The organism is Gordonia hydrophobica NBRC 16057 (assembly GCF_001592365.1).
GTDB classification, from domain to species: domain Bacteria; phylum Actinomycetota; class Actinomycetes; order Mycobacteriales; family Mycobacteriaceae; genus Gordonia; species Gordonia hydrophobica.
The window spans coordinates 1-57,671 of the sequence record NZ_BCWU01000005.1; the positions used below are offsets into that span (position 1 = coordinate 1).

Here is a 57,671-nt window from a genome sequence, read left to right on the forward strand (position 1 = left end):
CCTCGATGGTGGCGAGTCTTCCGCCGGTGACTGCATCGACGATCGCGGCGGTATGGGTATGGACATGGGTATCGACGCCGACTGCGACCTCGACGCCTAAGTGAAGATCAGTCACACTAGACACTGCGTTTCCTCCTCTGGAAGCGAACCATTGTTGGTTCCGGTCCAGGCAGGCAGTCACGGCAGGACTGTGATGGGACACGTTCAGTGCGCGCAACTCTGAACGGTCAAGCTCCTGATCAGGCCAGTTACTTCCGCCTGGGCCGGGCCGACGGCCCCGAGATGGACACGTCCCATTGAAGGCACTCACGGCCAGTCTCGATAAGAGTCACACCTCGGGGCTATCACCGACAGCCCATCATCACCGGGCTGTCACGTCCAGCATCACAGTCTCGATACTCGTCGTCGCTCACTGCGTTCGCGTCGGCGAACTCGACCAGCGTGGAGGTGTGGGGCATCCCCTACGCTGATCGAGTAGCTGCCTGGGAGCGTAGCGAGCACGCAGCGTATCGAGATCCACGTGGCGATCGGCTGGGTGTGTGTTCGAGTCGGTGCTTGCGGCGGTCTCGATACTCGTCGTCGCTCACTGCGTTCGCGTCGGCGAACTCGACCAGCGTGGAGGTGTGGGGCATCCCCTACGTTGATCGAGTAGCTGCCTGGGAGCGTAGCGAGCACGCAGCGTATCGAGATCCACGTGGTGATCGGCTGGGTGCGTGTGTGCTCGAGTCGGTGCTTGTGGCGGTCTCGATACTCGTCGTCGCTCACTGCGTTCGCGGCGGCGAACTCGACCAGCGTGGAGGTGTGGGGCGGCGAACTCGACCAGCGTGGAGGTGCGGCGGCGAACTCGACCAGCGTGGGGGCGTCGGCGAACTCGACCAGCGTGGGGGTGCGGCGGCGAACTCGACCGGCGTGGAGGGGTGCGTCGGCGAACTCGCCTAACTGACTTCCTGCAACTCCTCGGGAGTCTTGCCGGTGGCCTGGAAGACGACGCGGCGGCCGATGAGCACGGCGTGGTCGGCGAAACGCTCGTAGTAGCGGCCCAGCAGTGTCACGTCGACGGCGGCGGCGACACCGTGCTCCCATTCGCGGTCCATCATGACCGTGAACAGGTGGCGGTGGAGGTCGTCCATCGCGTCGTCGTCGTCCATCAGGGTCAGGGCGTCGTGGTAGTCCTGGTCCTGCAGGACGCGGCGCGCATCGTGCGCGAGCTCGACGGCCAGGCGGCCCATCTCTTCGAAGTATCCGGCGACCTCTTCGGGCAGCACCTTCGCCGGATGACGGCGTCGTGCGACTTTCGCAACGTGAAGGGCGAGGGCACCCATGCGGTCGATCTCCGAGACGAGTTGAAAGCCGCTCACGATCGAGCGGAGGTCGCCGGCCACCGGCGCCTGGAGGGCGAGGAGTTGAAACGCCTGATCCTCGGCCTCCGCAGACTTCTCGGTCAGCGAATCATGGTCGGAGATCACCTTTTCGGCAAGTTCGAGATCGGCCTGAAGCAGAGCCTGAGTGGCTTGAGCCATCGCTGCTCCGACCTCGGAGACCATATCGCCCAGGGCCTGATTCAAGGCAGCCATCTGCTCCTGATACACGTCACGCATGGATTACACCTTACGTACACCGGCCCGCACCCGCTGGTCGCGGGCGATGAAGACATCGTGAACTCTTGGCGCACCCGGGTGTATCGCAGGTGATCGAGCGGGGTGTGAGCGGCCAAAAAGGCCCTATGAGCAGGTGGTATCGCCCGCGTTGGTGACCGAGAGATCGTTGGGCAGGTCGCTGTTGTTCACATTGGCGGGGAGCTGGCCGACGGTCAGCACCGACCCGGCCTCGGGTGCGGTGGTGATGGTCTCCACTCCGCCGAAATCGCTGCCGAGAATCACGGCGACGCCCACCTTGACCGTGCTGTCCTCCTGGATCTTGGCTCCGGGGAACATCGACGCCACGGTCGCGGCCGAATCCTGCTGACCGGGACCGTAACGGACGACGGTGTCGGTCCGCTTCTCCGAGGAGTCGGCGACACCGGAGACGTCGATGCCCTGACGCGCCAACTCCTCCATCACCGAGGTGGCCAGACCGCTCTGGGCGGTGCCGTTCAACACCCGGACGCTGGTGTTGGACAGGTACTGGGCCGTCAGGTCCTTCTTGGCCGGTTTCGGTGCCGGAGAGGCCTTCGTCGTCGTTGCCGACGACGACTTCCGCTTCTCCTTCTTCTCGCCGGGGAGCGGTTTGTCGTCGATGATCGCGTTGAAGATGGCATCGATGTCGTCGGTTCGCGGGATCTCGTTGTTCTCACCGTCGGTGGTGGTTCCCGCGGTCGGGACCGTGAGGAAGGTGACCCGGCCGGCATCCATACCCTGCATCGACTCGGCGAGTTGGATCAGCGATGCCGTATCGACGTTGTCGACCTGGCTGTACTTGATGAACGTGCTGGTCATCTTGTTCAGCTTCGACGGATTGGACAGTACGTCGCCCGACAGGGTGGCGCGCAGCAGTGACGACATGAACAGCTGTTGGCGTTTGATGCGACCGTAGTCGCCGTTGCCCTCCACCGAGATGTGGCGAGCGCGGACGTAGTTGAGCGCCTGACGACCGGTCAGTTTCCTGGTTCCCGCCTTGCGGAGAATGGTGCCGAGCTCGTAGTCGTACAGCGGAACCGTTGAGCACACTTGGACGCCGCCGACGGCGCGCACCACGTGTTCGAAGCCCGAGAAGTCCATGGCGATGAAGTGGTTGATGTTCAGGCCGCTCATCTGCGTCAGCGTCTTGACCAGGCAGTTCGGTCCACCGTCGGCGTAGACGCTGTTCAGTTTGACGCCGTTCGCTGCGGGGAGATCGCCGGTGTACGCGCGGTCGTTGTCGTTCCAGTCCTGGCATTCGGGACGGTCGACGGCGAGGTCGCGCGGCCACGACACGGCGACCACGCGACTGCGGTCGGCGGGGATGTTGACCAGCAGAACGGTGTCGGACCGGGTGCCCTCGACGGAGTCGGCCTCGCCGGCCCCGACCTTCGCGTTCTTGCCGGAGCGGGTGTCGGTGCCGACGATCAGGTAGGTCTCGTCGTTCTCCTGGCCTCCGCGGTTGCGGATGTTGGAGTTCTCGGGGTCGAGTGCGTGGACGGTGTTCCAGGCGCCGTCGACGGTGCGCATCCAGTTCCAGGCATAACCGGTGCCGACCAGCGACAGCAGGCAGGCCAGGCCGAGCAGGACCCGCCCGGTGTTGGTGGCGATGGTGCGCGTGCGATACCGATCGGTGGCACTGCGCCGGTTGTCGCGGATCTGGTTGAGCGCCGCGGTCAGATCGGGTGTCTGCTGCAGACGGCCTCGCCGGCTCCGCGGAGCTTCGGCGGCCGGAATCTCGGTGACGGGCGCCTTCGGCGCGGGCTCGGTCTCCGGTGGCTTGGTGCGACTCGCCGACTCGGCCGCCATCGCGGCGGGACTGCGGGTGACTCGAGTCTCGGCCGCGGTGCGTTCGGAGGTGTCCGGTGCGGGCCGCTGACTGCGGGACTCTTCGGACAGGCGGGCAGTGGTCGCGGTGTCGGAGAGGTCGACGGACGGCTGATCGGTGACCGCGGGGATGGCGGTCGTCACCTCGTTGGAAGCGGGAATCTGCGGCGACGGCGGAGCGGGCGGTCGGGCCTCGGTGGGCCGCGGCTGCGGACGACGGGGCGGCAACTGCTGCCGCTGCGCACGCTGCGGCGCACCGGTCTCGTCGACGCCCATCTGCTCCATGAGCTGGCGGACGGTCAGGCGTCCCCGCGGCCGGACGTAGGCGTCGCGGGAAGCGGGTTCGCGCAGACCGTCGGCATGCGGAGTGGGCGGTGCGTTCTGTGCTGGGCCGCCGGTCTCGCCGAACCTGGTCCGGAAGTCGTAGGCCCCGGACCGGCCTGCGCGCCGCGATCGCCGAGCAGACGTGTCGTCGTCGGGCTCGGAGGAGCCGGGGCGGTCAGAACTCACAGTGCTACTTTCTCACGGTGTCAGGGCGGTCGCGGCGTCGAGGGAGGGTCGACTTGCATGCCGCGTGCTTGGCACATCCTAATGGGAACACCTGAGAGGTCCCTGCGGCGTGGCGGTCGGGAGACTCGTCAGCCGCCGGAATGCATGATCTCGGCGCCCTCCGGGACGGTGTCGTCTTCGGGATCGTCGAGCCACCCTTCGGGCAGCGCGACCGATGCGGGCGATCCCTGTCGTCCACGCGGGCCGTGGGCGTCGTCCGGGAAAGGAGTGTCGGCGGGCAGCGTCGAGATCAGTTCTCGCAGGTCGTCGAGCGTCTTCACCAGCGACAGCGACGACCGCAGATCCGAACCGGCCGGGAATCCGCGCAGATACCAGGCGACGTGCTTGCGGATCTCGCGCATGCCCTTCATCTCGCCGTGATGCGCGGCGAGCAGTTCGCCGTGGCGAATCATGATCTCGCCCACTTCTCCGAGATTCGGCGGCGTGGGAGCTTCCACACCGCGCAGTCGGGCCGAGAGTTCGGCGAACAACCACGGACGTCCCAGGCAACCGCGACCGACGACGACGCCGTCGCACCCGGTCTGTGCCATCATGCGGACGGCGTCGTCGGCCTCGAAAATGTCTCCGTTGCCGAGGACCGGGACACTCGTCACGTGCTCTTTGAGGCGAGCGATCTCGTCCCAGACCGCTGTGCCGGAGTAGCGCTGCGACGCGGTGCGGGCATGGAGGGCGACAGCCTGCGCACCCTCGTCGGCGGCGATTCGGCCGGCGTCCAGATGCGTGTGGTGGTCGTCGTCGATGCCGATCCGGAACTTCACCGTGACCGGGATATCGGTGCCTTCGGTGGCGCGCACCGCGGCGGCGACGACATTGCGGAACAGTCGCCGCTTGTAGGGGATGGCCGAGCCGCCGCCCTTGCGGGTGACCTTCGGGACCGGGCAGCCGAAGTTCATGTCGATGTGGTCGGCGAGGTTCTCGTCGACAATCATCTTCGCCGCCTGGTACGTGTACTCGGGATCGACGGTGTACAGCTGCATCGACCGCGGCGTCTCGCTCGGATCGAAGGCGGTCATGTGCATCGTCACCGGATGCCGCTCCACCAGGGCGCGGGCAGTCACCATCTCGCACACGTACAGGCCGGAGACGGTACCGGTGCGAGCCATCTCGAGCTCACGGCACAGGACGCGGAACGCGACGTTGGTGACGCCGGCCATCGGCGCGAGTACCACGGGGCTGTTCAGTCCGATGGATCCGATCCGCAGAGCGGGTTCGGGAACGAGCGAAGCACCGGCCTCCTCGGGGATTCCCGAAGACGCCGGTGCGGACAGAGTGTTCGTGCTCAGGACGCTTGCTTCTCCCGCTTGGCCGCTTCACGAGCGAGGGAGCGATCACGCATCTCTTCGAAGCGGGCGGCGTCCTTCTCGAGCTGGTCGAGGAACGTGGCGAGCTCGTCGCGCGTCTTCTCGCCCTGGGGGCCGAAGTCGGTGCGCTCGAAGACCTTCCACTTGCGCAGGACCGGCGCGATGACCTCTTCCAGGTGCTGACGGAGGTCGTAGATGCCGTGCTTGGCCATCAGGACGCCGTGGCGGCGGAAGTTCGGCATGCCTGCGCCCGGCATCTGGAAGTTGGTGACGATGTCGGTCACCGCGCGCAGCGTCTGGTCCGGCGCGAGGTCCATGCCCGCACCGCAGATGTTGCGGTAGAAGATCATGTGCAGGTTCTCGTCGGCGGCGATGCGCTGCAGCATGCGGTCGGCGATCGGGTCGTTGCACGCCTTGCCGGTGTTGCGGTGGCTGACGCGGGTCGCCAGCTCCTGGAACGTCACGTAGGCGACCGAGTGGAGGAGACCGATCTCCTCGCCCATCTCCGCCATCTCTTCGGCGCGGTCCGCCGCGGCCAGGAGCGGGTCGTATCCGTTGGTCATGTGGATCATGCGCGCCTGCTCGAGGGCCACCGGGTCGACGCCGCGGGTCACGACCAGGTAGTCGCGCATCGCGATGCCGTGGCGGTCCTCCTCGGCGGTCCACCGGCCGACCCAGTGTCCCCACGCGGAGTCCATCGAGAAGTTCTCGGCGATCACGCGGTGGTACGAGGGCAGATTGTCCTCGGTGAGCAGGTTCGTGATCATCGCGGCCTTGGCGACCTCGTCGAGTTGCGAATCCTCGGGGTCGTAGTCCGTGCCGCCGAGCGCGGCGAAATTCTTGCCTTCGTCCCACGGGACGTAGTCGTGCGGGTTCCAGTCGCGGGCCGTCTTGAGGTGGCGATTGACGTTGGCCTCGGCGGTCGGCTCCAGCTCCCGCAGGAGCTCGAGTTGTGTGAGTTGACGTGCCATCGGTGTTCCTCTGGTCGGTTACGGGTCGTCTCGGGTGGCGGCCGGGTTTGCGTCCTGGACACGCCCGACATGCGTAATCGCTCTCCAGGCTACGTCACGCGCAGGTCTGTCCCAAGTCTGTTCAGATGCGGTGCGTGCACGAAGAATGGAGTGCACCACAGTCGATACATCGCTCGCCTGGGCGGTCGGTGTTAACGACTCCGTGGAGTGGGTTACGTCACCGTAGGTTACTCCGTGGTCGGCACGGCAGGCCAGTGCTCACCTCGTCCCTATCTCTTCCCGAACATCGCGCCCGTCGTCTCCATCCATGCCCGAGCCGATTCGTCGAGGGTTCCCAGTTCGGCGGCGCGGTCGCACCAGCGGCGTGCCATGAGGCCGAACTCCATCGGGTTGTACACGTCCTCTTCGCACTTCCACAGGCCGTCGCCCGCGTACGTGAGGATGGTGATGTTGGTGGCGGTGAAGACCGAACCGTCGCCGGGATCACGCATCGGGTTGTCGATCTCGCAGATCACTCGACCGGTGGCGGGATCGGCGACATGCCACAGCGACGGGTACTCGGCCATATGACTTCCGGGGAACGACCGCATGGTCTTGGTGACCCATGCGCGAATCGCTTCGCGTCCGGAGAACGTGCCGTAGGCGTGCTCGATGTAGTCGGCGTCGACGGTGAACTGGTCGGCCCAGCGGTCCCAATCGTCGCTGACGGCCACCTCGGCGACCGTCTGCTGGAACTGTGCGAAGGCGTCGTTGAGTTCGTGGGCAGAGAACGTGGGGGTCATGGGGCCCGATCGTAGGTTCGGCGACGGCGCGCGGCGAGGATTCGAGGGAGGACGGCGCAGACTCGACGTCATTCGGCAGGGATAGGTGTCCGCGGTCATCGGCGCGACCGGCCGGTAGCATTCGGCGCGAAGAGCAGCGACCAGGTGAAACGGCAGGGGAATGTTCCAGATCGGGGACGAGATCGCGGGCTACCGCGTCGAGGAAGTGCTCGGGGCCGGCGGCATGGGTGAAGTCTACAAGGCAGCGCATCCGCGACTGCCGCGGAGCGACGCGATCAAAGTGCTGCGGTCTGCCCACGGCGGAGATCCGGTGGTGCGGCAGCGGTTTGAACGTGAAGCCGACCTGATGGCGCCGCTGGCCCATCCGAATCTGGTGCGCGTGTACGACCGCGGCGGGTTCGGCGACGTGCTGTGGATCGCCATGGAGATGGTTCCGGGCACCGATGCCGCGAAGCTCTCGAAGGCATCGCCTGCCGGCATGGATCCGCGGTTGGTGGTCAACATCGTCAACGGCGTCGCCGCAGGGCTGGACACCGCCCATCGGCACGGCGTGCTGCACCGCGATGTGAAGCCGGCGAACATCTTGATCATGCCGGGCGCGGATCCGGTGATGCCGGAAGCAGTCAAGGTCACCGACTTCGGCATCGCGCAGGCGTTGGGGGAGGCGGGGGCCGGGCTCACCAGCACCGGCACCACCGTCGGCACCATGAAGTACTGCTCGCCGGAACAGATCGACGGTCGCGGCGTGGACGGTCGCAGCGACGTGTACTCGCTCGCCGCCACCACCTTCGAGCTCCTCACCGGCAACGCACCGTACGACTCGGACAGTCTGCAGGGGCTGATGACGGCGCATCTGTTCGCCGAGCCGCCGCGTGCCACCGACCGCGTGCGGTCGTTGCCGCCCGCCGTCGACGCCGTTCTCGCCTCGGGCCTCGCCAAGGATCCGGCGGCCAGGCCCGCCACCGCGACGGCGTTCGCGCACGCCCTGTATTCCGCCTTCACCGGCGGCGTCGTGACCCTTCCGCGCAGTGGTCCGGCGTTCGCCAACACCCCGGGTGCGCCCGTCGCGACGCCGCAGCACGCGCTGGGTCCGATCGGGTCGTTGCCGGCACGACCGCCCGCGCGGCCGTCGCGCTGGTACCAGAAGGTGCCGGTGGTCGCGTCGATCGCGATCGTCGCGGCGCTGGTCCTCGGCGTCGGCGGAGCGTTCGCCTGGAACAGTGCCGGGAGTCTGGCGACTCCCGACCGGCCGGACGCGACCGTGACCGCCGCCGGCGTCGAACTGTCGTGGAACGCCGTCTCCGGGGCCGATCAATACCTGGTCAGGGAGGACGGCGACGTCATCGCGACCGTCGGCGATCCCTCCTTCGTCCGCACCTCGCCGCTCCCCGGACAGCACACCTACTCGGTGGCGGCACGATCGACGTCGACCGGCGGATCGGACTTCTCGTCGGCCGCCGACCTCACCGTCACGGTGACCTGGGGCGATTTCCACGACATCGCCAAGCTCTACCCCGAACTGATTCCGGCCACACCCGCGAGCACCAGCGGATACGACTCGCTGTGGTGCCGTGGCCTGGGGTTGTACCCGGTCGACGAACCGAAGAAGACATCGCGCCTGATCATGTGCGACAAGGTCGACGACGCCGCGAACAAGCGGGCGTACTCGGTCGCCGTCTACGCCTATGGGAACGCCGACGATGCGCGGCTCGCCTCCTTCGGCGAGTTCCTGACCGACGATGAGAGCGCTTCGGGGTTCACGACCGCGCAGGGCACGCCGGGCTCGATGCGGTACGGCATGCTGGACGGTTCCGCGACCGCGGTGTTCTCCTACCCGTCGACCGACGACTCTCCGGAGGCCACGACCTTCGTCGAGGTCGTCGTCCCCGGTTCGAAGGACCCCCGAGCCGCGCGAACGATCATGGAGAGGCTGCCCTTCTGATGTCCAGTCCGATGACGCCCACCGGTCGGACCACGATCCCGGCCAAGACGCTCGCCATCATCGCGGCGATCGCGGTCCTCGTGCTGATCGCCTCGCTATTCGTGGTCCGCGCCGTGACCGGCAGCGCTGCGCCCGACACACCCACCGGCCTGAGTCTCTCGTACGACAAGGGCACGGTGAAGGCGGCCTGGAATCGAGTGTCCGGGGCGGATGAGTACGTGCTGATCCGGGACGACGGCGTCGTCGTCTACTCCGGCGGCGACTCCACTGCCGAGGATCCGACTGCTCCGACCGGCGAGCACAGGTATCGGGTCCGGGCGTCGGATTCCGGCCGCTGGTCGGGGGAGAGCCCGGAGACGACGGTGACGGTCACGTCGGGGTGGGGACAGAGTGCTCCGTTCATGGCAGAATTCCCGCAGCTGCTGCCGCAGACGCCGCAGGCGTCTGGCTGGGAAGGGCTGACGTGCCGCTCCATGGTGCGCGCTCTCAAGGCGGAGCGAGGCCCGTCGGACGCCGGCGCGGGCGAGCCGATGGTCAAGCTCCGCATGCACTGTTTCAACTCTGAGATCGTCGTCCAGCCGGGCTGGATGACGTCGAAGAACGCGGTCGACCGGGTGCTCTCCGATCTCACCAAGACCGCGAAGGCCGAGTCGATCAGCTGGCGCTACGGAACCGGATACGTGGTCGAGGACGAGCACACCGCCTACCTGCGATTCAGCGACCGCGACGACCTGATGTTCGTCGTGACCGTCGACAAGGCGGACGAGAAGGGAATCCTCGACGTCGTGAACGCGATGCCGCTGGACAAGTAGCGTCACTGATCGGTGACGTGAGGAGCAGACATGACCGGGTACCAGCCGTCGCAGGAGGCTTGGCGGCAATTGGACGTTCGGGGCGGCCCGCGGTCGGCGTTGCGCCTCGTCGGTCCCGGTGAGGACCCGCGGGTGGTGTCCACCGATCCCGACCACTTCTTCCGGCGGCCGCACGACACGGTGATGCGCGCAGCGCTGGTCGCGCTCATCGTCGGCACCGCGGTGCTCGGGTATGCGACGGTGGCCTGGTTTCCGCCGCCCGGGGCGCCGACCGCTCTTCCCGTGGCGTACGCCGTCACGGCGGGAGTGCTGATCGCGCCGGTGTGGGTCTGGTGGTTCTGGCAGCGACGACGCGACGCCGCGGTCACGGCGGCTCGAGCCGTGTGCGCGTCGGCCGACCCCGGAGTAGAGGTACAACGGTCGCGGTCAGCGTATGTGAGGTTCGCCGAGCACCCGCGCGGCCTTCACCGGCTGGAGGTCGACGTGGTGGCCGACCTCGGTTCCAGCGAGGCGGTGTTCGCCGGTGCGCGCTACGACCGTTCGCACCGATCGGAGATGCTCTTCGGCTTCCGCGATCCGATCTGGGTCTGGCGGAGCGGCGACTGGATGTTCGGGCAGGTGGCGCCGCACGGCGTCGACCCGACCTACGATCCGGTGGCCGACGAACCGCGCATTCCCACATTCGAGGAACTTCACGGCGGACGCAGTCCCGCGTCGATCCGCGCTGAACTGATGGATCTGGCCGCTCGGTTTCGAGCGGGGACGGTGACGCGCGCCGAGTACGACGCGGCCGTGCGCAAGTTCACCTCACCGTGACAACTCGAGATCGAGTCTCGGACCGCGCGTCGAGGGTCGTTCGTTCGAATGCCCCGAATCCCGCGAGTGTCGCCGTCGCGTGAGAAGGTGTTCTTCACAGAACACTGCGTGGTCGGCCGGGGAGAGGTGTGTCGTGCGGAAGAGTGTGATCGCTGCAGCAGTTGCCGCGTTGGTCCTGGCGGTGGTGTTGGTCCTGTCCCTCACCGGAGCGGTGGTGCCCTCGGTACAGGGTGTCGCGCAACCGAACGAGCCGACCCGGGTCCTCAACGACCTGAACACAGCGGGAACGTCGCTCGCCGACGCGCCCGGTGCCAAGTACACCGGCGTCGTCACGCTCACCGGCAGCAGCGGAACGCTGAAGATCAAGGTCACCGACCTGACGGTGACGGCCGCGGGCGACGTGCGGGGAAAGATCCAGCAGGGCAGCAACCCGACGGCCGAATGGCTGCAGATCGGCGCCAAGACGTTCGTCAAGGGCAGTGAGGCCTTCTGGAAGAACGAGGACGCCAAGAAACAGCCGGCCGGAGTGAAGCTCGACACTCCGTCGGCCGACAAGTGGGTCTCGGTGCCGGAGGCGTTCCTCGGCATCGATCTGCGAGCGGCGCTGCGTCCGGCACGACTCGGCGCCAACCTGAGCCAGCAGGACACCCAGTTGGGCACCACCGAGATCCAGGGCACTCCGGTCGGTCTGATCGGTGAGACCCCTGACAAGCGCGTCGATCCCCGCAGCGATCCGATCGGTGTCTCCGAACTCGAGGTGGACGAGAACGACGGCGGCATCGACGGCGCCCGACGCTTCCAGGCGGGCGCGCTGACCGTCGGCGTGAACGACGGAGGCGACGTCGTCGCAGTCCGCGGTCCCATCGGCAAGGGATTCGGCGGCGACACGGTGAAGGTCGAAGGGGACCTGACCGTCGAGAAGCTGGACATGGACGCGGTGCGCAGCACCTACTCGGGCATCTCGAGCGAGGTGAAGGGCGCCAAGGTCGGTGCCACGGACATCACCATCGGCCAGCCCACCGGTGACCTGAACTGCACCAACGGCGGCGACTGCGTGATCGGGTACGACGTCGGCAACTCGACCGCGGATCTTGACGGCGGCACCGTCACGATCCGGATGGAGACCTCGTTCAAGAAGGCGGGCAAGGAGTTCAACAAGTGCACCACCACGACCACCGTGCCGGTCAACGGTCGTGGCAATGTGACCTGCCGGGTGCCGTTCGGAGCGCCCGCCGATGTCAACTCGCTCAGCCGCTTCACGGTGACCGTCGACGGCAGCGTCGACGAAGCCGCGCTGACGACGTCGATCGAGCAGGGCCGCACGGTTGCGGAGACCGCGGCCGGCTGGGCGCCCGCGGCGCCGAAGGCGCTCGACGCCGCCCGCGACTACAACCGCCAGGTGGCCATCGCGCCGTCGAACTACGTCTACAAGATCGGCGAGTTCGGATTCGACGGCCGGGAGCGCGACGGTACGCTACTGCTGGTCCACGGACCGGGGTACGACTCCCACGTCCTCGCGGACGGTGCCATGGATCCGGCGTGGAAGGGGACCGAGCAACTGCTGATTCAGGCCAAGGACGGCCGGTCTGCGGCAGGCGACAAGCCGGTGCGGATGGTCTTCTCCGAGTCCCGGACCGCCGACGCCGTGCGGGCCTTGCTGATCGCCAACCACATCGAGCGCGTCGAAGTGGTCGCCGCGACCATCTAGTGTGGCGTAATCGGTGGTGTGGTTCGGGAAGTTTGTGGTGACTCTCCCGTTCCCTCGTGTTGCGACGACCTTCGGTTGTGGCTTACGGTGCGGTAGATCACAGCAACCGACAAGCCCCGGGAGGCGCTGGCCCGTGCCGGATTTAACTCAAGTCCAATTGCTCACCGAACTGGAGCCTGCGGCGGAAGCCGAGCTCAATCGGCACCTGTCCCTCGCCAGGGAGTGGCACCCGCACGACTACGTGCCGTGGGACGAGGGCCGCAACTTCGCTGCGATGGGGGGCGAGGATTGGGATCCTGAACAGTCCCGCCTGGACCCCGTCGCGAAGGCCGCGATGACGCTGAACCTCCTCACCGAGGACAACCTGCCGTCGTACCACCGCGAGATCACCGAGTACTTCTCGCCGGACGGCGCGTGGGGTACCTGGGTCGGCCGCTGGACCGCCGAGGAGAATCGCCACGCGATCGTGATGCGCGACTACCTCGTCGTCACCCGCGGCGTGGACCCCGTCGCGCTCGAGAACGACCGCATGACCAACATGACCAAGGGTGCGCACTCCGACGATCTGTCGGGCCTGTTGCGCGGTGTCGCCTACGTGGCCGTGCAGGAACTCGGCACGCGCGTCAGCCACCGCAACACCGGTAAGGCGTGCAACGACCCGGTCGCGGACAAGATGCTGCAGCGCATCGCCGCCGACGAGAACCTGCACATGATCTTCTACCGCAACATCTGTGCCGCGGCGCTCGACCTGGCGCCCGACCAGGCGATGGAGGCCATCACCAGCGTCGTCACGAACTTCGACATGCCGGGCATCGGCATGCCGAACTTCCGCAAGATGAGTCTGCTGATGGCCAAGCACGGCATCTACGACGCCCGCCAGCACCTGGACGACGTCCTCTGGCCCATCATGCGCAAGTGGAAGATCTTCGAGCGCACCGACTTCACCGGCCGCGGTGAGGCTGCTCGCGACGAGCTCGCCGCCTTCCTGGAGAAGTCCGAGGTGGACGCCAAGCGGTTCGAGGAGCAGCGCGATCGCTTCCTCGCTCGCGAGGCCGCTCGCAAGGAGAAGGCCAGCGCCTGACGCTGTCGATCACTCGTCGATGAGCCCCTGCCCACCAGGCGGGGGCTCATTGACGTCGCTGCTCCGACGCGGACGCGTGATCGGTGATTCATCGTCAGTGGCCGATCGCGGACGGGTAGTTTTCCTAACAAGACGTTGGGTGGGCTCAGGAGGTCAGCATGGAATTCGACGACGTGATCCGGACGACGTTCGCCGCCCGCGAGTTCACCTCCGATCCTGTTCCCGACGAGGTCCTGTGGCAGATCCTCGACACCGCCCGCTTTGCGCCCAGCGGAGGCAACCGGCAGGGCGCACATGTGATCGTGGTGCGCGACGACGCCGTCAAAGCGCGGATCGCCGAGCTCAGCAAGCCCGCCGCTCGTCGCTACCTGGCGCAGCGCCGGGCCGGCGAGAACCCATGGAACACCGTGCACGACACCGCGATCACCGAGGCCGACCTCGCTGACGTGCGCGGGGTGGACGAGTTCGTCGCGCCCCTCTCCGCCGCCCCGCTCCTGTTGGTGGTGACCGTCGATCTGGCGGTCGTCGCCGCGATGGACTCTGAACTCGACCGCGTCGGCATCGTCGGCGGCGCGTCCATCTACCCGCTGGTGTGGAACATCCTGACGGCGGCACGGGCCTACGGGTTCGGCGGCACCATCACAACGATGGCCTCGGCGCAGGAACCCGGGATGCAAGAACTGCTCGGCGTACCCGACCCCAACGCGATCGCGGCGGTGCTCCCGATCGGCAGACCGGTCAAGCAGTTGACCAGACTGCGACGCGAATCGGTGTCGGACTTCGTCACGATCGGCCGGTTCGACGGCGAGCCGCTCGGCGGTGCGCCGGGCGACGAATCGGGGGAGTGAGCGAGACCCAGCCCGGGGTGGATCTCGATGCGCAAGCTCGCTCCGCTCGCTCTGCCCCTTGCTGATCGAGTAAGCCTCCGAGCGAAGCGAGGAAGCGCATCGAGATCGCCGTACGCTGGGCCTACTCCGGGTGCAGCTCCCGGAGCCACGCCGACGACGAGGCGTCGGACGGGGAACGCCAGTCGCCCCGCGGTGAGAGGGACGCCGAGCCGATCTTCGGTCCGTTGGGCATCGCGGTGCGTTTGAACTGCTGGGACATGAAGCGCTTCAGGAAGACGGTGAGCCACTTGTCGATGGTCGCGTCGTCGTACTCGTGACGTTCGGCGTCGCTCATCATGTCCGACCACGCACCCCGGGTCCGATCGCCCCACGCCTGCTGCGCCAAGTACGCGATCTTGCTGGGGCGGTGACCGAAGCGGGTCAGGTAGTACAGGAAGAAGTCGTGCAGCTCGTACGGGCCGACGGTGTCCTCGGTGCTCTGGATGTTGCCGTCGGCGTCGGCGGGCACCAGCTCGGGGGAGATGACGTCGTCGAGGATCTCCCGCAGCGTCGCACTGGTCTCCGGCGGGTAGTGCGCGGTGGTGATCTTCCAGCGGATCAGATGCTGGATCAGCGATTTCGGGACGCTGCCGTTCACGTTGTAGTGCGACATCTGGTCGCCGACCCCGTACGTGCACCAGCCGAGCGCCAACTCGGAGAGGTCGCCGGTGCCGAGCACGATCCCGCCCAGGTGGTTCGCGAGGCGGAACAGGTGCGACGTCCGCTCGCCGGCCTGCACGTTCTCGAAGGTCACGTCGTAGACGGGCTCGCCGTCGGCGAACGGATGTCCCAGGTCGGCGAGCATCTGCAGGCACGACGGCCGGATGTCGAGCTCGTTGCCGGTGACGCCGAGCGAGTCCATCAGAACGTGGCTGCGGGCGAGGGTGGCGTCACCGGTCGCGAAACCGGGCATCGTGTACGCGTGAATGTTGGTGCGGGGCAGCCCTATCGCGTCGAACGCCTGAACCGCGACGAGCAGCGCGAGGGTGGAGTCGAGGCCGCCGGAGACGCCGAGGACGATCTTGTCGATGCCGGTGGACCGCAGTCGCTGCGCCAGACCCTGCACCTGGATGTCGAGGACCTCGCGGCACCGGTCGTCTCGGTCGGCGGCGTCGGTGGGGACGAACGGGAAGCGGGCCACCGAGCGTCGCAATCCGTCGGTCTCTTCCGGCACACCCAGCGTGAACGACACGCGGCGCAGGGCGCGGGCTCGGTCGGCGAAGTCGCCGACCTGGTCGCGGAGACTGATCATGCGTGCGCGTTCCTGCCGGAGACGGTCGAGGTCGACCTCGCTCACGATGAGTTGCGGCTCCATCGAGAAACCCTCGGTCCGTGCGAGCAGGGTGCCGTTCTCGGCGATCAGGGCGTCGCCGTCCCACGCCAGGTCGGTTGTCGACTCCCCGAAACCCGCCGACACGTACAACTGTGCGGCGATGCAGCGTGCCGAATGACCGGTCACCAGCGATCGGCGGTACGCCTGTTTGCCGACGGTCACCGGGCTGCCGGACAGGTTCAGCAACACGGTGGCCCCGGCGAACGACGCCCAGGTGCTCGGCGGGATCGCGACCCAGCCGTCCTCACAGACTTCCGCGTGAATGCGCAGGCCGGGCAGGTCGTCGGCCTCGAAGATCAGATCCGCGCCGAACGGCACCCGTTGGCCGGCGACGACGACGGTGTCGCGGACGGCGTCACGGGCGGCGGCGAAGTAGCGCTGCTCGTAGAACTCGCGGTAGTTCGGCACGTACGATTTCGGCGCCACCCCGAGGACCCGCCCGCCGTGAATGAGGATCGCGCAGTTGAACAGCGCATCGTCGATCCGCAACGGCGCACCGACGGCGACGACCGGCGTCAGCTCGGCGGTCGCCGCGACGACGGACCTGAGCGCGGCGTCGACCTCGTCGAGCAGGGCGTCCTGCTGGATCAGGTCGTCGACGCTGTAACCGCACAGGCCCAGTTCCGGAAAAGCGACGACGGCGACCGCGTCGCGATCCGCGCGCCGAATCAATTCGATGGTGCGCGACGCGTTCTGCCGAGGATCGGCGAGGGCGACCTGCGGGACGGCGGCTGCGAGACGGGCGAAGCCGTGTGAGTAGAGCGACACCACATCAGGTTAATGGTTGGGTCCATGCCACGATGGAGGAGAGTCGGCGCGGTGCCGACCGTCGCCCATTGTGCATCGTCAAAGGTCAGGGGTTCTGAGCATGTCCAGGTACGTCGTCCGATCCTCATTGGTTGCCGCAGTCGTCGCCGTCGTCGCGCTGATGGCTGGGCTGTTCACGGGAACGGCGTCGGCGCATTCGGCGCTCATCGGTTCGAGTCCCGAACAGGGCGCGAAGATCGCGACCGCCCCGGACAAGGTCACGCTCACCTTCAACGAGGACCTGAAGTCCGCGTACGCGACGCTGAAGGTGGTCGGACCGGACGGGAACTTCTGGCAGGTCGGCGAACCGACGGTCTCCGGCACGGAGATCTCGGTGCCGCTCGACGGACTGGGGCCGGTCGGCCAGTACGTCGCCAACTACCGCGTCACCTCGGCTGACGGCCACCCGGTGCAGGGCCAGGTGAGCTTCGAACTGACCCAGGCGGGCGACGGCCGGCCCGGTGCGGCAGCCGATGACTCGACGCAGTCCGAGTCGGACGATCACGGCGTCAAGGCCTGGCAGTTCATCGTCGGTGGCGTGGTCGTGGTCCTGCTGATCGCCGGCGTCTTGGCGTTGACCATCGCCCGACGCCGCAACTGACCTCCTCGCATGGCCGGTCCGTCCGACGTCGCGCGCCTGCGTGTCCGGCTGCTGTGCGCCGCCGCACTGCTCGCCGCGGTCGGCGTCGGCGTGGGCGAATTCCTCGCCCGGCCGGAGCCGTCGTCGTGGGCGGGCGTCGCGGTCCTGGTCGCCCTCTGCTTATTGCTGGGACTCGGCGCGTTGCCGTTGATCGGCACCGTGCCGGCGGCGGGGTGGATCGCGGTCGCCGCAGGTGTGTGGGGTGCGGCCAGCCTTGTCGGGGTGTGGTTGCAGGTCGCCGAGCGCAGCGGGCAATCGGTCCTCGAGGTGGGCCTCGGCGATCTGGTCGACGGAATCGAGACGGGACTCCCGGTCGTCGTCGGGGTGCTGGGATCGCTGGCAGTCCTCGCGTGGTGTTTCGCCGCGATGCGCGGTGATCCGCCGGTGCTGATCGTCGCGGTCGTGGCGGCGCTCGGGGTGCTGGCGGTGTCGGTGACCGGGCATGGGACCGAATCGGTCTGGATTCCTGTGGTCCTCGGCGTGCATGCGCTGTGTGCGGCGTGGTGGGCGGGCACGATCGGTGCACTGATCGTGACCGTGCGCGGCAAACGTGGTTGGGCGGCGACGCTGCCGGAGTTCTCGCGCCGGGCTCTGCCCGCGGTGGCGGCGTTGACCGTGACGGGGGTCGTGGCAGCCGTCGCGCAGATCGGGGTCGGGCCCCAACTGTGGGAGACCGGCTACGGCAGACTCCTTCTCGCGAAGGCGGTGTTGCTGGCTGTGCTGCTGGGACTCGCCGCGCGGCACCGGCGGTCGTGGGTGCCGCGTGCGGCACGCCACGGAGCCTCCGAGCGCGAGTCGATCCTGCGTGCGGGCACCGAACTGCTGGTGTTGACCGTGGTGCTGGGGCTCGCCGCCGGATTGGCGACGACCGGGACGGTCTGACCGCGAACGATGGCGCAGTTGTGCCGATCACAGCGGCTCAACTCAGCCTTTTCTCGGCGTGTCGTGGAACCGAACTCGGTGCCGCTGCGTCCAATTCACGTGAGAAGCATCAGAACGGGCGTTGATCGCCCCGAATTGGCCATCGCACAGCATCTGGCAGATCACAACGGGGTGATCGCGCGGGCAACCGCACTTGAGTTGGGCTTGTCGCGTCATCAGATTCAAGGTCGCATCGCTTCGGGTCTGTGGACCTCCGAGGCCCGGAGCACCTACTTGTCGGCGGAGCACCGCCTCACCGAAGCGGCACGGGTCCGGATCGCGGTGCAGGGGTTCGGCGGGATCGCAGATCGTTCGACCGCGGCCTGGTGGCACGGGCTGATCGAGGAACTGCCGAGCCCGGTGACAGTCTCCGTGCCGCGCTCGGCTGGGACCCGCCTAGACTGCGGATTCGCCGTCGAGGCCAAGCGTCGGACTTTCCCGGCAGAGGACCTGACAGTCGTCCGGGGATTGCCGGTGACCGATCTGCCGCTCACCGTCCTGTCGGCGGCATCGGAGCTTGAGGACGGGATCGCGATCATGGACCGCGCTCTGCAACAGCGCCGGGTTCACCTGACAGATCTGCGGCGCTGCCTGGATCGGAATGCTGGTTCGTTCGGGATGCGGCGGGCGCGGATGCTGCTTGAGGCCGCGGAGGATCCGTCGGAGTCGGTCGCAGAACGCAAGTTCGTGACGCTGTTGCGTGACCACCGGATCGACGGTTGGACGCAGCAGGTGCCGTTCTGCGGATATCGCTTGGACTTCGCATGGATCGAGGAACGGATCGGGGTGGAGATCCACGGCTGGAAGTTCCACAAGAACCACGATCGGTGGGACGGTGATCAGCGTAAGGCCAACCAGCTGGCGTTGATGGGGTGGCTTCCGCTCGCGTTCAGCTTCGCACGCCTCACCGACGAGCCCGATGCCTGCATCCATGAGCTGGCCGAGGCGATTGAACTACGCCGGCGATGTGACCGGAGAACACAAGGCTATTCCCAGGCGGCGAGGAGGACGTCCAGCATCTCGACGCTGTGTCCGAGGCCGCTGATGTGGCTCTGGCCGGGCATGGCGTGGAGTTCTGCGTGGGGCAGGAGCTTCACCATGTGCTCGCCGTGCGCGAACGGGATGATGTTATCGGCATCGCCATGCCACCAGTGCACGACGGCGTTCACATCGCCGATGCGGAAGCCCCAGTCGCGGACGAACAACTGCAGGTCGGCGAACGGCGCTTCCATTCGTCTGCTGCCGCCGTGGAGAAGGTCGTCGAGGAACATCGCCCGGAATTCGGGGCGCGAGAGCAACTCGCGATCGGCCTCGGGCGAGAGCCTGCCGTAGATGCTGATGGCCGGGTCGGCGATGGGGCGCGCGAACCCGAGCGCGGTGCTGAGCGCCGAACCGATTGGATGCCCGGCCACGTTGAGAAGCGGCACCGCGAACCGTGCGATGTCGACGAGACCGCCGCGGATCGCATCGGGCCCGTTGACCGGCGCCACTCCACCGACGATGCCGGTCGAGACGATCCGGTCGGGCAGGAAGTGCGAGACCGCGAGAGAGTAGGGTCCACCGCCCGACAGACCGATCACGGAGAACCGGTCGACGCCGAGCGTGTTGAGAACCGTCTGAAAATCGATCGTGAAGTCGGCGATCGACTCGTACTTGTGCGCGGTCGACGAACCGACTCCGGGGCGATCGAGGCCGATCAGCCGGAATCCGCGGGTCTCGGCGTACTCGCGGGCCTCGGGCGGGATCTGTCTGCGCGCGCCGGGCGTGCCGTGCAGCCAGATGACGACGGGGCCTCCGGGGGTGCCGAACTCGGAGAATCCGATGCGTCGGCGTCGTTTGTCGCCGACCGCGATGGAGCCTTCGAGCTTGGGACGATCAATCGGAATCACGTGGCGGAGTATGTCAGATCGGGACGTCGATGACGAGATGAAACATCGGATCTGTCTAAGAGAAGTCTGTGAGCAGGCGCTTCCACATCTATCCCGATGTATTTTGGTGGAGTGTCAGCCTTGAGTTCTCGTTTCGCGACCCTGCGCCGCGGCATCGGTCATGCCGTGCGCCCCTACCCGGTGGCTGGGCTCCCGACCGGCTGCCGTCTGGATCTGCCAGGACGAGGACAGACGTTCATCACCGACTCGGGAAAGGCCGACGGTCCGGTCGTCTTCCTTCTCCACTCGGTCAGCACCACGGGCTTGTTGTGCTGGTATCCGGTGATCCCGTTGCTCGAACGGGACTTCCGGGTCATCACGATGGATCACCGTCTGCATGGTCGCGGCATCACCTCCGACACCTTCACGCTTGACGAGTGCGCCGACGACGTCGTCGCGGTGGCCGACGCGCTGGGGATCGACTCGTTCATCGCTGCGGGGTTCTCGATGGGCGGCGGTATCGCGCAGCTGGCGTGGCAGCGGCACGCCGACCGCGTGTCCGGACTGGTCCTGTGTTCCACCGGGCCGTACTTCTCGAGCATCGAACCGGACCGCCTGCTGTTGGAGCAGCGGATCGCCCGAGCGCTGACCGTCGTCGACAAGGTGTTGCCGTCGCCGTCGGACCGTGTTCTCGACAATTCGTCGTCGCACCCCGTGAAGTGGGGACTGGCGCAGATGGCGTCGACCCCGCTCGGCCTGCAGGGAGTGTTCGCCGAGGCGATGGCGAACTTCGACTCTCGGGACTGGCTCGGCGACATCACCGCGCCGACCGCCGTCGTGGTGTCGACGCACGACAAGATCGTTCAGCCCGAGCGGCAGCAACTCCTGGTCGACGGTATTCCGGGAGCGGAGCGCTTCGACGTCGCCGGCGGGCACGCGTGCTGTGTGGTCGGCGCGGAGAAGTTCATTCCTGAATTCACCGCCGCCGTTCGTTCAGTGAGCCGCACTGCGCTTGCGATCTGACGATCAGGCAGCTCTGGCCGGCCACCACATCCGGTCGCCGAGCACGGTGATCGTCGCCGGGACGAGCACCGACCGGACGACGAGGACGTCCACCAGCAATCCGAGTCCGATCGTGAAACCGATCTGCACCAGATTGAACGTGGTGCCCGCCATGAGCGCGAACATCGTGATCGCGAAGACCATCCCCGCGGTGGTGATGACGCCGCCGGTGCTTCCGAATCCCCGGATCACGCCGGACGCGAGGCCGCGGCCCGCGGACTCCTCTCGAATGCGGGATGCGAACAGCATGCTGTAGTCGGCGCCGACGGCGATCAGCGCCATGCCCGCGACCGGGGCGACGGACCAGTCGAGCGGGATGCCGATCAGGTGCTGCCAGACCAGGGTGCTGATGCCGAGAACCGCGGCGAACGACAGCAAGACGGTTCCGACCAGGACGAGCGGTGCGACGATGCTGCGCAGCAGGACCATCAGCACCACCGAGACGGCGATGATCGCCGCCAGGCCGAACAGCACCAGATCCCGGAGCAGTTGGTCGTTCATGTCGGCGGACAGCGACGCCAGACCGGTGTTGGAGACCTGCGCATCTGCGAGACCGGTGCCGACGAGGGCAGCCTGTGCGGCGGGTGCGAGCTCACGGCTGGCGGCCAGTGCCTCGGCGCTGTACGGGTTGATCTTCCACGTCACCATCATTCGCGCCGTGTGTCCGTTCGGCGAGATGAGCAGCTTGCCGCCCTCCACCATGCGTGGATTGCTCATCGCCTCGGGCGGCAGATAGAAGCCGCGGCCGGGGCCGGCGGAGGTGGCTGCGCTCATGTCGCCGAGGTAGTCGGTCGCCTGCTTGAGCCCGGCGTGCAGCCGATCGGTGAGGTCGGTGATCTGGGCCGTGCCGTCCTTGACCTGGTGTAGGCCGTCCGCGAGCTGGTCGATGCCGGTTGCGAGTTGATCGACGCCGCCCCGCAGCCGGTGCAGATCGCTGCGGATCTGATCGGTGGTGCGGCCGTCGAGTTGGGACAGCAGTCCCTGGAGCTCCTCGAGCAGTCCGCGGAGGGCGACGGTGGATCGGGTCGCACGATCGGCGGCCTCGCCGGGGATCGCCGCCGCGGTCCGCAGGCGTGTCAGGGTGCGCCGGGCGTCGCCGCCGGTGGCCCGATCGAGGTGATCGAACGCGGCGCGTGCCGCGGCACATCGTGGGTCTGCAGTGCACTCGGCGGAGTCGCGGCGAGTCAACAGTGGGCCGAACGTGCGGTCGAAGGCGTCGATCGCCGGCTGCACGGCGGATGCCGCGGAACGGAGATCCGCGGCGATCGGTCCGACGGTGTCGAGACTGCGACGCAGCGCGTTCGTCGCCTGTGCCAGATCGGTACGACCGCCGGTCGCTGCGTCGACGAACCGCTGCGCGGCGTCCAGTGAGTCCAGGACGCCGGTCGCCATGGTCACCACCTGGTCGGTGCCGGCGACGAGTTCGGGCATGCGGGCGGCGGCGTGGTCGGCGCCGTCGGAGAGCTGCTCGACGCCGGTCGCGAGCCGCACCAGATCCGGTCGAGCGGTGCGCACCTGTTCGGCGGCTCCGTCGAGTTCGTGGCCGACCCGACCGGGCACGTATCCGGCTGCGGACTCGGCCAGCGGCGTTCCATCGGGCCGGGTGATGGACCGGACCGTGGCGACGTCGTCGATCCGTGCGACGGCGTCGGCGGCGAGTTCCAGAGCCGCCAGATCCGCCGTGTTCCGCAAGTCGTGGTCGGCACGGACGATCAGGTATTCGGTGGCGATGGCGTTGACGCCGTAGTGGTCGTAGACCTCGTCGTAGCCGCGGGTGGATTCGTTGGCGTACACGAACATCGATGATTCGTCCCAGTTCGTCTGATGGCCGAGCAACAGGCCGGCGCAGCCGATGAGGAAGACCAGCGAAGCCGTGGCGTACACGCCGGCGCGGCGCATGATGGTGGCCCCGCGACGGCGCCAGCGCCGCTCGGTCGACGGACCGGGCTCGGCGAGGCGGTGGCGACCCATGATCGACAACAGCGCGGGCGGCAGGGTCAGAGCGAGCAGCAGGACCACCAGGACAGCGATGGCGGTCGGCGGGCCTGCAGTGCGGAACATGCCGATTTTGGTGAAGATCATCGAGCCCGACGCGACGGCGATCGTCAGCGCCGAAGCGATCAGAATCGGAGCGGTACGACCGCTCGCGGCCGCGACCGCGTCGCCGACGGGCAGGTTCCGCCTGCGGCCCTCGTGGTACGACGCGAGAGTGAAGATTGCATAGTCGGTGACGGCACCGAGGACCAGGGCGGTCATGATCGCGATGGTGAAGTTGGAGATCGAGATCCACCCGTGTTGGCCCAGAAACGACACGATGGGCCGCACCACCGCGAGACCGAGAGCGAGGGTGACGAGGGGGACGGCCGCTGTCGAGATCTTGCGATAGACGGCGAAGACGATGATCGAGATCAGCAGGATCGAGACACCGGTGATGATGAGCAGGGAGAAGTCGATGGCGGAGAACAGGTCGGCGAGGGTGGCGGTGGGACCGGTGTAGAACGTCTGCAGGCCGCTCGGCGGGTCGGCGGCGTCGATCTGAGTGCGAATTCCCTGCGCGGCGTGGTGGGCGCGCGTGGATCCGACCGACCCCTCGGCGGCAACGAGCAGGTGAACCGCTTTGCCGTCCGGGCTGACGGCGGACTCCCGAGTGACCGGTTTGCCATAGAAGTCGATGAGGTACGCGACGTCGTCGCTCGTGGTGAGCCGGTCGACGAGTCGGCCGTAGTAGGCCTCGTCCTGCGCATCGAATCCGTTCTCGTCGACCAGTACAACGCTGCTGACGGCGTTCGACGGCGGCACTCCGAAGTCGTCGGCCATCTGCTCCAAGTGCTGGTTGGCGGCGAGGGACGACGGGAGGAAGTCTGCGGAGGTCTTCGAGACGGTGACCTCGAGCTGGGGGATTGCGATGTTCAGTCCCGCGGCGAGGACGATCCAGAAGCCGAGAATCCACCATGCGTGCTGATGGGCGCAGCGTCCGACCCCGATGAATGCCCGGCTGGTTCCGTGAGCCATGCGGTCCTCCTGTCGCGCCGCGGAAGCTCCGCAGACAAGTGACTGTAACCATAAGTCACATGTAAAGATCGACCTATGGTGACGGTCGTCACGATGTGCTGCGACGGGTTTTGCGGAGGCTGTGCAGCGCGGCCGATGCGGTTCGGTAGACTCACCTGACGTCGCATCGCGCGGCGTATGCCCCTATAGCTCAGTTGGTAGAGCTACGGACTTTTAATCCGCAGGTCGCAGGTTCGAGCCCTGCTGGGGGCACAGTGAAAGGCCAGGCCGGAATCGCTTTCGGACTGGCGTTCTCATCATCTGCTATTCGGGCAGCAACTCCGACTGTTTCTCGGCGATCATCTCGCGGATGGCCTGCATCACGACCTGGGTCGCGGGGCGGCGGAGTCGGCGCGGGGCCAGGCTTGCGGTGAACTCGGGCGTGGTGGCGACCTCCGACCACAGCACGCGGCGCAGGGTCGGCTCGGGGTCCGCGAGGAAGGCGGGCAGCAGGCCGATGCCGCCGCCGGCGAGCGTTGCCGTGAGTTGGGCCTGCACGCTGGTGGAGCCGATCTGGATGCGATGGTCCAGTCGGGTCAGGATGACGTCCAGATCTTCCACGCGCAGAAGCGATTCCACGTAGTAGATGAGGGAGTGATCGGCGAGATCGTCGATGGTCTTCGGCTCGCCGTGGAACTCCAGATAGTCCTGCGTGGCATACAACCCCATGCGGTAGTTGCTCAACTTCTCGGCGCCGGGACGGCTGACGACCGGTTCGCCGACGCCGATCTCGATGTCCCAGCCCGCGCTGTAGGCCGTCAGCCGGGTGCTGGTCACCAGCTCCACTGTCAGGTTGCGATTCATGCTGTGCAGCTCTGCAAGCAAGGGCGCAATGTACTGACTGCCGAACGCATGCGTCGACGAGACCCGCACCAGACCGGACAGCGCCTGCGCCGAGTCGGGGGATCGACTGATCTCGTTGACGCGCCGCATCGCCGATTCGATCTGCTCGCACGACTCGAGGAGGCTCGTGCCCAACTCGGTGAGTTCGCAGCCCTGAACACGTCGGACGATGACGGAGCCGTGCAGTTCGGCCTCGAGGGCCGAGATTCGCCGCGAGACCGTCGCGTGGTTGATGTCCAAGGCGGACGCCGCGCCGGTGAGGGATCCGCAACGGGCGATCTCCAGCAGAATCACCAGATCGTCTGCCCGCATGCCGGTATCCCTGTCTACGTAGTGAACTCGTCGAACGGTGCGATTATGCACAATGACCTTACCGAACTGAGTGTTTTTTCCATGAGGAAAGTCATCCAAAGTAGTGGGAACGCCGAACGCCACAGCGAACGGCAGTCGAAGTACAGGAGGATGACATGAGAGTCGGCTGGATCGGGCTCGGCGCAATGGGTGCGCCGATGGCCAGAAACGTCGCGGCGGCAGGATTCGACCTGGTGGCCTACGACCTCGCAGACGCTGCGCGCGCTGCCGCCGGCGTCCCGGTCGCGGACTCGGCCGCCGACGCCGCCGCCGACGTCGACGTCCTGATCACGATGCTGCCCAAGGGCGAGCACGTGATCACGGCGCTCACCGAGAGCGGCGCGCTGGCCGCCACGGCGCCGACGGCCCTCGTCATCGACGCCTCGACGATCGCCGTCGACGACGCGCAGCGCGCCGCCGAACTGGTGCAGGCCGTCGGCCGTCGATTCATCGACGCCCCGGTCTCGGGCGGCGTAACGGGTGCGCAGAACGGCACCCTGACCTTCATGACCGGCGGCGCTGCCGGCGACCTGGAGACCGCGCAGCCGCTGCTGAACGCAATGGGTTCGCGCACCTTCCACGTGGGCCCGATCGGCGCGGGGCAGGCTGCCAAACTGCTGAACAACCTCATGCTCGCCGTCAACATGGCGGGCACGTGCGAGGCCGCGGTGCTGGCAGGCAAGCTCGGCGTGGACCCCGAGACTCTCATTGACATCGCTCGCGTGTCGACCGGCGACAGCTGGACACTGCGGAACTACTACCCGGTGGCCGACGTGGTGTCGACCGCACCGTCGAACAGCGACTTCCGGAACGGATTCGCCGCATCGCTGATGCGGAAGGACCTCGGGCTGGCGCTCGACGCCGCCGAGCGCGCGGGCGTGCAGCTCCCGGCCGTCGCGCAGGTGGCCGGCGGGCTCGACCGGATCATCGAGGCCGGCGACGGCGCCCTGGACTTCTCCGCCATGGTCCGTCTGCTCGACGAGCCCGCCACCGTCACCGCAGGCGGTGCCCGATGAGCGCCACGACGATCGGCTCGTCCGACATGAACACCCCGCAGCCGGAAGCGCCGAAGGGACTGCCCGCCGGGTTTCGCCGCGTGGTCGCCGCGTCGATGGCGGGCACCGTCGCCGAATGGTACGAGTTCTTCCTCTACGGCATCGCCGCCGCGCTGGTGTTCGGCGACGTGTTCTTCCACAGCTCCGGAAACAAGCTCGACGGCGTCCTGGCCGCCCTGCTGACCTACGCGATCGGCTTCGTCGCGCGTCCGGTCGGCGGCATCATCTTCGGTCACTACGGTGACAAGTTCGGCCGGAAGCGTCTCCTGCAGATCTCGCTGCTGATGATCGGCGGGTCGACGTTCCTCATCGGCGCGATCCCGAGCTATGCGGCCATCGGCATGGCCGCACCGATCCTCCTGGTCCTGATGCGCTTTATTCAGGGCGTCGCGATCGGCGGCGAATGGGGCGGAGCAGTGCTCCTGGTGGCCGAGCAGAGCCCGGACAACCGACGCGGATTCTGGGCGAGCTTCCCGCAGTTCGGCGCGCCCGTCGGCAACATCCTGGCCACCGTCGTCCTGTTGGTGCTGTCCGCCACCATGCCTGAGTCGTCGTTCCTCTCCTGGGGCTGGCGCATCGGCTTCTTCCTGTCCGCCGTCATCGTGTTGATCGGCTGGTTCATCCGGACCCGGGTGGAGGAGTCGCCCATCTATCGCGACGCGGTCAAGGAGACCCCGCAGGCGGAGAACGTCTGGTCGGCCGTCGTGCGGGTCTGCAAGGCTCGGCCGCGCGAGGTGATCACCGCGATGGGCCTGCGCGTCATCGAGAACATCCACTACTACATGATCGCCACGTTCTTCCTGACTTACTTGAGCGTGCAACTCGACATCGACACCGCGCACATCCTGCTCTACATGCTGGCGGCGCACGCGGTTCACGCCGTGACCATCCTGTTCTTCGGCTGGCTCTCCGACGTCGTCGGCCGCAAGGCGGTCTACTTCGCCGGTGTGTTGATGGCGACGGTGTACGGGTTCATCGCGTTCCCGCTCCTGGACACCCGCAGCGACGCGCTGATCCTCACCGCGATCACCATCGGATTCATCGTCCACGCCGTGATGTACGCACCGCAGCCGGCCATCATGTCCGAGATGTTCCCGACCCACATGCGCTACATCGGCGTCTCGATGGGCGCCCAGGTGACGGCGATCTTCGCCGGGTCGCTCGCTCCCGTCATCGCGACGTGGCTGCTGCGCAAGTACGACAGCTGGATGCCGATCGCCGTCTACATCGCCGCCGCGGGCGTCATCTCGCTCGTCGCCACCTACTTCATGCGGGAGACGCGGGGCACAGCGCTCTCGGATGTGGACGCCGAGCATCGAGCCCTCGACCGCACCAACCACTGACTCTCACGATCTTGCGGCCCCGCCGCACCCCGGAAATCGAAAGGACGCATCATGCGCACCATCACCCATTGGATCAACGGCGCCGCCGTTGCCGGCGACCAGTCGATCGACGTCGTCAACCCGGCGACCGACCGTGCCGTCGCCACCGTGTCGATGGCCGACACCGCGACCGTCGAGACGGCGATCGCCTCCGGTCTGAAGGCGTTCGACGCCTGGGCGGCCACGCCGCAGTCGCGTCGGGCCCACGTGCTCTTCCGCGCCCGTCAGCTCCTGCTCGACAACCGCGATGAGCTCGCAGCCATGATCTCGGAGGAACACGGCAAGACGCTCGACGACGCCGCAGGCGAGATCACGCGCGCCGTCGACTCCATCGAGTTGGCGTGCGGTGGGCCGGCATTGGCTGCGGGGTCCACGTCGCTGCAGAGCGGACCGAACATCGACACCAAGTCGGTGCTGCACCCGCTCGGCGTCTGTGTCGGCATCACGCCGTTCAACTTCCCCGCGATGATGGGCCTGATGATGCTGTCGGTCGCCCTGTCGGCGGGCAACAGCTTCGTGTGGAAGCCCAGCGAGCAGGACCCCGGCGTGAGCGTCCGCATCGCCGAGCTGTTCCGCGAGGCCGGACTGCCGGACGGCGTGCTGAACGTCGTTCACGGCGGCGTCGAGGTCTCGCAGCAGCTGATCGATTCGCCGGACACCGAGGCCGTCTCGTTCGTCGGTTCCAGTGATGTGGCGCAGGCCATCTACTCGCGCGCCGCTGATGCGGGCAAGCGAGTCCAGGCTTTCGGTGGCGCCAAGAACCACATGATCGTCATGCCCGACGCCGATCTCGACGTCACCGCCGATCAGCTGACCGCCGCGGCGTTCGGCGCTGCCGGGCAGCGGTGCATGGCGATCTCCGTCGCCGTGGTCGTTGGACCGTCCGCCGAGCCGCTCCTGGAGAAGCTCACCGGCCGCGCCGAGGCCGTCGTCCTCGGATCAGGTCAGACCGCGGGTGTCGAAGTGGGTCCCGTCGTGAGCCGTCGCTCGCAGGAGCGCGTCCAGCAGGTGATCCGCGACTCGATCGCCGCCGGCGCCCGCGCCGTCGTCGACCGGTCGGCCGAGACGGTCGCCGGATTCGAGGAGGGCTACTTCGTCGGCCCGACCATCCTCGCCGACGTCGACGCGACCTCGCCCGCCTACACCGAAGAACTGTTCGCCCCGGTGCTCGTGGTCCTGCGGGTCGACACCCTCGACGAAGCACTGGAACTGATTCGCACCCACCGGTACGGCAACGGCGCGTCGATCTTCACCCAGAACGGTGCCGCCGCCAACGAGTTCGAGCGCCGCGTCTCCGCGGGCATGGTCGGCGTCAACGTCGCGATCCCGGTTCCGGTCGCCGCCTATGCGGTCCAGGGCTGGAAGGCGTCGGCGTTCGGCGACACCGGTCTGAACAACGCGTCGTGGAGTTTCTACACCCGGCCCAAGTACGTCACCTCCCGGTGGGAGAGTGTCGGCGGCCAGGACTTCGGCTTCAACCCGAACTGATCCGCACATCACCTGGAGCGCGCCCGGAGTCATCCGGGTGCGCTCCAAGTGCGTATCCGGCGCGTGTCGTACATCCTTTCTATAGTGGTCCAAACAGACGACGAGGCGGGGGTACGTGTCGCCGGAAGGGAGATCGCGATGATCTGCCCGCACTGCAATCAGATGATTCTTCGCCGTGAACGCGTGGACTCGAAGTGCGCGAAATGCGGTCGGGTGTTCGCGCTCGAACCCAAAGAACTGCCGATCGCACTGCACGACGTCCGGGTGCGCAAACTCGCGGAGAAGCTCCGCGGTCCCGAAGGGTACGTGTACACCTACACCCAGATGCGGTATGCGGCCGTCCGGAACCGGATCGAGACCAGCCTCGAATCCGATTGGCGGATCACGTTCATCGTCACCGCCGGCGTCATCGTGTTCATCACCTTCGTCCCGACGCTGCCGTTGACGATCGGCCTGGGCGGGGCCTTCGGATTGTCCGCCGGCTCCGCGGTCGCCTGGGTGCTCGGCACCGGGTTCACCCTCGCCGTGCTGAGCATGATCGTCAACTGGTTGCGGAAGCCGGGCATGGTCAGAAACCATCGCATCGTCGTCGGGATGTCCGACGAGGAGTTCGCCGCACGCATCGGCGCTCGTTGGCGGGCCGTCTACAGAGCGGACCTTCCCGGCGGTGTGAACGAGCGAACCGCCGCGCTCGTGCAGTCTCCGACGCCCAGAGCGGCCGTGCTGTGCGCTGACCGCAGCGTCTTGGTGTGCCTGTCGTGGAACGCGATCGCGCAGAGCCGCGAGTTGATGTTCGCGGCGCAGCCACAGGAGATTCCGCCGCAGATCCCGGTGCTGGTGATCCACGATGCGAGCCCGCTCGGGCTGCGGCAGTGGGACGAAGCGCGCCGCGTGTTCGGCGCACGGGCCGTGGACGTCGGGCTGAGCGCACGCACCGCGCTCGACGGCGAGCGGTTCATCTGGTTGCGCGAACCGCAGCTGTCGGACGAGGCGGAAGCCGCCCTGCCGTCGTACCTCACCGACGACGAGCGACGCTGGCTCGCGACGGGCTGGTGGTCGCCGGTCGCGGCGATCCCACCCGGCCGACTGATCACCACGGTCGACCGGGCGATCGGCGACCTGGACCCGGTGACGGCTGCCGCGCGCCGGACCGGCTTCCTCACCTGGCCTGCGGCATGATCGGCGCGCTGCTGCGGCGAGCGGCCGCCCGAGCGAGCGCGCCGACCGACCTCGCCTTCACCCGGCGTCAGCTCTATTACGAGACCTGTCGTCTGCTCCTCCCCGTCCATCTGCTGCCGCGTCCGCTGGCGTTCACCGTCCCGCCGGTGCTGCCGTACCGGTGGTTCACGGCGGCGCTGCGTCGCGCAGGCGACCTCGACCGGATGCTGCCGGAGCCCGATCAGGCCGCGACGGCTCCCGGTGCGATGACCGCAGAACCGGACCTGTTCGATTACGCGCTGCCACGACTGCTGATCTGTCAGTCGCCCGCCGTCGCGGCCATGCTGCGCGCCAACGGGACTCCGATGGAGTCGGCGTGCCCGGTGCTGAGTCTGCACGACCTTCCGCTGCATGATGGACTGGTACGGATGCTTGCCCAGACTGCCGTCGACGGCGCCGAGGGCGCGACGATTTACGTGCTGCACGACGATTCGCCCGAAGGATGGGCACTCCCGGGCCGACTCGAATCGCTCACCGATCTGCCCGACACGGTGACGGTGACGCCAATCGGGCTGCGGCGCAGCCAGACGGCCCCGCTGCACCTTCCTCGTCGCGGACCTCGGCGGAGCGCCCCGGTCGACGTGGAAGCAGTTCCGCCGGCCATGCTTTTGCGTAGCGTCCACCGACTGGTCCGCGGCGTGCATCGCCGCCCCGAGCCGATCATCGATCTGCGTGCCGCGCGATCGGCTGGATTCCTCACCTGGCCGCACCCGAGAACCGCTGCCGAACGGCCGCCCGCCACTGCCAGGAGCACCCGATGAACCCCACGCCCCGCGAAGTGACCTACACCGACGAACTGCTCGCCGACGGCACCGTCTACCGGCGGTACGCGGACGGTCGCCAGGAATGGCGGACCCGTACCGCGGACGGACGGGTGGAGTGGCGGGACGAACACGGTCGTCACGGCGTCGACGAGCCGCTCGGCCCCAAACTGGTCAAACGGACCGACGACGAGGGCTACTTCTTCTACGGCCGGGAGAACGGTTTCGGCCGCACGCTCTGGAGCGACGGACGGCTCACCGTCAACCGATCGAAGATCGGTGGCCGCCTGGGGATGGCCGTCGCGGGGCTCGCGGGCGCAGCCATCCTCGGTCCGTTGATCGTGCCGCCCGACGCGATGTCGTTCGCCGACGAGGAGGCGCTGCGGGCCATGGGCACCGGGAACAGCGGTGGTGACGGCGGCGGTGGTGACGGTGGCTACTCGCCCTGGGACGACGGCGACGGCGGCTTCGACGGCGGCGACTTCGGCTGATCGGGACACGAGAATGACGAGATTCCTGGTCTCTCAGGGCGAGCCGACGCTGGTCGACGGGCCGGGCGTGGCGACCGGCCCGGTCCGGGCAGGGCGACTGCGCGCGATCGGCGAGGCGACGGTGTTCAACGGGGATGCACTGCGCCGCACCCTCCGCACCGCCGTCGACCCGCCGTCGACCGACCTCGACCTTGTGCTGCGCCTCTACGCCGACCGCGGGCTCCGCGGCATCGCCGACATCGAAGGCATGTTCGCGGTCGCGATTGTCGACGGGGACGATCTGGTGGTGCTCCGCGACCACGTCGGCTCGCGGACGCTGTTCTACACGCGGACCGCGGACGGCTGGGCGGCGTCGTCGTCGCTGCGAGCGCTGACCCGACTCACCGGCTGCGACACTGGGCTGAACCTGCGGGCCGTGCAGTCGTTCCTGACGTTCGCCTACCTCCCCGGCGCGGAGACGTTCTTCCGGGGGATCGCCGAAGCCCTGCCGGGGCGATCGCTCCGCCTGCACGCGGACGGCCGGACCTCGCCGGAGAGCTTCTGGGAACCGGTCGAGGTCGACGACCCCGGCGAGCCGCGGCATCACGCTGCGCAACTCCGCGAGCGTCTGGAACAGGCCGTCGTCCGCCGTCTGCCTGCGAGCGAACCCGTCGGTGTCCTGCTGTCCGGCGGCGTCGACTCCAGCCTCGTCGCCGCGCTCGCCACCAAACTGCACGACCATCCGGTCACGTCGTACTCCATCGCCTTCGACACCGACACCCCCAACGAACTGGGCTACTCCGGGATGGTGGCGGCGCACTGCCACATCGACCAGCAGGTCCTCACCGTGACCGGCACCGCGATCGCCGACCGCATGGCGGAGACCGTGGCACTGTTGGACTGCCCGGTCGGTGATCCGCTCACCGTGCCGAACCTGATGCTCGCCGAAGCCGCCGCGGCGCAGGGACACTCGGTGATCCTCAACGGCGAGGGCGGCGACCCGGTGTTCGGCGGACCCAAGAACCTGCCGATGCTGATCTTCGAACTCTTCCGGACCGACCCGTCCCCGCAGGCCCGTGCCACCGCGTACCTGGACAGCTACCGGAAGTGTCTCGACGACCTCCCGACCCTGCTGACCGCGGACGCGCTCGCCGGCCTCGAGACGACGACCCCGACCATCGACGTGCTGCTCCCGTACCTGCAGCAGGGGCAGATGCGGAGTCTGCTGAACCAACTCCTGCATGTGAATCTGCGCACCAAGGGGGCGCACCACATCCTGACCAAGGTGGAGCGCCTCACGGCCGCCAGCGGCGTAGAAGGTCGTGCCCCGCTCTTCGACCGCGACGTCGTCGACTACGCCTTCCGGATCCCACCGCAACAGAAGTTCCGCGGCACCAGCGAGAAGTGGATCCTCAAAGAGGCGGTCCGCGACCTGCTGCCGGCGACCATCGTCGACCGACCGAAGAGTGGCATGCGGGTACCCGTCCAGCAGTGGCTCGACGGTCCGCTCAGCGAGCTCACGAACGACGTCCTCGGTAGCCGTGCCGCCGTCGACCGCGCTCTGCTGCGGCCCGAGACCGTGCGCGCCTGGCTGCGCAAGGACGGCGCACTGCTGCCGCGTCACGGCGGAAAGCTGTGGCTGGTCCTGACATTGGAGTTGTGGTTGCAATCGTTCGAGGTAGGCAGATGAGAGCAGGGGAGTACACGTCGGTGGAGCAGACGGCGGCGGAGCAACATGCGGCGATGAAGGTGAACGCCGACGACCAGAACGAGGTCGTCGACCTCGAGGGGTTCGTCGACGCGGGCCGCAACGTGGTGACGCCGGTCCTGCAGCTGGAACCCGACGTCGCGCTCGCCGTCGTCACGGCGTTCGCGGCGATCGTCACACGCGGAAAGCAGAGCGCGGCGGCGACGGCACCGGATCGGGACGGCATCACCCGGTCGCAGGTGTTCGAAGAAGGCGACGTCTACATGATCGAGCGCCCCTTCGACGGCTTCTTCGCCGACCGCTACCTGATGGACTTCTACGACGTCACCGACCGCGACCTGTGCTCGCGCATGCATCTGCACACCGGACTGCGGATGGTCCGGATGATGACCGGGCCCGACACCCGCATCCGCGTCAGCAGTCTGGCGCCCATCGACGTGGTCGAGGTCCCCGGCGTCACCGACTTCGGTCTCGACTCCTTCGTCGACGACCTGCCTGATGTCCCCGACGGAGGCCGACGCGATCGCTTCAACGTGATCGTCCCGCCGTGCTCGTTCGTCGACTTGCAGGTGCCGCGCGGCGTGAGTCATCAGTTCAACGCGATCGGACCGCATGCCGTCATCGACTCCGTTCACCCTGAGGAATCCATCGAAGTCTTCCGCGAGCAGATGTCCGGTTACGCGATGATGGCGCAGACGGTGTTTCTGGCTGACGAGCAGAGCACGGCGCAGTCCTGCGAGATCGTGGACCAGATGCCGGAAAATATGCGATGACCTGCCGATTTGTGTTCTTGTGCGCTGGTGACATAGAGTTTGTCTCGCTCCCAACGAGGAACACCGGCCCCCTTCGTCTAGCGGCCTAGGACGCCGCCCTTTCAAGGCGGTAGCGCGGGTTCGAATCCCGTAGGGGGTACGCAATGAGGATCTGCTAAGGTTCCTCACGGCACAAAATAGAATATGGCCCTGTGGCGCAGTTGGTTAGCGCGCCGCCCTGTCACGGCGGAGGTCGCGGGTTCGAGTCCCGTCAGGGTCGCTTTGGTTTCGGTGTTGTACCGGTACCTTCGGCCAGGTAGCTCAGTTGGTACGAGCGTCCGCCTGAAAAGCGGAAGGTCGCCGGTTCGATCCCGGCCCTGGCCACCGAGAGAAACCCCCAGGAAACTGGGGGTTTTCTGGTCTTTGGGGTCGGTGCTGGTCAACCCGTGATGGCGGGGAGACCCTCCCTACTCGAGATCCATCCAGGTGTCGCGAAGCAGGTAGTAGTCGAGGTTGGCGAGGATGAGCTCCATCGGAGCGTCGGGTCGCTGGCCGCGGGTGTTGTGGATCGTGTCGACCGCGTCGGAGGCGTGGCAGAACGTCACGAGGCCTTCCGCAACGACGTACGGCGGCATGATCTCGACCAGCTTCTCGAGGTCGACGTCGACTGGGCCGTCGAGCACACAGATCGGATCGTCGACGGCTCGCGCATTTTCGGCGGCAGTGAAGACGGTGTACGCCTCGTCCTCGATGCGTCCGGTCGACAGGATCGTGAGCAGGCGGCTCAGGGGCATCGGACTGTGACCCGCTTCGTCCTCGGCGGGCTGTGGGGCGTTCGCGGGCATCGCTGTCCCTGCTTTCTTTCGGCCGTGTCCGTTAGACACTGGGACGGGTGAGGTCGGTCGCCGACAACGCGTACCGACGGCCGAGATCGGTGTTCTGCGGCGCCGGCTTCGCAGCGGCCGGGGTCAGGACGAGTTCGAAAGCGGGTTCCGGGCCGTCGTCCCGTGCCAGCCAGCCGGCGAGCACATCGACGCGATACCAGCCGTTCTCGATGGCGATCCGCGGTCGCTCGGACTGGCGGTACCGCTCGAGCAGAGCGCCGACGGTGCTCTCGGTGAACTCCCCGAGGATGTGCCAGGTGAACAATTCGAGCGACCCGTGTTCGACGTGCAGTGCATAGGCGTCGCCGCGATGCACCAGGTGCGACGTCGGTGCCAGGAGTTCCGGCTCGTCCGGCGCAGTCACGAACGCGACGGTGTACGGGAGGTTCTCGACGCCGGGGATCGGTAGGAGTGCGCCCGCCTCGACGGCCCGATCAGCCGACTCCGTCATGGTGAACTCGGTGGCGAGGTCCGCCGGGAGGCCTTTTTGTACGGAGAAGTCCAGGAGCGCTCGGATGTCGGCGAGCAAGAAGTAGTCGATCAGATCGTTCAAGACCTCGGTGAACTCGTGACGCATGCGCTGCGTACTCCTCTGCATTCGACAGTGCCCGTCGGCTGGCCTGCCCGGATGCTATCGAGCGGATGGTGGTGCCGGGCGCGGGCGGAGCGAACAGGGCGTGACGTCTTCGTGAACGGTGACGGGACTGCGGCGTCCGGCGTCGACCATCCTCGGCGCGCCCGGCTACCGTCGAGAGATGCCGAAGGCCCTGACGATCGCCGCCGTGGTCTGGTGCGTCCTCGGGGCATGGCTGGCCGTCTGGGTATGGGAACAGCTCGTGCGCACGGATCAACGGCACGGCGTCCTGCTCCCGGTTGACGGCGGCGGGCAGGTCGCACCGCTGTTCATCGCCATCGCGTGGGGATTGGCAGGCGGGGTGTTCGGGGTGCTCTCCCGCACGCGGAGACACGCTGCGGCACTGGATCTCTCGTCGGCGCTGACTGCGAGCGGGAGAGCGATGGAGATTCGCCGGACGGGAGTCTCACAGTGGGTCACCGACGACGAGTCCGTCCCGCTCGAGTACGTCCTCGTGCGCGTCGACGCTGCCGACGGTGAACCGTTCGTCGGCGCACTCGTCGTCCGCGAGGGCGCCGTCGGCGTGGGTGACAGAGTCTCGGTGCGCTACCTTTCCGACGACCCGGACCTGCTGTACGCCGCGGGCGGGCCGCGCTGCGATGATCGGCGCGATTGCGGACACGACCATCTGGCTGCTCGACGTGCCGGTCGACAACGGCCCTGTCTTCCTCGTCCTCGCCGTCGTCGGCGGGCTCGGGACGGCGGCGATCCATTCGGCCACCCGCCGGGTGCGTACCCGTCGACTGCCCGGATCCATCATCACGAACACGACCCTGGTGGACGGGGCACGACCACTGTTGGAGTCCGCGCGCGCCCGCGAGCAGTTGCCCCGCGCCACGCCGCCGGCCCCGCGGCGCCTCAACCTGCCTCGGATGCTCACCGGCGCCATGCTCGTCGTGCTGGTGTTCGCAGGCGTTCTGGGGATCCTCGGTACTGCCCGCGTCCCCGTCACCGACGCGTACATCCGCGCGCACGGTGCGCAAGCCTCGGCGAGCGTCGACGACGGGTGGGTCACATTCACCGCCGCGAACGGACGCGCGTACACACTGCGACTCTCCGCGGGCTCCACCGACCTCGCGCTGGACGCGGGCGCCGTCGCGGTTCGGTACCTGGCCAGGCACCCGCAGGCGTACGTCATCACCGGCGAGGCCCCGTAACCCGTCGGACCGGACATCAAACGGCTGGGGCTGTTGGTTGGCGTGAGGCGGTTGGTTCGGCCGCGTAACCTAAGAGTTCAGTTAGATGTTCTCGCCGCACTATGCAAGGGTTTTCGGTGAGGATGTTGCAGGACGAGGAGGGCCGATGGCCGACGACGGGACGACGCAGGAAAACGAACCGGCGCTGAACGTTGTGGACAACGTCGTCGATCGTGATTACACGGTCGAGCGGCTGGTGGAGAATCCGGTCGAGACGGTGATCGACAAGCCGGTGACGCTGGAGCGCATCGTCGAGAGACTGGTGGTCAACACCGTCGACACCATCATCGATAAGCCGGCCACGGTGTCGCGACTGGTCGAGAAGCCGGTTGTCACGGTGGTCGACGACATCGTCGACAAACCGGTGAGCGTGAAGCGCACCGTGGAGCGTCCCGTGGTGAGCATCGACGACGAGATCGCCGACAAACCCGTCAACATCCGCCGCCGCGTCGAGAAGCCCGTCGTCACCGTGGTCGACGACATCGTCGAGCGAACGGTCGACGTGCCGCGCATGGTCGAGGACGTCGCCGTCACCTTCATCGACGACTTCGTGGAGAAGCCGGTCGAGTTGCCGCGGATCGTGGAGAAGCCGGTCGTCACGGTGGTCGACGAGATCGTGGAGAAGCCGGTCGAGTTGACGCGCCGGGTGGAGGCGCCGATCGTCACGGTGACCGACCGGATCGTGGAGAAACCGGTCGACATCTCGCGCCTGGTGGAGAAGCCGTCGGTGACGGTGGTGGACGAGACGGTCGACAAGCCTGTCGAGATCAGCCGGGTGGTGGAGAAGCCGTCGGTGACGGTCGTCGACGAGATCGTCGAGAAGCCCGTCGAGGTGCCGCGGGTGGTGGAGAAGCCGATCGTCACCGTCCACGACGAGATCGTCGACAAAGAGATCGAGATCCAGCGGCTCGTCGAGAAGCCCGTCGTCACCATCCTCGACGAGATCGTCGACAAGCCCATCGAGATCCAGCGACTGGTCGAGAAACTGCTCGTCACCGTGGTCGACGAGATCGTCGAACGGCCGACCGAAGTCGCCCGCATGGTCGAGAAACTGCTCGTCGAGATCACCGACGACGTGGTGGAGAAACCGGTCAGCATCGAACGCATGGTGGAGAAGCCCATTGTCACGATCGTCGACAAGGTGGTGGAGATCCCCGTCGAATCGGTCGTCGAGAAGGTGGTGGAGAAGCCGGTCGAGAAGATCGTCGAGGTGATCCGCGAAGTTCCCGTCGAGAAGATCGTCGAGAAACAGGTCGAGGTCCCCGTCGAGAAGATCGTCTACCGCCCTGTCGAGAAGGTGGTCGAGAAGGTTGTCGACGCCGACGAGGACTCGGCGGTCGAGAGCGTCGTCGAGAAACAGATCGAGGTCCCGGTCGAGAAGATCGTCTACAAGACGGTCGAGAAGGTCGTGGAGAAGGAGGTCGAACTCGTCGTCGAGAAGGCCACCATCAAGGAGGTCCCGGTCGAGCGCGAGGTGGTGGTCGAGCAGATCGTCGACAAGCCCATCGAGAAGCCGGTCGACCACGTCATCGAGCGCGTCGTCGAAGTCCCCAACGTCGTCGAGAAGGTGATCGAGAAGCCTGTCGACCGCGAGGTGGAACGTGTCGTCGAGATCCCCGACATCACCGAGAAGCTCGTCGAGAAGAACGCCGAGCACGTCGTCGAACGCGTCGTCGAGAAGCCGAACGTCGTCGAGAAGATCGTCGAGAACCCGGTCGAGCACGTCGTCGAACGCGTTGTCGAGAAGCCGGAGTTGATCGAGGAGATCGTCGAGACGCCGGTCGAGCACACCGTTCAGCGGGTGGTCGAGGTGCCGAACGTCGTCGAAGAGGTTGTTGAGAAGAGCGTCGACCACGTCGTCGAGAAGCTCGTCGAGGTGCCGAACGTGATCGAGCAGGTGGTGGAGAAGGCCGTCGATCGCGTGGTGGAGAAGGTCGTCGAGGTGCCGAACGTGATCGAGCAGGTGGTGGAGACGACCGTCGACCACACCGTGCAGCGCCTCGTCGAGAAGCCGAACGTGATCGAGGAGATCGTCGAGACGCCGGTCGATCGTGTCGTCGAGAAGATGCTCGAGGTGCCGAACGTCATCGAGAAGGTGGTCGAGAAGTCGGTCGACCGCGAGGTGGAGCGCACCGTCGAGGTGCCGAACATCGTCGACAAGGTGGTCGAGAAGCCGGTCGACCGGATCGTCGAGCGGGTCATCGAACGCCCGAACGTGGTCGAGAAGGTCATCGAACAGCCCGTCGACCGGATCGTGGAGCGCATCGTCGAGGTGCCGAACGTGATCGAGAAGGTCGTCGACCAGCCGGTCGAGCATGTCGTCGACAAGATCGTCGAACGTCCCGAGATCATCGAGAACGTGGTGGAACAAGAGGTCCGCCGCGAGTTCGACAAGAACGTGCAGACGCCCGTCCTCGTCGAGAACGTCATCGAGAAGCGCGTCGACCACGTGGTGGAGCGGATCGTCGAGAAGCCGATCGAGCACATCATCGAGAAGGTGGTCGAGAGGCCGGTCTACGTCGAGGTCGAGAAGATCGTCGAGAAGCCGATCGAGCAGATCGTCGTCGTCGAGAAACCGGTGATCGTGCGCCGCGTGGTCGAGAAGGAAGTCGAGCGGTACATCGACGAGGAGCCCGCGCAGCGGCGCGAGGTGACTCACGAGCAGCCTGTGGTGGAGCCGTCGGCCGAGAGTCGGCCGCAGTTCGTGCCGGTCGACGACGCCGACACCGGGCGCCACTCGTGGGTTGACAAGCTCACCGGCGAGCATCCGAGCGATGGTTTCGCCGGGGCCGACTCCGAGGAGACGCGGGCACGCCCGCGCGTGGATCCGACGTATCAGGTGCGCCGGGCGCGCCACCGCAGTGAGGACTGACATCGCTCTCCTGACTTCTGAGTAGGGTTCAGCTCCCAAGGCAGGACCGTCCCCTACAGTGGACCCATGAAAGCTGTGGTGTGTCACGAAGGTTCGCTCGACGTCGAGGAAATGGCCGTTCCCGAGCCCGGACCGGGTCATGTACTGCTCAAAGTCCTGCGTGCGGGGATCTGCGGGTCGGACCTGCACGCGCGGGTGCACGGCGACGTCGCCGCCGACATCGGAGAGCAGGTCGGGTACGACAACTTCATGCGGCCGTCGCAGCGCGTGGTGATGGGCCACGAGTTCGTCGGTGAAGTGGTCTCGTACGGCCCCAAGTGCCGCAAGCGGTGGAAGCCGGGGCAGGCGATCGTCGCGCTGCCGCTCATCCGGCACGACGGCGAGGTGGAGATGGTCGGTCTCTCCGCGCACGCTCCGGGCGCGTACGCTGAGTACCTGCTGGTGCAGGAAGACCTCGCCATGCCGGTGCCCGACGGCGTCTCTCCCGACCTCGCGGCGCTCACCGAACCGCTGGCCGTCGCCCACCACGCCGTTCGACGCAGCGACGTCGGCAAGCGCGACGTCGCGGTGGTCGTCGGCTGCGGGCCGATCGGCCTCGCGGTGATCCTGATGCTGAAGGCCATCGGAGTGAAGACCGTGGTGGCCAGTGATCTGTCGGAGATGCGGCGGAACCTCGCGCGCGAGTGCGGCGCCGACATCGTCGTCGATCCGTCCGCCGACAGTCCTTGGGACGTCGCGCCCGCGCAGAAGAAGTACTTCACCCGCGTCGGAGATCTGTTCTCCGTCGCGTTCGACTCGATGCACACACTCCAGTTCGTGCCCGGAGTGCCGTGGTGGTCGCTGATGGGCGTCGCCGACAAACTGTCGCTGACTCCGACGGGCCCGGTGGTCTTCGAATGCGTCGGTGTTCCGGGCATCATCGACGACCTCGTGACCGGCGCGCCCTTCCGGTCGCGCGTGGTGGTGGTCGGTGTCTGCATGGAGCCCGACACCTTCGCGCCCGCGATGGCGAGCAACAAGGAGATCGACCTTCGGTTCGTGTTCGGCTACGACCCTGCAGAATTCCGCAACACCCTGCACATGATCGCGCGTGGGAAGGTTCGTCCCGAACCGCTGCTCACCGGGACCGTCGGGCTCGGTGGAACCGCGGCGGCGTTCGAGGCGCTCGGATCGGCGCAGCACCACGCGAAGGTCCTCATCGACCCGCAGAGCGACGTCGTCGACGTGTAGTCTCCGGCGTCGACGAGCACCGGGAGTCGATCACCGACGGTGTCGATGGGGCCGGTCGGCGGACGGCGGAGCTCGAGATCGACTGTGAATCGAATCACATCGGGAAGCAAACGGACCGCGGTCCGGTTATTCTTCCTGTGTGGCGCTGAACGCGCCGACGAACTCCACAAGCGCACTACCGACCGACCCCACAAGGAGATCATCATGACTGCAGCAACCCTCGTCCCCACCGACCTGACCGCGGGCACCTGGACCATCGACTCGGCACACTCGACCGTCGGCTTCTCGGTCCGCCACCTGATGGTCTCGAAGGTCCGCGGCTCGTTCGACGCCTTCTCGGGCACCGTCACGATCGCCGAGGACGGCACCCCGTCCGTGCAGGCCGAGATCGACGTGACCTCGATCAACACCCGCAACGAGCAGCGTGACGGCCACATCAAGTCGGCCGACTTCTTCGACGCGGAGAAGTTCCCGACCGCCACCTTCGTCTCCACCGGCGTCGTCGCCAAGGGCGGCGACTACGAGCTCGTCGGCGACTTCACCCTCAAGGGCGTCACCAAGCCGGTCACCCTGAAGCTGGAGTACAACGGCGTGAACCCGGGCATGGGCCATGGCGCCGTCGCGGGCTTCGAGGCCAGCACCGTCATCAACCGCAAGGACTTCGGCATCGACATCGAGATGCCGCTGGAGACCGGCGGCAGCGTCGTCGGCGACAAGATCACCATCACCCTGGAGATCGAAGCCCTTCAGGCTGCCTGATACGCGAACGTATAACCACAATCACCTCCCGGTCGTTGGGTAATCTCAGTGAGATTGCATTCGGCCGGGAGGTGACTTGTTTTGCGTGACAATGCGCGCGTGGAACTGCACCGATTCGCCGATTGGGTGGACCGGCGGCTGAAGGTCGCCTACTTCGGCGGCCGATTGGTCGACGGCGGCAGCGAACGGCTGGCCACCGAGTGGCAGGCGATGGACGTGCCCACCCGGCGCGGCATCGTCGCCCGCGCACTGCTGTTGGGTGGGACCATCGTCGGCGGCGCGAAGGTCCTCATCAGCGTCGAGACCTTCATTGCGGTGCTGCTGGCCTTCAGTGGTGGCGACCTCACGCTCCATGCGGGCGACGGCGACCCCGGCATGCTGGCGATCATCGTGTCGACGGCCATCGGCCTGGTGGTCAGCATTGCGATCTCCCTGCTGTTCTTGCGGCCACAGGTGGATTGGTTCGTCAGCGGCGGCGTCGCCGACGACGAACGGCGCCGCAAGATCCAAGTGATCCCGATGCGGGTGTCGCAGGCCGACCTGGTCGGCTGGCTCGCCGCGTACGTGGTCTACGTGATTCTCTCCGGTGCGCCGCAGACCTTCCTGATCGCCATGCTGGTGGCGTTCTGCTTCGCCGCGATCACGTCGGCGTGCCTGAACTACATGTTCATCGAGAGCGCGGTCCGGCCGCTGGTGGTTCTCGCGCTCGGCGGACGCGCCATGAAGTACGTGATGCACGGTGTCCGTGAGCGCATGCTCGTGATCTGGGTGGTCTCGTCCGCGGTACCGATGATCGGGATGTTGTCGATCGTGAGTGGGCGCGCCCTGGGGATGGTCCCGTTGGTCGGCGAACGGTTCGACTGGGCCATCGCCTTCCTCGCCGCCATCGCATTGGCGTCCGGCGGTCGCGTGATCGGGTTGGTCGCCCGGGTGATCCGTGACCCGCTCATCGAGATGACCGACGTCGTCAAGACCGCATCCGAGGGCGACCTGACCGGTCGAGTCGCCGTGTACGACTCCTCGGAGATCGGCGTCCTCCAGGCCGGGGTGAACAGTATGCTCGACGGCCTCGAAGAACGCGAGCGGATGCGCGAGATCTTCTCACGCCACGTCGGCGTGGGAGTCGCCGATCTGGCCTTGGAACACGGAGGCGAGCGGATCGGCGCCAACAGCGACGTCGCCGTCATCTTCGTCGACATCACCGGTTCCACGTCGTTCGCCGCCAGCCGTGACCCGCGGGAGACCGCGGTCGTCCTGAACGCCTTCTTCTCGATCGTTGCCGACGTGGTCGAGGACCACGGCGGCTTCATCAATAAGTTCGAGGGTGATGCGGCGCTGATGATCTTCGGTGCCCCCGAACCGCTGGAGAACGCTCCGCAGGCGGCGCTCGCCGCCGCGCGGGCGCTCGGTGAAGCGCTGGGCGAGTCGTTGCCGTTGGAATGGGGCATGGGCGTCTCGTACGGCCGGGTCTTCGCGGGCAACATCGGCGCGCAGACACGCTACGAGTACACGGTCATCGGGGACCCGGTCAATGAGAGCGCGCGGCTGTCGGATCGGGCGAAGGAGGGGCACTCGCCGATTCTGGCGAGCGGCCGCATCATTGAGGCGGCGGGTACCGAGGAGGCCGCCCGATGGCGTCGCATCGACCGCACCACGCTGCGCGGGCGTCCGGACTCGACCGAGATCTTTGCGCCACGCGAACTCCTCGTCCCCGCGGAACCGCCGTCGCTCGGTAGTGTGCTCTCTGACCTGGTGAAGTTCGGCAGGCCACGAGAGCGGACACATCGGTCCGAACCGAAGGAGCAATGACGATGCACGGATGGTCGACCGATGCAATCCCCGACCAGAGCGGGCGCCGGTACGTGATCACCGGCGCCAACGGCGGACTCGGAGCCGAGATGGCGACCGCGCTGGCACGCCGGGGTGCGTCGGTAACGCTCGCCTGTCGGAACCTCGACAAGGCCGCGATCGTCGCCGATCGCATCGGTTCCGCGGCGACCGTCGCGCATCTGGACCTGGCCGACCTCTCGTCGGTGCGGGAGTTCGCGGACACCGTCGACGCGGTCGACGTCCTCATCGATAACGCCGGTGTGATGGCGCTGCCGCTGCGACGCACGGCTGACGGGTTCGAGATGCAGATGGGCACCAATCATCTCGGCCACTTCGCTCTCACCGGGCTGCTGTTGCCGAAGCTCACCGATCGGGTGGTGACGTTGTCGTCGCTCGCCCACCTGGGTGGGAGCATTCGCGCCGACGATCTCAACTGGGAGCGGCGTCGCTACAACCGGTGGGTGGCCTATGGTGATTCGAAGCTCGCGAACCTGGTCTTCGCGCAGGAGTTGGCGCGTCGGTTCACCGCGGCGGGCTCCGGTCTGCGGTCGGTGGTGGCGCACCCCGGCTACGCGGCGACCGGCCTGATGGGGCAGTCCGAGACGGCGATGGACTACCTGATGAAGGCGGGCGAGTTGCTGCGCGTGGGGCAACCGGCTGACCAAGGGGCGCTGCCCGCGCTGTACGCCGCGACGCAGGACGTTGCGAACGGCAGTTACTGGGGACCGCGGCTGGTCTTGCGCGGAGGTCCGTCACGGGCGCGCTATCGGTCGATCGTCGACGATCAGTCCGTTCGCGACAAACTCTGGGCGGCATCGGAGAAACTCACCGGGGTGACCGTCCAAGCCGTGGAGTGACGGTACGTCATCGCACGCCGTGGGGACGGAACTGGATGCTGATCCGCGGGCCCGCGCCCGGCGATTTCGGCACCGCGTGATCCCAGGTCCGTTGGCAACTGCCGCCCATCACCAGGAGATCGCCTGAGCCGAGGACGAACTTGCGCGACCGGCCGCCGCCGCGCGGCCTGAGCAGCAGCGTGCGGGGCGACCCCAGGGAGACGATGGCGACCAGCGTGTCGTGGTCACGTCCCCGGCCGATCCGGTCGCCGTGCCATGCGACGCTGTCCGTGCCGTCGCGGTAGAGCGCCAGTCCGGAGGTCGCGAACCCGTCGGGGAGGTCGCGGCGATAGTGCCGGCTCAGCGCGTCGCGCGCCCGGCCGATCATCGGGTGGGGGAGCGGTGCCTGCTCGTCGTAGAAGGAGAGCAGTCGCGGGACGTCGAGCATGCGCTCGTACATCTGCCTGCGCTCGGCCTGCCACGGCACGTCGCTGCACAGGGAGTCGAAGAGCGACAGCGAGCCGGTGATCCAGCCGGGGCGGACATCGACCCACGCACCGTCGGTCAATTCGTGTCGCAGCCCGCCGACCTCGAGCGGGGCCAGCCGGACGACGGCCGTGCGCTCGTCGGAGTCGTCGAACAGTGAGGCCTGCACTCCGGTGCTCATGTGTTGAGTCTAACGCGGCATCGAACATATGTTCTTGTCGTGCCGTCGTGCCGTCGTGCCGTCGTGCTGGCCTTTTGTCGACGGTCAGAGTCCGGGGTTGACCTTCGAGTTGGTCGAGGCCTCACTATGTTCGGGTGATGGATCCTGAGTTGATGTCGATCGGCCCGTTCGCCAAGCGCGTCGGACTGACGGCGAGCGCGTTGCGGTTCTATGACGATGCGGGTCTCCTTCGTCCCGAACAGATCGACCCACGGACCAACTACCGTTTCTACAGCGAGTCTCAGGTGGCGCGCGCCTCGCAGTTGCGGGGGTTACGCGAGATCGGGATGCCGCTGTCGATGATCGGTGACTTCTTCGACGCCACCCCGACAGAGGCTGGGGAGCTCATCGACGAGCAGGTGGCCAAGGTCGCCGCAGACGCCGGTGCGGTCCAGCACGCCGCGGCAATGCTCAAGGCGTCGCTGGTGGACGAGGTCGGTCTTCGCCTCGGTGTTCTGCCGGGCCCGGTCCTTGCGGCTGCTGTCGACCAGGTCTTGGCGACCACCGTCGACGAACCAGAGTTCCCGGTGCTGGCAGGGGTCCGGTTGGAATCAGATCCTGACGCGATCACGCTCACCGCCACCGACCGCTACCGCCTCGCGACCCGGACGTTGGTACCGACCCGGGCGTCGGCTGTTTCGTGGGCCGGGACGGTGGCCGGGGACGACCTCGTCGCCACGATGTCGCGCCTTCGGAGGAGTCCTACCGTGACGATGACGGCAGCTGAGCACGCCGTGGCCTTTGGCTTGGCCGACGGCACCACCGTCCACTGCCGACTCCTGACCGCGGCATTTCCGGACTACAAGTCGCTGATCGCCTCGCTTGCGGAGGTGACCCACCGAGTGACGATCCCGGCGCAACAGTTCCTCAAGGCGCTCGAGCAAGCACCCTCAAGGATCGGACTGCGGATCTCGGACGGCCAACCGAGCCTCGTATTGCCCGAGGCCGTCGTGGCCCTCGACGGTGCCTCGGCGGGGGCCGACCTCACCGTGTGGTTCGAGCTGACCACGTTGTATCCCGCGGTGAGCCATGCCCTCGGTGTCGAGGTGATGCTCGATCTGCGTGGTCCTGATCAGCCGGCCACCGTCCGCTCGGCCGACGACGGCGACCTGACCGCGCTCGTCATGCCGTGCCGAGCCGATCCGTCCTGACGAAGGGACCTGAAACGCCTGATCCGCCGCAGCATCGACGACCTCGTTCGCATACCTGACACGGCAAGGATTGCACCGAACTCATGACCGAAACTTGCGCGACACCTGACCCGACCATGGAAGCGATCGGCGACGCCGTACTCCGGGGACGCGGAGGAGATCCCGAACCTGCTCGGCGCGACCTGCTGGCGCTCTGGCGCCAGATCGGAATCACCGGCGATCCGTTCCACCGCTGCACGCTCGCTCACTACCTGGCTGATCTCTACGAGGAACCGGCAGAGGCCCTCATCTGGGACGTGCGCGCACTCGATGCTGCTGCCGCCCTCACCGACCAACGCGCCCGGCACCACCACGCCGGCCTCACGGTGGCCGGCTTCTATCCGAGCCTCTATCTCAACATCGCCGACAACCTCCGCCGGTTGGGCGCGTTCGACGCTGCCATCGAGCACCTCGACAATGCCCAGGAGCACATCTCGGCGTTGTCCGACGACGCCTACGGCATCATGATCCGTACGGCGATCGACGAGGTTCGCGAGGCCGTCGACGACCGCGACAGGTCCCGCCGGAAGTCCGCTCCCGGTACGACCGGTGGCTGAGCCGCCGGCGGCGAACCTCCAGCGACACCACGACGGTCTCGATGAGCTGCGTGCTCGCTCCGCTCGCAGGCAGCACTCGACCAACGCGGGGCGGGGTCACCCCTCGGTGAGCGTCCGCAGGCGCGCCGCCGCCTCGGCGATCACCTCGTCGCGCTTGCAGAATGCGAATCGGACGAGATGCTGCCAGGTGGCGGTGTCGTCGACGAAGGCGCTGACGGGGACGGCGGCGACGCCGATGGTGGCGGGGAGCTCGCGGCAGAACGCCGCGCCGTCGGTGAAGCCGAGCGGACGCGGATCGGCGCAGACGAAGTAGCCTGCCTCGCTGCGATGCACCCCGAAACCCGCCGACCGCAGGGCGTCGGACAGGACGGTGCGCTTGCGTTCCAGATCGCGGGCATTGTCGCGGGCCCACGCCATCTCGGTGCGGAGAGCGTGCGCGACGGCGGGCTGGAACGGACCGCTGCCGACATACGAGAGGAACTGTTTGGCCGCGCGCGCGGCGGCGACGAGCTCGGCGGGACCGGTCACCCAGCCGACCTTCCAGCCGGTGCAGTTGAACGTCTTGGCCGCGCTGGAGATCCGGAGCGTACGCTCGGCCATTCCCGGAAGCGTCGCGATCGGCTGCTGGGTGCGACCGTCGAACAAAAGGTGCTCGTACACTTCGTCAGTGATCACCACGACGTCGTGCTCGGTGGCCAGTCGCGCGATCTCGACGAGGTCGTCGTCGCCGAGCACCGTCCCGGTCGGATTGTGCGGCGAGTTCACCAGCACCGCAGCGGTGTTCGGGCCGAACGCGGCGGACAACGCGTCGCGGTCGAGGACGAAGCCGTCGCCGTCGGACACCAGCGGCACCGTCTTGCGGACGCCTCCCGCGAGTGCGACGCACGCGGCGTACGAGTCGTAGTACGGCTCGATCATCACCACTTCGCGCCCGGGTTCGACCAAGCCGAGCAGCGCGCCGGAGATGGCCTCGGTGGCGCCGACGGTCACCAGGACCTGGGAGTCGGGATCGAGGTCGATTCCGTATTGTTCGCGCTCGTGGTCGGCGATCGCGTGCCGCAGGGCGGGAACGCCGATCCCGGGCGGGTACTGATTGTCGCCGCCGTTGATGGCGCCGACCGCCGCCTGAAGCATCGACGCCGGTCCGTCGGTGTCCGGGAAGCCCTGACCGAGGTTGATCGCGTCGTGCTGCACCGCGAGTGCCGACATCTCCGCGAAGATGGTGGACGTGAACGGGCGCATGCGAGCGACGAGGGGCATGCCTTCAGCGTGACACAGTGGGCGACGTCGGATCGCCACTCCCCGCGCTGCTCGTCGCGGTAGTGTCGTCTCAACGGACTACAGCTCTCGCCGCCGGAGGGGTGCGGCCAGCGCCGCGTAGGACGTCAGGGCAGTTCCGGTCCCACGATGTCGTCAGCGTCGACGATGCGGTAGGCGTAGCCCTGCTCGGCGAGGAAGCGCTGGCGATGCGCGGCGTAGTCGGCGTCGAGACTGTCGCGGGAGACCACCGAGTAGAAGTGCGCCTGACCGCCGTCGGCCTTCGGACGCAGCAGTCGGCCCAGGCGCTGGGCCTCCTCCTGCCGTGAGCCGAACGTGCCCGAGACCTGCACGGCCACGGAGGCTTCGGGCAGATCGATGGAGAAGTTGGCGACCTTGGACACCACGAGCGTCTGCAACTCGCCGCGTCGGAACGCGTCGAACAGCTTCTCGCGCTCAGCGTTGCGCGTGGATCCCTGAATGACCGGCGCATCGAGCTCGCGACCGAGCTCCTCGAGCTGGTCGATGTACGCGCCGATGATGAGGGTCTGCGAGTCCTGGTGGCGGTCCAGAATCGAGCGGACCACGCGCACCTTGGAATGCGCCGTCGCGCACAGTTTGTACTTCAGTTCGGCTTCGGCGACCGCGTACTGCAGTCGTTCCTCGTCGGTCATCGTCACGCGGACCTCGATGCACTCGGCGGGAGCGATCCAGCCCTGCGCCTCGATGTCCTTCCACGGGGCGTCGTACCGTTTGGGGCCGATGAGGCTGAAGACGTCGCCCTCGCGGCCGTCCTCGCGCACCAGCGTCGCGGTGAGGCCGAGACGACGCCGCGACTGCAGATCTGCCGTCATCCGGAAGACCGGCGCGGGCAGCAGGTGCACCTCGTCGTAGATGATCAGGCCCCAGTCGCGAGAATCGAACAGGTCCAGGTTCTTGTACTCGCCCTTCGATTTACGCGTCATCACCTGGTAGGTCGCGATGGTGACCGGACGGATCTCTTTGCGTTCGCCCGAGTACTCGCCGATCTCGTCCTCGGTCAGCGAGGTGCGGGCGATCAACTCCCGCTTCCACTGCCTGCCCGCGACGGTATTGGTGACCAGGATCAGCGTCGTCGCCGCGGCCTTCGCCATCGCCGCAGCACCGACCATCGTCTTGCCTGCGCCGCACGGCAGGACGACGACGCCGGAGCCTCCCGCCCAGAACGAGTCGGCCGCGAGCTCCTGGTAGTCGCGCAACTGCCAGTCGTCCTGCTCCAGGGCGATCGGATGGGCTTCGCCGTCCACATACCCGGCCAGATCCTCGGCGGGCCACCCGACCTTCAGCAGAATCTGCTTGAGGCGGCCGCGTTCGGACGGATGCACGACCACCGTGTCGTCGTCGATGCGCGTACCCAGCATCGGCGCGACCTTCTTGTTCCGCAGGATCTCTTCGAGCACGGCGCGATCCAGGCTCACCAGGGTCAGCCCGTGCGCGGGATTCTTGGTCAACTGGAGCCGACCGAAGCGGCCCATGGTGTCGACGACGTCTACCAGCAACGGCTGCGGCACCGGGAAGCGGGAGTGGGTGACGAGGGCGTCGACCACCTGTTCGGCGTCGTGGCCCGCGGCGCGCGCGTTCCAGAGGGCGAGCGGCGTCACGCGGTAGGTGTGCACGTGCTCGGGCGCGCGTTCGAGTTCGGCGAACGGCGCGATGGCCGCGCGGGCGGCGGCCGCCCCCGGGTGGTCCACCTCCAACAGCAGTGTCTTGTCCGATTGCACGATGAGCGGTCCGTCAGTCACCCATCCATTGTCCAGGTCGGACGCGTCGTGGGCCAGTCACCCCGGCCCGGTCACAGCACTTCGACGCGGGTGACGCGATGCAACGGGAAGTGCAGATCGGTCTCGCCGCCGTCTTCGTCCGCCACCAGTTGCCCGGCCGTGAGCGATCGCGCGTGCACGACGTGCCTGCTGGCCGCACCCTGGGCGTCCACGTACCCGATGCGCAGGCGTCGACCGGTTCGGAGCGCCAATTGGATGAGTGCAGACACGGTTTCGCCCGCGGCGCCCGACGCCGTCGCGGACACCGGGCCCGCCGCGCGATCGGCGGTCCGCATGCGCGAGACCACCGCGTGTGCCTGGCCGGGGCCGATGCCGCCGCGCCGCGGGCCGGCTGTGGTCGAGTGCGACCGCGCGGCGACGCGGACGCCGCGGCTGCGCAAGTCGATCAACGCGCCGGTGGAGTCTTCGCCCGCCGGCGCGAAGCCTGCGTCCTGCAGCCGCTCCACCACCTCGCGGAACGGCGCCGCCGAGACCGCGACCGTCGGCGCCAGGGCTCGCAGCGCCAACTCGGCCGCCGCATCGCTGCGCAGCACTTCGGCCAGCGTCGCGGTGTCGTCGCAGCGGATGAACGATGCGGCCATGCCGATCCGGAGCCGCCCGTGGCGGCGGGCCACGTCGTCGATCAGGTAGGTCAGCGACTGCGGCACCGGGGTGCGGGAGTGCTCGGCCAGGAACGCGCCGATCTCGGTGCTGCTGCGGCCGGTGTCGAGGGCTCGTCGAATGCTGTCGTCGGTGATCCGGTACATCGATGCGGCGCCCCCGGACTCGAGGTCGGCCAACAGTCGCAGATGATCGGCGGTGTCGGACTGCAGGGGACCGGGAACCATCACGGTGAGGTCGGCCTGCACGAGGAAGTAGTCGATGAGCTCGGGGAGCGAGGACTCCATCGCCTCCAGAACACCCGCGGGCGTCTCGTCGTCGAGGGGCGCTGACAGCAGGGCGCGGCCCGCCGTGGTCAACGAACCGTGCGCGACGAGGCCCAGCTCGGTCGCCTCGCGCAGCGTCTGGGTCACGACGTGCCGGGTCATCCTGCGCAGTTGTCGCGGGTGTCGCCAGCCGAGGTCGGCGACCAGCGCGTCGACGCTGACCGGGTGCGCGGGCTCGGCGTCGAGCAGCGGTGTCAGGACGGCGCGACGCCCGGTGGCCGCCGTCGCGTCGTAGAGCTCGGACGACAGTGCGGCGAGCGTGTTGCCGTCGCGATCGGTGTCGCCGATCTGCCAGGGTCGGCGCGGCAGATGCAACCAGGCGTGCGCCATGCCCAGCCAACGGCGTTCGGTGGGGTGATGCGCCCAGGCGTCCACCGCCGTGGTGGGCGCGAAGACCTCGTCGGCGGTGTAATCCAGATCGGCGAGGTCGGGGACGCCGCCGTCGACCAGTCGTTGCCGGGCCAGCAGTTCCACCAGCAGACCGACGCGGGTGACGGACAATGCGGTGGTCTTCGCGAGCCGACGCAACTCTCGGATGCCGAGGCCGCCGGAGCGGAGCAGCGCGGCGGGCGCAGTCCCGAGCGCCTCGATGAGATCGCCGGCATGACGGAGCAGCTCGAGTGCCTCGCCGGCACCTGCGGCGTCGACGGTGGCGGCGTCGAAGCGCCCGGGTCCCTCCGCGTCGGTCAGCGACGGCACGCGCAGCGAGGCGGTCTGCAGCGGCGGCTGCTCGCGGAGGAGCTGGGCCACCTGCGGCGGCAGTTCGACGGTCTGCTCGTCGACGCGTGCCAGCAGACCGAGCGCGATGAGCGACGGCACCGGCGCCGACGGATCGGCGTCCGGTGCGGCGTCGCGGCTGCGACCGAGGGCGGGCCCCTGCGCGAGCGTGGCGAGGAGCTCGCGAGGACGATCGCCCGCGTCGGCGATCCGTGCGGCGATCTGGTCGGGGGTCAGCTGCGCCACGGGGCCGAGCAGGTGGTGTGCGCGCCAGGGCAGTGCGGAGGGCAGGTGGGCGCCTCCGAGCCAATGCGTGTGCTTGCCGCGCTTGAGCGGTCCGGTGCCCCACAGCAGACCGGCCTCGACCAGTGCGTCGAGGCGGGCGTCGACGTCGGACCGAAGCGCCCGCTTGCCGAGCCGAGCGACCACGTCGTCGCGGCTGACGGGACCGAGGAGCTCCTTGCGCTCACCGATCTCGGCGGCCGCGTCGAGGAAGGCCTCGAGGACGGCGACAGACAGGAGGTCGAGCTTCTCGCCCGCCAGCGAGAGGGATGCCGCCGACAGCGCCCGGCCGGCAAGGACTCCGGTGCCGCGAGGGGGAGGAGACGCGAGGTCGGGCCGGGTGATCAGCAGGTCCGCGAGGGCGTCGTCAGACCGCGTGCTCAAGTCGTCGGCCAGCCCGCGCAGCGGCAGGTCTGGGCTCATTCGGCCAACTTTACCGCTGGCGAACCGGACATGGCACAATGAGGCCGTGGCTAAGAAGACTGGATATGTGGACAACGGTTGGCCGACGGAACTCGGCGATGAGCATGCGGTGACCGAGCTCGTGGCTCACCTCGCTGGGGCGCTTTCGCCGTTCGGCGACACGCAGCTCCCCAAGCCGGCAGACGAGCTGCCGTTCATCCAGTCGAACACCGTCGTCAACCGCTGATCTCAGCGAGTAAAGACCGGCCGAACCCACGGGTTCGGCCGGTCTTCGTGTCGTGGAGCGGTCACCCGCGCTTGCGCCGTTGATCAGGCCCCGGAGCGGGGCGCTATCAACGGCAGATGGAGCGACCTACTGTGCGCTGTCAACGGAGGAATGCCAGGGTCGTCGTTCACGACAGCAGAAGGCCCCCGCCGTGGCGGGGGCCTTCTCGTCAGATCAGAGTGCTCAGAGCAGGTTGAGCAGGTTCTTGTTCTGGTTGTAGACCTTGAGCTGGTCAGCGTTCAGGTCGAAGCCGGAGTTCTTCGCGGCCTTCCAGGCGTTGCGGACCTCGGGGCTGACGTTCTTCTCGTTGAGCGCGTCGTCGACCTGCTTCTTGGCCTCATCGGAGGACTTGGCGTCCGACGACTTGGTGGTCGGCGCGTCCTTCTTCGGAGCCAGCGGGTTGGACGGGGTGGTCTTCGGGGCGGTGCGCTGGGTGGGGCCCGACAGCGGACCACCGCAGGTGGGCCATGCGCCCTTGCCCTGGTTGGCCAGGACGCGCTCGCCGATGGCGATCTGCTGCTCGCGGGTGGCCTGGTCGGCGCTCGGAGCGTACTGGGTGCCGCCGTGGGCCGCCCAGGTGCTCGGGCTGAACTGCAGGCCGCCCTGGTAGCCGTTGCCGGTGTTGATGGCCCAGTTGCCGCCCGACTCGCACTGTGCGACCTGGTTCCACTCAGCGTCCGTCGCAGCGGATGCGTGGCCGGTGCCCAGCAGGGTGGCGCCTGCGCCGCCGCCGATGATGCCTGCGGTGACGGCGATCTTGGCGAAAGTCTTGGTGTTGGTCGTCTGCTTCGCGTGACGTCCGGACATGGTGTTCTTTCCTCTCTCCACGCGCCTACGAGGTGAGCTGTCGGGTTCGGGCGAGAGGTGCCCGGCCCCCGCGTGCATCACTGGATGTGACGACCGCTGGGACTTAACCCCAAGGCTGTTCGCCGAGGCGATCAGCCGTCCCGGAGGGATGTTGGGTCCCCCGTCCTCGCTCCTGAAACTGCATTTGTGGTTGCTCCACCGGCGGAAGCGAGGCTGGGCGCGACCGGTCGAACGTGGTGTGCGGGTGGTCGCCGTGCCGACGACCGTCCTGAACCCTACGTCGTCCGATCGGATAGGTCACCCGCGAGTTCATAGGACGTTTACGTGCGGGTAGGGCCGGTTCCCGAGGCTGCGGGCCGTCGGCCCAGTTCAGGCCGGTGACCCCCATCCCGTGTCCGGTTTGTTATCAACCCGTTATGTGAGAAAGCTCACAGAGCAACTGAGACGATCGCCACTCAATCGTTCGCGCGACGCGTCTCCAGCGCACGAAAACTGCTCGCGTGGAAGACGAGTGGCTCGACGGCCGGATCGCAGCGCAGCGACTCGATCTGCAGCAGGACGACGACGTGGTCGCCCGCGGGGACCTCGGCGAAGACGGTGCACGCGAGGTGGGCGGTGGCGCCCGGAATGAAGACGGCGCCGGACTCGTCGAAGATCGGGTGCACGCCGGTGAACCGGTCCTCGGTGGGGCCGGCCAGACGTCGGCAGGCCTCGCCCTGATGCGCGGCGAAGACGCTGACGCCGAGGGTTCCGCTGCCCGCGAGACTCGGCCACGTGGCCGAGCCGTTGCGGACGCACACCGAGACCAGCGGTGGCTCCAGTGACACCGTGGTGAATGCGCTGGCCGACATCCCGATGGGCGTTCCGTCGTCGGTGCTGCGGCACACGGCGACCACGCCGGACGGAAAGCAGCTGAACGCGCGTTTGAGCGCGGACTCGTCGGTGGCCGGACTCAGTGGCCGGTCGGAGCTCATCGAGGTCGTCATCGACTGCGCCGACCGGACAGGAGCGCGAAGACGATCCCGAGCAGCAGGCCGACCGGCGCGCCCAGCGCGAGTATGTAAAGCACCGAGACCGGTGCGGTTCCGGTGTGTCGGACGGCGGGAATGAGCAACGCGATCGCCGCGACCATGCCGATGCCGAACATGACGACGGCGACGCCGAGCAAGCGGGAGGGCTTCTGGGTCTGCATGGCATCCACGGTAGTCGTGGCGGTAGAATCGTCCGTAGCGCGCCTCTGCTCGGACTGCCATCGGGCCAGGCGCTTTTGTATGTGGCAGACAAGATCAGTTGAAGGTGATCGCGGTGCCGAGCGGCCGGGTGAAATGGTACGACTCCGAGAAGGGCTTCGGGTTTCTGTCGCAGTCCGACGGTGAGGACGTGTACGTGCGTGCCAACGTGCTGCCGGACGGTGTCTCCGAGCTGAAGGTGGGCCAGAAGGTCGAGTTCGACATGGCCGCCGGTCGACGCGGACCGCAGGCGCTGCGCGTCACGGTGTTGGAGCCGGCGCCCAGCGTGGCCCGCAACTCGCGCGAGAGCGCCCGCCGCGAGCGCGACAGCAAGCGGCCGTCGCCCGATGAGCTGCACGGCATGGTCGCGGACCTCATCACTCTGCTGGAGAGCAAGGTGCAGCCGGGGCTGCGGAACGGTCGCTACCCCGACCGCAAGACCGCGCAGTTGATCTCCGAGGTGGTCCGCGGCGTCACGCGCGAACTCGATCGCTGACGCCCGGAGACCTCAGTTCCCGCGCTCGCCTGCCAGCGGCGTCTGATTCCGCACCTCGAAGCCGATCGGCAGGGTGCGAATCGAGTAGACGCCGCGCAGCAGGAGATCGCCGCCCTCGGCGTTCGCGGGCTGCCCGGGGATCGGGACCTGCACCGCGGAGATCACCGACACCTCGGCGCCGATCAGGACGCGGTTCGGGGTGCTCTTCAGCACCTGCGTGTACTTCGTGTCGGGCAGGTGGACCCACTGCACGCGTAACAGCCCGCGAGGCGTGGCGTACTCCGCGAGCAGCGTCCACGGACTGCCGGAGACCTCGGCGGGCACGCTGAGCATCGCGGTGCTGCCCACCGGCACCGGGTGGTCCACCACCCGGACATTGCCGGTGTTGCTCACGACGCCCGTGCACTCGTCCATCTTCGCCGAGCACCAGAACGACGGCTCCACCCGCGACAGGTGGTCTCCGGCTTGGAACGAGAGCGCCGGGACCGGCTTCTCGTGTCCGCGGACCAACAGTGCGGTGGCGCCCGCGATGATCACGAGGGCCGCGACCACCACCGCCCCGATGATGGTCAGTGCCTTCTTGTCTCCCGGTTGCAACACGTGTGAACTCGTCTTTCCGTCGGTGGGGCTTGCGTGGCTGGTGGCCGACTACCGCATCCGCTGATGCGTCGTGGGCACGGCGATGGGCATGGTGGGTGCGGCGTGGTCGGGACGACGGCCGCCGAAGCCGGGCACCAGCGTCGCGCCGCGGCTGGTCAGCACGGTCTGGGCCAGGCCGATTCCGAGCAGGACGGTGATGACCGTGAACCCGATCCACAGTTCCGTCGGGAGCAGGACGCCGAGGGCGGCGCCGAGCACCCAGCACAGCTGCAACACGGTCTCCGAGATGCCGAACGCGGACGCCCGGGACTCGTCGGGGAGGTCGTCCTGGATGCTCGAGTCCATGCAGACCTTCGCGATCGCGCTCGTGGCCGAGCCGATGCCCGCGGCGATCACCATGAACAACAGCTCGCCGAACAGTGCGGCGAGCAGCGCGCCGACGAACGTCGCCGCCGTCGCGAACACCACGATCCGGGTCGGATGCTTCAACTCGATCCGCGTGCCCACGCCGTTGCCGAGCGCATTGCCGATGCCTGCGGCCGCACCGACGGCGCCCAGGAGCAGCAGCTGTGCCCACCCCGAACTGCTGTCGGTCTGCTGCGCCTTCGCGTAGAACGCGGCGTACAGGGTCATGAACCCGGTGAGGATGCGAATGGTTCCGTTGCCCCAGAGTCCGGTGACCACGGACTTGCCGAGCGGCTGTCGCATCTTGGCGGCCAGCCGTTTAGGCAGGCTCTGCCCGGCGCTGTGCGGGGCCTCCGCGGGGGATCCGGCGCGGTAGGTGATCGTGGTCGGGACCTCGCCCTCGGTGACCTCCACCCAGGACGGGATCTTCATACAGTAGAACGCGCCGACGCCGGCGACGAGCACCAGGAAGGTCATCGCACCGGGGAAGTGCACGGTCTTGCCGAGCGCCAACTCCAAGGCGCCGGCGATGCCGCCGCCGACGATCGTGCCCGCCAACAGGCCGAACGTCGTCAATCGGGAATTGACGCGAACCAGGTCGATCGACGGCGGCAGCACCCGCGGCGCGACCGAGGACTTGAGGACGCCGAACGATTTCGACAGCACCATCAGTCCCAGTGCGCACGGATACAGCACGAACGGCGTGTACTCGATCTGTTGGGTGTCGGGATTGAAGTCGAAGTTGACGATGATCAGCAGACCGAGGACGGCGCGCAGGGCGAAGGTGCTCGCCATCGCGATGCGCCGTCCGTTCTGCAGCTTGTCCAGCAGCGGTCCGATCAACGGTGCGATGAGCGCGAACGGTGCGATCGTCAGGGCGAGGTACAGTCCGACGCTCACCTTGGAGTCGGCGGTGGCCGCCGCGAAGAACAGCGTATTGGCCAAGGCGACCGACATGGCGGCGTCGACGGTGTTGTTCGCGATCACCGGCAGCGTGAGGGCCGTGAGGCCGGACCGGTCGGCGCCGTCGGCCGTCGCGGCGCGATGAACCATCTTGACGCCGCGCTCGGTGAAGTATTTGGATCGCCGCGCCATCACCCGGACGACGGTGACCTTCTCGGGCGGCACGTACTCGGCGTCGCGCAGCCGGGGGTCGTCGCCGTCGCCGCCGATGCGCGTGGTCGGCTCGTCGAGCGGGGACTGCTGCGGATCGAGCGGTGGCAGGTGCGGATTGTGCGTGCGCGGAGGCAGATAGCCGTCGCTGGCCGGGCGTTGACGCGAGTCGAACGGCCGAGTCGGGACGCGCGGACGGGGGTCGGCGGGGTAATTCGCCTGGCCGGGGTGTGGCGCAGGACGCCGCGGCGGGCGCGGAGGCTGCTGCCGACCACCGCTGGGGCGGTCGTTGCCGGGTTGACGAGGATTCACGCCTCAATTGTTCCTCATCGGGCCGACAAGCCGGGGACAGGCGTGCCGGGACCGATCGAACAGACGGGAAACGACCGCCGTGCGGCCGGTGGGTAGGTCCCTGACGTGCATTTGGGCGGTCGACTATTGCACACTGGAAGGGTGAGTGTTGCATTCGACAGCGGTGCCCCGGCGAACAGTGCGTTGGTGGACGCCGTCGCCTTCGCGCGTGATGCGCTGATCGCCGACGGCGAGAAGCCCGGCGATCACCTGGGAGCACGTGCCGAAGGCGATTACGCCGCCACCCACTATTTCGCCGCGCA

General features: G+C 67.6%; 48 protein-coding genes, 4 tRNA genes, 2 pseudogenes and 1 riboswitch (1 of these 55 running past the window's edge). Of the genes and pseudogenes, 33 read left to right on the forward strand and 21 right to left on the reverse strand.

What is annotated here, in order from left to right; genetic code table 11:
• Window positions 1-935: 935 nt before the first annotated feature.
• From phoU to GH2_RS09705, 5 genes are all read right to left on the reverse strand, one after another.
• Window positions 936-1,598 carry a phosphate signaling complex protein PhoU gene (phoU, locus tag GH2_RS09685; RefSeq protein ID WP_066166668.1) on the reverse strand — a complete coding sequence of 221 codons (663 nt, stop codon included), beginning with the start codon at window positions 1,596-1,598 and terminating at the stop codon, window positions 936-938.
• Between the two features lie 123 nt (window positions 1,599-1,721).
• Window positions 1,722-3,953, reverse strand: coding sequence for an LCP family protein (locus GH2_RS09690; protein ID WP_066166669.1), 2,232 nt, complete (start codon window positions 3,951-3,953; stop codon window positions 1,722-1,724).
• 128 nt (window positions 3,954-4,081) lie between these two features.
• The gene (gene dusB, locus GH2_RS09695) at window positions 4,082-5,257 is read right to left on the reverse strand and encodes a tRNA dihydrouridine synthase DusB (protein ID WP_174545340.1); all 1,176 of its coding nucleotides are present in this window, start codon (window positions 5,255-5,257) and stop codon (window positions 4,082-4,084) included.
• A 35-nt stretch (window positions 5,258-5,292) separates the two neighbouring features.
• Window positions 5,293-6,285: an acyl-ACP desaturase gene (locus GH2_RS09700; protein ID WP_066166675.1), complete on the reverse strand. Its 993-nt coding sequence runs from the start codon at window positions 6,283-6,285 to the stop codon at window positions 5,293-5,295.
• A 269-nt stretch (window positions 6,286-6,554) separates the two neighbouring features.
• Window positions 6,555-7,067, reverse strand: coding sequence for a nuclear transport factor 2 family protein (locus tag GH2_RS09705; protein WP_066166679.1), 513 nt, complete (start codon window positions 7,065-7,067; stop codon window positions 6,555-6,557).
• 160 nt (window positions 7,068-7,227) lie between these two features.
• Here GH2_RS09705 and GH2_RS09710 point away from each other — a divergent pair, with 160 nt between their 5' ends.
• The 6 genes from GH2_RS09710 to GH2_RS09735 all read left to right on the forward strand — a co-directional run bounded on the left by GH2_RS09710 (window position 7,228) and on the right by GH2_RS09735 (window position 14,274).
• A complete protein-coding gene (locus tag GH2_RS09710; protein ID WP_066166682.1) occupies window positions 7,228-9,009 on the forward strand; it encodes a serine/threonine-protein kinase in 1,782 nt (593 codons plus the stop codon).
• Window positions 9,009-9,821 carry a hypothetical protein gene (locus GH2_RS09715; RefSeq protein ID WP_066166685.1) on the forward strand — a complete coding sequence of 271 codons (813 nt, stop codon included), beginning with the start codon at window positions 9,009-9,011 and terminating at the stop codon, window positions 9,819-9,821. Before GH2_RS09710 ends, GH2_RS09715 begins: the two co-directional genes overlap by 1 nt.
• A gap of 30 nt (window positions 9,822-9,851) precedes the next feature.
• Window positions 9,852-10,637 (forward strand): hypothetical protein, encoded by a 786-nt coding sequence (locus GH2_RS09720; RefSeq protein WP_066166687.1) that lies wholly within the window; start codon window positions 9,852-9,854, stop codon window positions 10,635-10,637.
• A 133-nt stretch (window positions 10,638-10,770) separates the two neighbouring features.
• Window positions 10,771-12,345, forward strand: a complete 1,575-nt coding sequence (locus GH2_RS09725) for a hypothetical protein (protein ID WP_157086054.1) — start codon at window positions 10,771-10,773, stop codon at window positions 12,343-12,345.
• Between the two features lie 133 nt (window positions 12,346-12,478).
• Window positions 12,479-13,426, forward strand: a complete 948-nt coding sequence (locus tag GH2_RS09730) for an acyl-ACP desaturase (RefSeq protein ID WP_066166693.1) — start codon at window positions 12,479-12,481, stop codon at window positions 13,424-13,426.
• A 158-nt stretch (window positions 13,427-13,584) separates the two neighbouring features.
• Window positions 13,585-14,274 carry a nitroreductase family protein gene (locus GH2_RS09735; protein ID WP_066166696.1) on the forward strand — a complete coding sequence of 230 codons (690 nt, stop codon included), beginning with the start codon at window positions 13,585-13,587 and terminating at the stop codon, window positions 14,272-14,274.
• Between the two features lie 121 nt (window positions 14,275-14,395).
• On the opposite strand, the gene GH2_RS09740 is transcribed toward GH2_RS09735, so the two are convergent.
• Window positions 14,396-16,414, reverse strand: coding sequence for an NAD(+) synthase (locus tag GH2_RS09740; protein ID WP_066167306.1), 2,019 nt, complete (start codon window positions 16,412-16,414; stop codon window positions 14,396-14,398).
• A 100-nt stretch (window positions 16,415-16,514) separates the two neighbouring features.
• On the opposite strand from GH2_RS09740, the gene GH2_RS09745 reads away from it, so the two are divergent.
• The 3 genes and pseudogenes from GH2_RS09745 to GH2_RS22275 form a co-directional block, all read left to right on the forward strand.
• The gene (locus tag GH2_RS09745) at window positions 16,515-17,054 is read left to right on the forward strand and encodes a copper resistance CopC family protein (protein WP_066166699.1); all 540 of its coding nucleotides are present in this window, start codon (window positions 16,515-16,517) and stop codon (window positions 17,052-17,054) included.
• A gap of 9 nt (window positions 17,055-17,063) precedes the next feature.
• Window positions 17,064-17,975 carry a CopD family protein gene (locus GH2_RS09750; protein ID WP_066166702.1) on the forward strand — a complete coding sequence of 304 codons (912 nt, stop codon included), beginning with the start codon at window positions 17,064-17,066 and terminating at the stop codon, window positions 17,973-17,975.
• A 9-nt stretch (window positions 17,976-17,984) separates the two neighbouring features.
• A pseudogene (locus GH2_RS22275) lies at window positions 17,985-18,905 on the forward strand (type IV toxin-antitoxin system AbiEi family antitoxin); the annotation flags it as partial.
• 95 nt (window positions 18,906-19,000) lie between these two features.
• Here the strand turns inward: GH2_RS22275 and GH2_RS09760 are convergent.
• A complete protein-coding gene (locus tag GH2_RS09760; RefSeq protein WP_066166708.1) occupies window positions 19,001-19,903 on the reverse strand; it encodes an alpha/beta fold hydrolase in 903 nt (300 codons plus the stop codon).
• Between the two features lie 111 nt (window positions 19,904-20,014).
• Here GH2_RS09760 and GH2_RS09765 point away from each other — a divergent pair, with 111 nt between their 5' ends.
• A complete protein-coding gene (locus GH2_RS09765; RefSeq protein ID WP_372434522.1) occupies window positions 20,015-20,905 on the forward strand; it encodes an alpha/beta fold hydrolase in 891 nt (296 codons plus the stop codon).
• Between the two features lie 3 nt (window positions 20,906-20,908).
• Here GH2_RS09765 and GH2_RS09770 read toward each other — a convergent pair whose 3' ends face one another.
• Complete coding sequence (locus tag GH2_RS09770; RefSeq protein ID WP_066166715.1) at window positions 20,909-23,956, reverse strand: MMPL family transporter; 3,048 nt, start codon at window positions 23,954-23,956, stop codon at window positions 20,909-20,911.
• A 179-nt stretch (window positions 23,957-24,135) separates the two neighbouring features.
• On the opposite strand from GH2_RS09770, the gene GH2_RS09775 reads away from it, so the two are divergent.
• Window positions 24,136-24,208, forward strand: a tRNA-Lys gene (locus GH2_RS09775).
• Window positions 24,209-24,259: 51 nt separating this feature from the next.
• Here GH2_RS09775 and GH2_RS09780 read toward each other — a convergent pair.
• Entirely contained in the window at window positions 24,260-25,150 is an 891-nt protein-coding gene (locus GH2_RS09780; protein ID WP_066166718.1) for a LysR family transcriptional regulator, read from the reverse strand.
• Between the two features lie 152 nt (window positions 25,151-25,302).
• On the opposite strand from GH2_RS09780, the pseudogene mmsB reads away from it, so the two are divergent.
• The 11 genes and pseudogenes from mmsB to GH2_RS09835 form a co-directional block, all read left to right on the forward strand.
• A pseudogene (mmsB, locus tag GH2_RS09785) lies at window positions 25,303-26,205 on the forward strand (3-hydroxyisobutyrate dehydrogenase); the annotation flags it as partial.
• A 26-nt stretch (window positions 26,206-26,231) separates the two neighbouring features.
• A complete protein-coding gene (locus GH2_RS09790) occupies window positions 26,232-27,587 on the forward strand; it encodes an MFS transporter (protein WP_066167309.1) in 1,356 nt (451 codons plus the stop codon).
• A gap of 51 nt (window positions 27,588-27,638) precedes the next feature.
• Entirely contained in the window at window positions 27,639-29,114 is a 1,476-nt protein-coding gene (locus tag GH2_RS09795; RefSeq protein WP_066166724.1) for a CoA-acylating methylmalonate-semialdehyde dehydrogenase, read from the forward strand.
• Window positions 29,115-29,198: 84 nt separating this feature from the next.
• On the forward strand, window positions 29,199-30,293 hold the full coding sequence (locus tag GH2_RS09800; RefSeq protein ID WP_157086055.1) for a hypothetical protein: 1,095 nt from the start codon (window positions 29,199-29,201) through the stop codon (window positions 30,291-30,293).
• The gene (locus GH2_RS09805) at window positions 30,290-31,093 is read left to right on the forward strand and encodes a hypothetical protein (RefSeq protein WP_066166732.1); all 804 of its coding nucleotides are present in this window, start codon (window positions 30,290-30,292) and stop codon (window positions 31,091-31,093) included. The genes GH2_RS09800 and GH2_RS09805 overlap by 4 nt, the downstream gene beginning before the upstream one ends.
• Entirely contained in the window at window positions 31,090-31,584 is a 495-nt protein-coding gene (locus GH2_RS09810) for a hypothetical protein (RefSeq protein ID WP_066166735.1), read from the forward strand. Before GH2_RS09805 ends, GH2_RS09810 begins: the two co-directional genes overlap by 4 nt.
• A 13-nt stretch (window positions 31,585-31,597) precedes the next feature.
• Entirely contained in the window at window positions 31,598-33,253 is a 1,656-nt protein-coding gene (locus GH2_RS09815; RefSeq protein WP_066166738.1) for an asparagine synthetase B family protein, read from the forward strand.
• Complete coding sequence (locus GH2_RS09820) at window positions 33,250-34,044, forward strand: hypothetical protein (protein WP_239588762.1); 795 nt, start codon at window positions 33,250-33,252, stop codon at window positions 34,042-34,044. Before GH2_RS09815 ends, GH2_RS09820 begins: the two co-directional genes overlap by 4 nt.
• A gap of 66 nt (window positions 34,045-34,110) precedes the next feature.
• Window positions 34,111-34,183: transfer RNA gene (locus tag GH2_RS09825), tRNA-Glu, on the forward strand.
• A gap of 46 nt (window positions 34,184-34,229) precedes the next feature.
• Window positions 34,230-34,303 (forward strand) — tRNA-Asp (locus tag GH2_RS09830).
• Between the two features lie 30 nt (window positions 34,304-34,333).
• A tRNA-Phe gene (locus GH2_RS09835) sits at window positions 34,334-34,407 on the forward strand.
• Between the two features lie 83 nt (window positions 34,408-34,490).
• Here GH2_RS09835 and GH2_RS09840 read toward each other — a convergent pair.
• The 3 genes from GH2_RS09840 to GH2_RS09850 form a co-directional block, all read right to left on the reverse strand.
• Window positions 34,491-34,868 carry a hypothetical protein gene (locus tag GH2_RS09840; protein WP_066166741.1) on the reverse strand — a complete coding sequence of 126 codons (378 nt, stop codon included), beginning with the start codon at window positions 34,866-34,868 and terminating at the stop codon, window positions 34,491-34,493.
• A gap of 31 nt (window positions 34,869-34,899) precedes the next feature.
• Window positions 34,900-35,484 (reverse strand): hypothetical protein, encoded by a 585-nt coding sequence (locus tag GH2_RS09845; RefSeq protein WP_066166744.1) that lies wholly within the window; start codon window positions 35,482-35,484, stop codon window positions 34,900-34,902.
• A 463-nt stretch (window positions 35,485-35,947) separates the two neighbouring features.
• A complete protein-coding gene (locus tag GH2_RS09850) occupies window positions 35,948-36,163 on the reverse strand; it encodes a hypothetical protein (protein WP_066166746.1) in 216 nt (71 codons plus the stop codon).
• On the opposite strand from GH2_RS09850, the gene GH2_RS09855 reads away from it, so the two are divergent.
• The 6 genes from GH2_RS09855 (at window position 36,141) to GH2_RS09880 (ending at window position 44,285) form a co-directional block, all read left to right on the forward strand.
• Complete coding sequence (locus GH2_RS09855; protein WP_066166749.1) at window positions 36,141-36,698, forward strand: hypothetical protein; 558 nt, start codon at window positions 36,141-36,143, stop codon at window positions 36,696-36,698. The two genes, GH2_RS09850 and GH2_RS09855, sit on opposite strands and share 23 nt — an antisense overlap.
• Before the next feature lie 145 nt (window positions 36,699-36,843).
• Window positions 36,844-39,609 carry an IMCp domain-containing protein gene (locus GH2_RS09860; RefSeq protein WP_066166752.1) on the forward strand — a complete coding sequence of 922 codons (2,766 nt, stop codon included), beginning with the start codon at window positions 36,844-36,846 and terminating at the stop codon, window positions 39,607-39,609.
• A gap of 66 nt (window positions 39,610-39,675) precedes the next feature.
• Window positions 39,676-40,839: a zinc-binding dehydrogenase gene (locus GH2_RS09865; protein ID WP_066166755.1), complete on the forward strand. Its 1,164-nt coding sequence runs from the start codon at window positions 39,676-39,678 to the stop codon at window positions 40,837-40,839.
• Between the two features lie 204 nt (window positions 40,840-41,043).
• Entirely contained in the window at window positions 41,044-41,598 is a 555-nt protein-coding gene (locus GH2_RS09870) for a YceI family protein (protein ID WP_066167314.1), read from the forward strand.
• 99 nt (window positions 41,599-41,697) lie between these two features.
• Entirely contained in the window at window positions 41,698-43,407 is a 1,710-nt protein-coding gene (locus GH2_RS09875) for an adenylate/guanylate cyclase domain-containing protein (protein ID WP_244885353.1), read from the forward strand.
• Window positions 43,408-43,409: 2 nt separating this feature from the next.
• Window positions 43,410-44,285: an oxidoreductase gene (locus GH2_RS09880; protein WP_066167317.1), complete on the forward strand. Its 876-nt coding sequence runs from the start codon at window positions 43,410-43,412 to the stop codon at window positions 44,283-44,285.
• Window positions 44,286-44,292: 7 nt separating this feature from the next.
• On the opposite strand, the gene GH2_RS09885 is transcribed toward GH2_RS09880, so the two are convergent.
• The gene (locus GH2_RS09885; protein WP_066166760.1) at window positions 44,293-44,931 is read right to left on the reverse strand and encodes an alpha-ketoglutarate-dependent dioxygenase AlkB; all 639 of its coding nucleotides are present in this window, start codon (window positions 44,929-44,931) and stop codon (window positions 44,293-44,295) included.
• Between the two features lie 137 nt (window positions 44,932-45,068).
• On the opposite strand from GH2_RS09885, the gene GH2_RS09890 reads away from it, so the two are divergent.
• Window positions 45,069-46,121 carry a DNA polymerase III subunit beta family protein gene (locus GH2_RS09890; RefSeq protein ID WP_239588761.1) on the forward strand — a complete coding sequence of 351 codons (1,053 nt, stop codon included), beginning with the start codon at window positions 45,069-45,071 and terminating at the stop codon, window positions 46,119-46,121.
• Window positions 46,122-46,204: 83 nt separating this feature from the next.
• Complete coding sequence (locus GH2_RS09895) at window positions 46,205-46,717, forward strand: hypothetical protein (RefSeq protein WP_066166766.1); 513 nt, start codon at window positions 46,205-46,207, stop codon at window positions 46,715-46,717.
• 96 nt (window positions 46,718-46,813) lie between these two features.
• Here the strand turns inward: GH2_RS09895 and GH2_RS09900 are convergent, their stop codons facing one another.
• The 3 genes from GH2_RS09900 to GH2_RS09910 form a co-directional block, all read right to left on the reverse strand.
• On the reverse strand, window positions 46,814-47,977 hold the full coding sequence (locus GH2_RS09900) for a pyridoxal phosphate-dependent aminotransferase (protein ID WP_066166771.1): 1,164 nt from the start codon (window positions 47,975-47,977) through the stop codon (window positions 46,814-46,816).
• 125 nt (window positions 47,978-48,102) lie between these two features.
• Complete coding sequence (locus GH2_RS09905) at window positions 48,103-49,755, reverse strand: DNA repair helicase XPB (protein ID WP_066166774.1); 1,653 nt, start codon at window positions 49,753-49,755, stop codon at window positions 48,103-48,105.
• A gap of 50 nt (window positions 49,756-49,805) precedes the next feature.
• Entirely contained in the window at window positions 49,806-52,142 is a 2,337-nt protein-coding gene (locus GH2_RS09910) for a helicase-associated domain-containing protein (protein WP_066166776.1), read from the reverse strand.
• 46 nt (window positions 52,143-52,188) lie between these two features.
• Between GH2_RS09910 and GH2_RS09915 the strand changes: the two genes are divergently transcribed.
• Window positions 52,189-52,368 carry a hypothetical protein gene (locus GH2_RS09915; protein ID WP_157086056.1) on the forward strand — a complete coding sequence of 60 codons (180 nt, stop codon included), beginning with the start codon at window positions 52,189-52,191 and terminating at the stop codon, window positions 52,366-52,368.
• Window positions 52,369-52,590: 222 nt separating this feature from the next.
• Here the strand turns inward: GH2_RS09915 and GH2_RS09920 are convergent, their stop codons facing one another.
• The 3 genes from GH2_RS09920 to GH2_RS09930 form a co-directional block, all read right to left on the reverse strand.
• Window positions 52,591-53,214, reverse strand: a complete 624-nt coding sequence (locus tag GH2_RS09920; RefSeq protein ID WP_066166779.1) for a transglycosylase family protein — start codon at window positions 53,212-53,214, stop codon at window positions 52,591-52,593.
• A 6-nt stretch (window positions 53,215-53,220) separates the two neighbouring features.
• Window positions 53,221-53,407, reverse strand: a riboswitch (cyclic di-AMP (ydaO/yuaA leader).
• Between the two features lie 262 nt (window positions 53,408-53,669).
• Window positions 53,670-54,200, reverse strand: a complete 531-nt coding sequence (locus GH2_RS09925) for a flavin reductase family protein (RefSeq protein WP_066166782.1) — start codon at window positions 54,198-54,200, stop codon at window positions 53,670-53,672.
• Window positions 54,197-54,406 carry a hypothetical protein gene (locus GH2_RS09930; RefSeq protein WP_066167325.1) on the reverse strand — a complete coding sequence of 70 codons (210 nt, stop codon included), beginning with the start codon at window positions 54,404-54,406 and terminating at the stop codon, window positions 54,197-54,199. The genes GH2_RS09925 and GH2_RS09930 overlap by 4 nt, the downstream gene beginning before the upstream one ends.
• 113 nt (window positions 54,407-54,519) lie before the next feature.
• Between GH2_RS09930 and GH2_RS09935 the strand changes: the two genes are divergently transcribed.
• Complete coding sequence (locus GH2_RS09935) at window positions 54,520-54,939, forward strand: cold-shock protein (protein ID WP_066167329.1); 420 nt, start codon at window positions 54,520-54,522, stop codon at window positions 54,937-54,939.
• A 12-nt stretch (window positions 54,940-54,951) separates the two neighbouring features.
• Here GH2_RS09935 and GH2_RS09940 read toward each other — a convergent pair whose 3' ends face one another.
• Window positions 54,952-55,539, reverse strand: coding sequence for a DUF2771 family protein (locus GH2_RS09940; protein WP_066166785.1), 588 nt, complete (start codon window positions 55,537-55,539; stop codon window positions 54,952-54,954).
• A gap of 48 nt (window positions 55,540-55,587) precedes the next feature.
• Entirely contained in the window at window positions 55,588-57,369 is a 1,782-nt protein-coding gene (locus tag GH2_RS09945; RefSeq protein ID WP_066166788.1) for an MFS transporter, read from the reverse strand.
• Window positions 57,370-57,510: 141 nt separating this feature from the next.
• Here GH2_RS09945 and GH2_RS09950 point away from each other — a divergent pair, with 141 nt between their 5' ends.
• Window positions 57,511-57,671, forward strand: partial view of a DUF3027 domain-containing protein gene (locus tag GH2_RS09950; protein ID WP_066166790.1) — the start only. Its footprint extends 655 nt past the window's final position; 161 of the gene's 816 nt are visible here — the first part of the coding sequence; the start codon lies at window positions 57,511-57,513; its stop codon lies off the right edge, out of view.

What these genes read in the sequence shown, in the direction of transcription:
- GH2_RS09885 (WP_066166760.1), bottom strand. Translation starts at nt 44,931, where the DNA reads ATGAGCACCGGAGTGCAGGCCTCACTGTTCGACGACTCCGACGAGCGC.
- GH2_RS09720 (WP_066166687.1), top strand. Translation starts at nt 9,852, where the DNA reads ATGACCGGGTACCAGCCGTCGCAGGAGGCTTGGCGGCAATTGGACGTT.
- GH2_RS09925 (WP_066166782.1), bottom strand. Translation starts at nt 54,200, where the DNA reads ATGACGACCTCGATGAGCTCCGACCGGCCACTGAGTCCGGCCACCGAC.
- GH2_RS09820 (WP_239588762.1), top strand. Translation starts at nt 33,250, where the DNA reads ATGAGAGCAGGGGAGTACACGTCGGTGGAGCAGACGGCGGCGGAGCAA.
- GH2_RS09880 (WP_066167317.1), top strand. Translation starts at nt 43,410, where the DNA reads ATGCACGGATGGTCGACCGATGCAATCCCCGACCAGAGCGGGCGCCGG.
- phoU (WP_066166668.1), bottom strand. Translation starts at nt 1,598, where the DNA reads ATGCGTGACGTGTATCAGGAGCAGATGGCTGCCTTGAATCAGGCCCTG.
- GH2_RS09895 (WP_066166766.1), top strand. Translation starts at nt 46,205, where the DNA reads ATGACCGAAACTTGCGCGACACCTGACCCGACCATGGAAGCGATCGGC.
- GH2_RS09735 (WP_066166696.1), top strand. Translation starts at nt 13,585, where the DNA reads ATGGAATTCGACGACGTGATCCGGACGACGTTCGCCGCCCGCGAGTTC.
- GH2_RS09860 (WP_066166752.1), top strand. Translation starts at nt 36,844, where the DNA reads ATGGCCGACGACGGGACGACGCAGGAAAACGAACCGGCGCTGAACGTT.
- GH2_RS09855 (WP_066166749.1), top strand. Translation starts at nt 36,141, where the DNA reads ATGATCGGCGCGATTGCGGACACGACCATCTGGCTGCTCGACGTGCCG.
- GH2_RS09890 (WP_239588761.1), top strand. Translation starts at nt 45,069, where the DNA reads ATGGATCCTGAGTTGATGTCGATCGGCCCGTTCGCCAAGCGCGTCGGA.
- GH2_RS09900 (WP_066166771.1), bottom strand. Translation starts at nt 47,977, where the DNA reads ATGCCCCTCGTCGCTCGCATGCGCCCGTTCACGTCCACCATCTTCGCG.
- GH2_RS09795 (WP_066166724.1), top strand. Translation starts at nt 27,639, where the DNA reads ATGCGCACCATCACCCATTGGATCAACGGCGCCGCCGTTGCCGGCGAC.
- GH2_RS09815 (WP_066166738.1), top strand. Translation starts at nt 31,598, where the DNA reads ATGACGAGATTCCTGGTCTCTCAGGGCGAGCCGACGCTGGTCGACGGG.
- GH2_RS09865 (WP_066166755.1), top strand. Translation starts at nt 39,676, where the DNA reads ATGAAAGCTGTGGTGTGTCACGAAGGTTCGCTCGACGTCGAGGAAATG.
- GH2_RS09920 (WP_066166779.1), bottom strand. Translation starts at nt 53,214, where the DNA reads ATGTCCGGACGTCACGCGAAGCAGACGACCAACACCAAGACTTTCGCC.
- GH2_RS09715 (WP_066166685.1), top strand. Translation starts at nt 9,009, where the DNA reads ATGTCCAGTCCGATGACGCCCACCGGTCGGACCACGATCCCGGCCAAG.
- GH2_RS09840 (WP_066166741.1), bottom strand. Translation starts at nt 34,868, where the DNA reads ATGCCCGCGAACGCCCCACAGCCCGCCGAGGACGAAGCGGGTCACAGT.
- GH2_RS09790 (WP_066167309.1), top strand. Translation starts at nt 26,232, where the DNA reads ATGAACACCCCGCAGCCGGAAGCGCCGAAGGGACTGCCCGCCGGGTTT.
- GH2_RS09780 (WP_066166718.1), bottom strand. Translation starts at nt 25,150, where the DNA reads ATGCGGGCAGACGATCTGGTGATTCTGCTGGAGATCGCCCGTTGCGGA.
- GH2_RS09745 (WP_066166699.1), top strand. Translation starts at nt 16,515, where the DNA reads ATGTCCAGGTACGTCGTCCGATCCTCATTGGTTGCCGCAGTCGTCGCC.
- GH2_RS09870 (WP_066167314.1), top strand. Translation starts at nt 41,044, where the DNA reads ATGACTGCAGCAACCCTCGTCCCCACCGACCTGACCGCGGGCACCTGG.
- GH2_RS09750 (WP_066166702.1), top strand. Translation starts at nt 17,064, where the DNA reads ATGGCCGGTCCGTCCGACGTCGCGCGCCTGCGTGTCCGGCTGCTGTGC.
- GH2_RS09700 (WP_066166675.1), bottom strand. Translation starts at nt 6,285, where the DNA reads ATGGCACGTCAACTCACACAACTCGAGCTCCTGCGGGAGCTGGAGCCG.
- GH2_RS09770 (WP_066166715.1), bottom strand. Translation starts at nt 23,956, where the DNA reads ATGGCTCACGGAACCAGCCGGGCATTCATCGGGGTCGGACGCTGCGCC.
- GH2_RS09845 (WP_066166744.1), bottom strand. Translation starts at nt 35,484, where the DNA reads ATGCGTCACGAGTTCACCGAGGTCTTGAACGATCTGATCGACTACTTC.
- GH2_RS09930 (WP_066167325.1), bottom strand. Translation starts at nt 54,406, where the DNA reads ATGCAGACCCAGAAGCCCTCCCGCTTGCTCGGCGTCGCCGTCGTCATG.
- GH2_RS09710 (WP_066166682.1), top strand. Translation starts at nt 7,228, where the DNA reads ATGTTCCAGATCGGGGACGAGATCGCGGGCTACCGCGTCGAGGAAGTG.
- GH2_RS09705 (WP_066166679.1), bottom strand. Translation starts at nt 7,067, where the DNA reads ATGACCCCCACGTTCTCTGCCCACGAACTCAACGACGCCTTCGCACAG.
- GH2_RS09810 (WP_066166735.1), top strand. Translation starts at nt 31,090, where the DNA reads ATGAACCCCACGCCCCGCGAAGTGACCTACACCGACGAACTGCTCGCC.
- GH2_RS09805 (WP_066166732.1), top strand. Translation starts at nt 30,290, where the DNA reads ATGATCGGCGCGCTGCTGCGGCGAGCGGCCGCCCGAGCGAGCGCGCCG.
- GH2_RS09910 (WP_066166776.1), bottom strand. Translation starts at nt 52,142, where the DNA reads ATGAGCCCAGACCTGCCGCTGCGCGGGCTGGCCGACGACTTGAGCACG.